Origin of the sequence: Thalassolituus alkanivorans, assembly GCF_020447205.1 — a bacterium.
Classification (GTDB): Bacteria; Pseudomonadota; Gammaproteobacteria; order Pseudomonadales; family Oceanobacteraceae; genus Venatoribacter; species Venatoribacter alkanivorans.
In genome coordinates this window covers 1-41,759 of sequence record NZ_JAJAEL010000013.1, presented here as the reverse complement: position 1 = coordinate 41,759, position 41,759 = coordinate 1, and the positions used below count along the sequence as shown (strand labels likewise).

Annotated in this window: 28 protein-coding genes; 14 read left to right on the top strand and 14 right to left on the bottom strand. The window is 54.1% G+C overall.

Annotation, left to right across the window (positions count from 1 at the left end; translation table 11 throughout):
- From smc to LGT44_RS08730, 5 genes are all read left to right on the top strand, one after another.
- On the top strand, positions 1 to 3,122 hold a 3,122-nt coding region (gene smc, locus LGT44_RS08750), incomplete at its 5' end, for a chromosome segregation protein SMC (RefSeq protein ID WP_230333568.1).
- A 228-nt stretch (positions 3,123 to 3,350) separates the two neighbouring features.
- On the top strand, positions 3,351 to 4,775 hold the full coding sequence (locus LGT44_RS08745; RefSeq protein ID WP_230331661.1) for a cell division protein ZipA: 1,425 nt from the start codon (positions 3,351 to 3,353) through the stop codon (positions 4,773 to 4,775).
- Position 4,776: 1 nt separating this feature from the next.
- Entirely contained in the window at positions 4,777 to 6,882 is a 2,106-nt protein-coding gene (gene ligA, locus LGT44_RS08740) for an NAD-dependent DNA ligase LigA (RefSeq protein ID WP_230331662.1), read from the top strand.
- Positions 6,883 to 6,916: 34 nt separating this feature from the next.
- Positions 6,917 to 7,606, top strand: coding sequence for a transglycosylase SLT domain-containing protein (locus tag LGT44_RS08735; RefSeq protein WP_222428573.1), 690 nt, complete (start codon positions 6,917 to 6,919; stop codon positions 7,604 to 7,606).
- 137 nt (positions 7,607 to 7,743) lie between these two features.
- On the top strand, positions 7,744 to 9,525 hold the full coding sequence (locus LGT44_RS08730) for a PAS domain S-box protein (RefSeq protein ID WP_145469474.1): 1,782 nt from the start codon (positions 7,744 to 7,746) through the stop codon (positions 9,523 to 9,525).
- Between the two features lie 48 nt (positions 9,526 to 9,573).
- On the opposite strand, the gene LGT44_RS08725 is transcribed toward LGT44_RS08730, so the two are convergent.
- From LGT44_RS08725 to LGT44_RS08700, 6 genes are read right to left on the bottom strand one after another with little or no spacing between them, the layout of a single operon-like run.
- Positions 9,574 to 11,331, bottom strand: a complete 1,758-nt coding sequence (locus tag LGT44_RS08725) for a BatD family protein (protein ID WP_230331663.1) — start codon at positions 11,329 to 11,331, stop codon at positions 9,574 to 9,576.
- Positions 11,325 to 13,346: a VWA domain-containing protein gene (locus tag LGT44_RS08720; RefSeq protein WP_230331664.1), complete on the bottom strand. Its 2,022-nt coding sequence runs from the start codon at positions 13,344 to 13,346 to the stop codon at positions 11,325 to 11,327. Before LGT44_RS08720 ends, LGT44_RS08725 begins: the two co-directional genes overlap by 7 nt.
- On the bottom strand, positions 13,346 to 14,350 hold the full coding sequence (locus tag LGT44_RS08715) for a vWA domain-containing protein (protein WP_230331665.1): 1,005 nt from the start codon (positions 14,348 to 14,350) through the stop codon (positions 13,346 to 13,348). Before LGT44_RS08715 ends, LGT44_RS08720 begins: the two co-directional genes overlap by 1 nt.
- Positions 14,350 to 14,934 carry a DUF4381 domain-containing protein gene (locus LGT44_RS08710; protein WP_230331666.1) on the bottom strand — a complete coding sequence of 195 codons (585 nt, stop codon included), beginning with the start codon at positions 14,932 to 14,934 and terminating at the stop codon, positions 14,350 to 14,352. Before LGT44_RS08710 ends, LGT44_RS08715 begins: the two co-directional genes overlap by 1 nt.
- 2 nt (positions 14,935 to 14,936) lie before the next feature.
- Positions 14,937 to 15,887 carry a DUF58 domain-containing protein gene (locus LGT44_RS08705; RefSeq protein WP_145469479.1) on the bottom strand — a complete coding sequence of 317 codons (951 nt, stop codon included), beginning with the start codon at positions 15,885 to 15,887 and terminating at the stop codon, positions 14,937 to 14,939.
- The gene (locus tag LGT44_RS08700; protein WP_230331667.1) at positions 15,887 to 16,846 is read right to left on the bottom strand and encodes an AAA family ATPase; all 960 of its coding nucleotides are present in this window, start codon (positions 16,844 to 16,846) and stop codon (positions 15,887 to 15,889) included. Before LGT44_RS08700 ends, LGT44_RS08705 begins: the two co-directional genes overlap by 1 nt.
- A 180-nt stretch (positions 16,847 to 17,026) precedes the next feature.
- Here LGT44_RS08700 and LGT44_RS08695 point away from each other — a divergent pair, with 180 nt between their 5' ends.
- The 4 genes from LGT44_RS08695 to LGT44_RS08680 all read left to right on the top strand — a co-directional run bounded on the left by LGT44_RS08695 (position 17,027) and on the right by LGT44_RS08680 (position 24,422).
- Positions 17,027 to 21,892: an NAD-glutamate dehydrogenase gene (locus LGT44_RS08695; RefSeq protein ID WP_230331668.1), complete on the top strand. Its 4,866-nt coding sequence runs from the start codon at positions 17,027 to 17,029 to the stop codon at positions 21,890 to 21,892.
- Between the two features lie 112 nt (positions 21,893 to 22,004).
- Complete coding sequence (locus LGT44_RS08690; protein ID WP_230331669.1) at positions 22,005 to 23,060, top strand: hypothetical protein; 1,056 nt, start codon at positions 22,005 to 22,007, stop codon at positions 23,058 to 23,060.
- Positions 23,060 to 23,284 carry a DUF2835 domain-containing protein gene (locus tag LGT44_RS08685; RefSeq protein ID WP_145469483.1) on the top strand — a complete coding sequence of 75 codons (225 nt, stop codon included), beginning with the start codon at positions 23,060 to 23,062 and terminating at the stop codon, positions 23,282 to 23,284. The genes LGT44_RS08690 and LGT44_RS08685 overlap by 1 nt, the downstream gene beginning before the upstream one ends.
- 106 nt (positions 23,285 to 23,390) lie before the next feature.
- Complete coding sequence (locus LGT44_RS08680) at positions 23,391 to 24,422, top strand: quinone-dependent dihydroorotate dehydrogenase (RefSeq protein ID WP_145469484.1); 1,032 nt, start codon at positions 23,391 to 23,393, stop codon at positions 24,420 to 24,422.
- 109 nt (positions 24,423 to 24,531) lie between these two features.
- Here LGT44_RS08680 and rmf read toward each other — a convergent pair whose 3' ends face one another.
- Entirely contained in the window at positions 24,532 to 24,726 is a 195-nt protein-coding gene (gene rmf, locus LGT44_RS08675; RefSeq protein WP_145469485.1) for a ribosome modulation factor, read from the bottom strand.
- A 169-nt stretch (positions 24,727 to 24,895) separates the two neighbouring features.
- Between rmf and rlmKL the strand changes: the two genes are divergently transcribed.
- The 3 genes from rlmKL to LGT44_RS08660 all read left to right on the top strand — a co-directional run bounded on the left by rlmKL (position 24,896) and on the right by LGT44_RS08660 (position 28,937).
- Positions 24,896 to 27,043 carry a bifunctional 23S rRNA (guanine(2069)-N(7))-methyltransferase RlmK/23S rRNA (guanine(2445)-N(2))-methyltransferase RlmL gene (gene rlmKL / locus LGT44_RS08670; protein ID WP_145469486.1) on the top strand — a complete coding sequence of 716 codons (2,148 nt, stop codon included), beginning with the start codon at positions 24,896 to 24,898 and terminating at the stop codon, positions 27,041 to 27,043.
- A 311-nt stretch (positions 27,044 to 27,354) separates the two neighbouring features.
- Positions 27,355 to 28,533: an ammonium transporter gene (locus LGT44_RS08665; RefSeq protein ID WP_230331675.1), complete on the top strand. Its 1,179-nt coding sequence runs from the start codon at positions 27,355 to 27,357 to the stop codon at positions 28,531 to 28,533.
- A gap of 98 nt (positions 28,534 to 28,631) precedes the next feature.
- Positions 28,632 to 28,937, top strand: coding sequence for a TfoX/Sxy family protein (locus LGT44_RS08660; protein ID WP_230331670.1), 306 nt, complete (start codon positions 28,632 to 28,634; stop codon positions 28,935 to 28,937).
- 73 nt (positions 28,938 to 29,010) lie between these two features.
- On the opposite strand, the gene LGT44_RS08655 is transcribed toward LGT44_RS08660, so the two are convergent.
- From LGT44_RS08655 to LGT44_RS08640, 4 genes are all read right to left on the bottom strand, one after another.
- Entirely contained in the window at positions 29,011 to 32,079 is a 3,069-nt protein-coding gene (locus LGT44_RS08655) for an efflux RND transporter permease subunit (protein WP_230331671.1), read from the bottom strand.
- A gap of 2 nt (positions 32,080 to 32,081) precedes the next feature.
- Positions 32,082 to 33,185: an efflux RND transporter periplasmic adaptor subunit gene (locus tag LGT44_RS08650; RefSeq protein WP_225691765.1), complete on the bottom strand. Its 1,104-nt coding sequence runs from the start codon at positions 33,183 to 33,185 to the stop codon at positions 32,082 to 32,084.
- A gap of 250 nt (positions 33,186 to 33,435) precedes the next feature.
- On the bottom strand, positions 33,436 to 34,137 hold the full coding sequence (cobB, locus tag LGT44_RS08645) for a Sir2 family NAD+-dependent deacetylase (protein WP_225691766.1): 702 nt from the start codon (positions 34,135 to 34,137) through the stop codon (positions 33,436 to 33,438).
- A 2-nt stretch (positions 34,138 to 34,139) separates the two neighbouring features.
- A complete protein-coding gene (locus tag LGT44_RS08640) occupies positions 34,140 to 35,288 on the bottom strand; it encodes a patatin-like phospholipase family protein (protein ID WP_145469501.1) in 1,149 nt (382 codons plus the stop codon).
- 229 nt (positions 35,289 to 35,517) lie between these two features.
- Here LGT44_RS08640 and LGT44_RS08635 point away from each other — a divergent pair, with 229 nt between their 5' ends.
- A complete protein-coding gene (locus LGT44_RS08635; RefSeq protein ID WP_230331672.1) occupies positions 35,518 to 36,147 on the top strand; it encodes a riboflavin synthase subunit alpha in 630 nt (209 codons plus the stop codon).
- 75 nt (positions 36,148 to 36,222) lie between these two features.
- Here the strand turns inward: LGT44_RS08635 and LGT44_RS08630 are convergent, their stop codons facing one another.
- The gene (locus LGT44_RS08630; protein WP_225691769.1) at positions 36,223 to 36,462 is read right to left on the bottom strand and encodes a glutaredoxin family protein; all 240 of its coding nucleotides are present in this window, start codon (positions 36,460 to 36,462) and stop codon (positions 36,223 to 36,225) included.
- Positions 36,463 to 36,485: 23 nt separating this feature from the next.
- Between LGT44_RS08630 and LGT44_RS08625 the strand changes: the two genes are divergently transcribed.
- On the top strand, positions 36,486 to 37,247 hold the full coding sequence (locus LGT44_RS08625) for a sulfite exporter TauE/SafE family protein (protein WP_230331673.1): 762 nt from the start codon (positions 36,486 to 36,488) through the stop codon (positions 37,245 to 37,247).
- Between the two features lie 3 nt (positions 37,248 to 37,250).
- Here LGT44_RS08625 and LGT44_RS08620 read toward each other — a convergent pair whose 3' ends face one another.
- Together LGT44_RS08620 and LGT44_RS08615 are read right to left on the bottom strand one after the other, a co-directional pair.
- Entirely contained in the window at positions 37,251 to 39,731 is a 2,481-nt protein-coding gene (locus LGT44_RS08620) for a hybrid sensor histidine kinase/response regulator (RefSeq protein ID WP_145469505.1), read from the bottom strand.
- Between the two features lie 108 nt (positions 39,732 to 39,839).
- A partial coding sequence (locus LGT44_RS08615) for an Ig-like domain-containing protein (RefSeq protein WP_230331674.1) occupies positions 39,840 to 41,759 on the bottom strand: 1,920 nt, incomplete at its 5' end.

The following is a 41,759-nucleotide window of genomic DNA, read 5'->3' as shown; positions in this document are numbered from 1 at the left end:
TCCTCGGCACCGGCCTTGGTCCGCGTTCCTACGCCATTATCGAGCAGGGCATGATCTCGCGCCTGATCGAAGCCAAACCGGAAGAGCTGCGGGTGTATGTGGAAGAAGCGGCCGGTATTTCCAAATACAAAGAGCGCCGCCGCGAAACCGAAAACCGCATGCGCCGCACCCATGAAAACCTCGAGCGCCTGCAGGATATCCGTCAGGAACTGGAGCGGCAGTTATCCCATCTTCAGCGTCAGGCCCAGGCGGCAGAAAAATACAAAGAATTAAAAACCCAGGAACGCGAGAAAAAGGCACAGTTGCAGGCCCTGAAGTGGCAGGCGCTGGATGCCGATTACCGCGTTCGCGAGCTGAAAATCGCCGAGCATCAGACCCAGTTCGAAGCCCATATGGCTGAACAGCGTGCCGCCGATGCCGAAATCGAAGGCCTGCGTCTGGAGCATCAGGAAAAAGGTGATCTGTTTAACAGCGCGCAGAGCAAATACTACGAAGTAGGTGCTCACATTGCCCGCCATGAGCAGAAGCTCGAGCATCAGGCGCAGATGGCGCTGCAGCTTGATCAGGATATGGCCGAAGCCGAAAAGGCCATCCTTGAAACCGAAAAATCGCTGGAAGAAGACCAGCTGGCGCGCGAAGCCGTCGGTGAAGAACTGATGCTGCTGGAGCCGGAGCTGGAAATGCTGCTGGCCGGTGAAGAAGAATCCGCCGCCATGCTGCTGGAGGCCGAAGAAGCCCAGAGCCGCTGGCAGGACGCCTGGGACAGCTTTACCCAGCGCGCCAGTGAGCCAACCCGCCAGGCCGAAGTGGCACAGACCCGCATTCAGAACAGTGAGCAGCAGCTTACCCGTCTCGACCAGCAGATTCGTCGTCTGGAAGAGGAACTGCAGCAGCTGAAAGACAACCCGGAGCTGGAAGAAATTCAGCTACTGGCCGAAGAAGTCAGCGAACAGGAACTGGCCGCCGACAGCCAGCAGGAACGCCTCGACAGTCTGCAGGAGCAGGTAACCGCCGGTCGTGAACAGCTGGAGCAGCAACGCCGTCAGCTGGATGAAGGCAAGGCGCAGTTACAGCAGATGCTGAACCGTAAAGCCACCCTCGATGCCTTGCAGAAAGCCGCCTTAGGGCAGGGCTCAGAAGCCGTCAGCCACTGGCTGGAAAGCCATCAGCTGGCGCGCAAGCCGCGTCTTGCAGAACAGCTGCAGGTTGAAAGCGGCTGGGAGCGGGCGGTTGAAACCGTATTGGGCGATTACCTGCAGGCGGTGATGATCGATCAGCTTGATCCGGCACAGCACTGGCTCGGCAGTTTTAAAGAAGGACACCTCAGTTTATGGCAACAGGGACAGGGTGCTGCTGCGGTTAACACGGGTGCTGCCGGTACGCTGGCGGCCAAAGTGCAGAGCCGTCAGGACGTCAGCGGCCTGCTGGCCGGGATTAAAGTGGCTGATGATCTGGCCTCTGCACTGGCAGCGCGCGGCAATCTGGCCGCCCATGAATCCATTATTACCGCCGATGGTATCTGGCTTGGCCCTAACTGGTTGCGTGTTGCCCGCGCCGCTGACGGTGAGGGCGGCGTACTGGCCCGCCAGCAGGAACTTGAGGTTCTGGAAGATCAGATTGAAGAACTGGATATTCAGGTCGAAGAGTGGGATGCCGATCTGGATGCTGACCAGCTTAAGCTGCGCTCACTGGAGCAGCAGCGTGAAACTGCTCAGCGTGAACAGCAGCAGGTCAGCCAGAAGCTGATCACCCTGAAATCCCAGTTGTCCGGCAAACAGGCGCGTGCCGAGCAGTTTGCCCTGCGCAGCGACAAACTGAATCAGGATATCAGCGAAGCCAGACAGTTACAGGCGCTGGAGCGCGAAGCTCTGGAAGAGTTGCGTCTGACCTGGCAGGAAGCGATGAGCGCCATCGACGATGATACCGATGAGCGCGAACGTCTGCAGGCCGAGCGCAACCGCGTACAGCAACTGCTGGAGCGGGCGCGCATGGAATCTCGTCAGCATCAGGACAAGGCCCATCAGCTGCAGCTGAAAGTGCAGACCCTGAAGAGCCGTGAGCAGGGCTTACAGCAGGCGATCGAACGCCTGGCCGCACAGATGCAGCGCCTGCGCGAACGTAAGCAACAGATTCTGGATAACCAGAACCGCGATCACAGCGCCGATCTCGACGAGCTGAAAGCGGAAATGGAAGAACTGCTGGAGCGTCGTCTGAACGCCGAGCAGATTATGTCGGCTGCCCGGCATGCGCTTGAAGCGGTGGATGCCCGCCTGCGTGAGCTGGAACAGGCCCGCGCCGATGCTGAAAAGAAAGCGCTGGATGTGCGTAACGAACTGGAAAAAGTGCGCATGGAATGTCAGGCGCTGGATATCCGTCGTCAGGCGCTGGTGGAAAACCTGCAGGAAGAAAAGCTCACGTTAAAAGATGTGCTCGACAATATGCCGGAAGAGGCGGATGCCGACAGCTGGCAGGAAGAGCTGGCGCGCATCGCTGAACGTATCCAGCGGTTGGGTGCCATTAACCTTGCGGCGATTGATGAATACCGTATTCAGTCCGAGCGTAAGGTGTATCTGGATGCGCAGAACGAGGATCTGGAAAAAGCCCTGAACACGCTTGAAGGCGCGATTCAGAAAATCGACCGTGAAACCCGCACCCGCTTCCAGGAAACGTTCGACAAAATGAATGCCGGCCTGGCCGAGCTGTTCCCGAAAGTCTTCGGTGGCGGCCACGCCTGTCTGGAGCTGACCGACGAAGATCTGCTGACCACCGGGGTGGCGATCATGGCGCGCCCGCCGGGTAAGAAAAACAGCACCATTCATCTGCTGTCCGGTGGCGAAAAAGCACTGACCGCCATCGCGCTGGTGTTCTCCATCTTCCAGCTGAATCCGGCACCGTTCTGTATGCTGGATGAGGTGGATGCACCGCTTGATGATGCCAACGTTGGTCGCTATGCGCGTCTGGTAAAAGCTATGTCGGAGAAGGTGCAGTTTATTTATATCACCCACAACAAAATTGCCATGGAGATGGCGTCTCAGTTGATGGGCGTCACCATGCACGAGCCGGGGGTTTCCCGTCTGGTGTCGGTGGATGTGGAAGAGGCCGCGGAAATGATCGACGCCTGAGGTTATCCGGCTGGCGGATCGTTTCTCCCGGCTATTTGGCTGGGCTGTGGCAGAAAGTCAGACCCCGGAATCGCGGACGGCAAAAAAGAGGCCAAAAGCGCCGTCCGGGGTCTGTTTTCGCGTGAATCGTTGTGTAACACTTTGAACCCAAATAAACCCTGCCGTTCTGATGTCCCATCGAGCGCTTTTCCGGAGCGGCAAAACAGTGAATGAAAGTCTGAGGCAACTATGGAATGGAGTTGGCGAACCGTCCTGATCCTGATCGGATTGTTAGTGATGGTGGCAATATTAATTGATGGCTTCCGCCGCATGCGCCGTGCGCGTGCTGAAGCTCTGCGTCTGGATGTCAGCAGTGATTTCCGCTTTCCGGACGACGGCCATAACCCGGAGTTGCCCGGTGGTGTTCGTGTTGTTAATAAAGCGGCCGGTCAGAGCACCGTGCAGGATGCTGATGAGGATGATGCACTGCTCGGTTTTCGTCCGGCACAGCAGCGTGCGGCGGAGCAGGAGCGTCCGCGCCAGCCTGCACAGGAGCCGGTATTTACCGAGCTGGAAGGCAATTTCTCGACCGAAGAAGAGCCGGTTATTCCCTGGGAAGACGACCTGGGGCCAGCGCGCGTGGTGAAATCAGCCGTGGTTGTTAAACCGGTTGCCAAACCGCCGGTGGCTGAGTCTTTATCCGAACATTCTGATGCTGAAGCCAATACCGCTGCTGAGGACTCAGCAGAAGTTAATCCTGCAGAATATATGAGCGCAGAAAAAAGCCCGGGGTATGCCGGCGTGCAGTTGGGCCATAACCAGAAAATTCATGCCAGCGCGGCTCAGGCCAGAAGCGAACATCCGGTCGAAGATCTGGATATTCCGCCATCACCACTGATTCCCAAAGCCCGTCCGGTCAATCTGGATGAGCAGTTTCCGGTGTTGCTGGATGTCGAAGAGCTGGGCGATGACGATATTAAGCCGCAGGTCGAAGATGACAGCGTGGATGTGGAACCGGTGGTAAATAGCTCTGTAGCAGATACCCCGGTGTCCGATGAAGCAGAAGTGAGCGCTGACCCGCAGGAAGACAATCTGCCAGAGCTTGAAGACCCTGAGCATATTGACGATCCGCACCTTGAGCAGGAATTTGAAAAACTGCCATCAGAGCTGCCACTGCAGCCGGTGAATTTTGCCGGTGCCAATGCCGAATCTCTGGCCAGCCGCGGTATTCCGGAGCTGGTTCTGGAAATTCACGCCATTGCCCGTGATCCGGCTGGTTTTTCCGGCAAAGATGTTCTATTTCTGTTTAACAGTTGCGATCTGCGCTTTGGCGAAAAAGATATTTTTCACCGTTTTGAGCAGGCTGACGGTGAAGGCTGTATTCAGTTCTCGGTGGCGCAGAGTTATGAACCGGGCATTTTTGTCCCGGCCGCCATGGCGCAGCAGCATTTCCGCGGCCTGAGCTTCTTTATGAGCCTGCCGGGGGCGAAAAAGCCGCTGGAAGCCTATGAAGCCATGTCGGAAATGGCCCTGGTCGTTGCGCGTAAATTACGTGCCGATGTGTACGACGGTGCGCGCAGTGCATTAACCCCGCAGACCATGGAACACGACCGCCAGCAGATTATGGATTTTGAACGGCGTCAGCGTCTGGCCCTGAAAAAACAAGCTAAATAATATGAATACACAAAATGATCTTTTTGCAGAGGAGCCAACGGGCTCCTCTGCTTCTTCTGACAGCGCCATTGTGCCCTCCGGTGTTAACCAGCGTATTGAGCAGCTGCGCAGCGAAATCAATCTGCATAATCACCGCTACTATGTGTTGGATGAACCCAGTATTCCGGATGCTGAATACGACCGTTTATTGCGCGAATTACAGCAGCTGGAAGCTGAGCATCCGCAATTAATCAGCGCAGATTCCCCGACCCAGCGTGTCGGTGCAACACCCCTCAGCCAATTTGTCAGCGTTACCCATGAGCGGCCGATGTTATCCCTGGATAACGCGATGAATGCCGAAGAATTTTCTGCCTTTTACCAGCGTCTGCAGGAACGTTTAAAAACCAGCGACAGTATTGCTCTGGCCTGTGAACCTAAACTCGATGGTCTGGCCGTCAGCATCCTGTACGAGCAGGGCTTGCTGGTGCGTGCTGCTACCCGTGGTGATGGCCAGACCGGCGAAGATATCACCCAGAATGTGCGCACCATTAAAAATGTTCCTCTGCGTTTACAGGGCGATGATTTTCCTGCGCGCCTGGAAGTGCGTGGCGAAGTGTATATGCCGAAGGCGGGCTTTGAAGCCTATAACGATAAAGCCCGCGCTAACGATGAAAAAGTCTTTGCTAATCCGCGTAATGCCGCCGCCGGTTCCCTGCGTCAGCTCGACCCGAATATTACGGCAAAACGTCCGCTGGAATTCTGTGCCTACAGCATTGGTGTGGTCAGTGATGATGCGGTTTTACCGGCAACGCACAGCGCTATTCTGCAAAGAATAAAACGCTGGGGTATCCGCATTAATGAAGAAATGCGGGTCGTGAATGGCGTGGCTGAAGCCCAGGCGTTTTTTGAACAGCTGGGTGAAAAACGTCACCGTCTGGCGTATGAAATTGATGGCACGGTTTTTAAGGTCGATGACCTGGCGCTGCAGGAACAGCTGGGTTTTGTTGCCCGTGCACCGCGCTGGGCCATTGCCTATAAATTCCCGGCGGTAGAAGAAATGACCGAGCTGCTGGATGTCGATTTTCAGGTCGGCCGCACCGGTGCGGTCACACCAGTGGCGCGGTTAAAACCGGTACATGTTGCCGGTGTCACCGTCTCTAATGCCACGCTGCACAATATGGATGAAATTGCCCGTCTGGGCGTAAAAATTGGCGATACCGTGATTATCCGTCGCGCCGGTGATGTGATTCCGCAAATTGTCTCTGTGGTTGCTGAAAAACGTCCGGCCGATGCCCGTGATATTCAGATTCCGGCTAATTGCCCTGTGTGTGATTCGCTGGTCGAAAAAGTCGAAGGTGAGGCCGTTGCCCGTTGTACCGGCGGGCTTGTGTGTTCGGCGCAGCGCAAAGAAGCGATTAAACATTTTGCTTCACGTAAGGCACTGGATATTGAAGGTCTGGGCGATAAATTAATTGATCAGCTGGTGGATGCCGGATTAATTGACTCCGTGGATGATTTATTTCATTTAACCCTGGAGCAGCTGGCAGGCCTTGAGCGTATGGCAGAAAAGTCGGCACAGAATATTCTGGACGCGCTGAATACGGCGAAGCAAACCACGCTGGGGCGTTTTTTATACGCACTGGGTATCCGCGAAGTGGGCACCGTTACGGCCAATAATCTGGCCTCACATTTTGGTTTTCTGCAGCGCATTATGGATGCTGATGCAGAGGCTTTGCTGGAGGTTGCTGATGTCGGTACCGTGGTTGCTGCCCATGTGCATAATTTCTTTGCTGAAGAGCATAACCGCACGGTCATTGAACAGTTGCAGCGTGCCGGTGTGCACTGGGAAGAAAAAGAACCGCAACAGAGTGCCGACTTACCATTAAGCGGTAAAACCGCCGTTATTACCGGCACTCTGGTCCAGAGTGGTATGAGCCGTGATGATGCCAAAGCCTTACTGGAACAGCTGGGTGTGAAAGTGGCCGGCAGTGTGTCGGCAAAAACCGATTTTCTGGTTGCCGGTGAAAAAGCAGGCTCAAAACTCACGAAAGCGCAGGCGCTGAATGTTGAGGTGCTGGATGAGAATGCATTTCTGGCCCTGCTGAATGAACACGGTATGCAGCCCTGAAGCGGGGTTGTGGAGCAGAAAATAAGGAACAGGCATGACCCTTACAGGTATCCGCTTTTCACTTCTGGCTGTATTGCTGGTACTGGCTGGTTGCTCCACCCCGCAGCCGAAAAATATTAATAACGTCTGCGAAATCTATGACGAATATTACGACTGGTATAACGCTTCTAAGGCGGTGAAGAAAAAGTACGGGATACCGGAGTCGGTGACCATGGCGTTTATTCACCAGGAATCGAAGTTTATCGACGATAACCGTCCGCCGCGTAAATGGTATCTGTGGATCATTCCCGGCCCGCGCCCGTCGACGGCCTATGGCTATGCTCAGGCACTCGACCCGACCTGGGAAGAGTATATGCGTCTCACCAATAACTGGGGCGCAGACCGTGATGACTTTGAGGATGCGGTCGATTTTATCGGCTGGTACAACACCCGTACCATTAAACGCACCGGCATTCGCCCGCATGATGCTTACAGCCTGTACCTGGCCTATCACGACGGGGCCGGCGGTTATCTGCGTGGTACCTATAAGAAAAAGCCCTGGCTGATGCAGGTGGCGAGAAAGGTCGAGCGCCGGGCAAAACAGTATCAGCAGCAGCTGGTGCGCTGTCAGGAAGATCTCGACAGTAACTGGTTCTGGCGCACGCTGTTTGGACAGGAAACCATCAACCGTCGCCCGGTTATTCATTTAGGACAATCAGCTCAGGGCAGAGCTGAGCGTGGCTGATTGATAAAAAGCTTGTTAAAGACGGCGCTCTGACGCTTTCCTGCTAGTCTTAAAGACAGTCCCGGAGCGGACTGTTGCCATGCGGTAAGGTTGTACGCATTTTCCTGGCAGGATAGGTTTTCTGTATCGGAGTATGCATGGAAGTACTTCCATGGCTGTTGTTGGCCGTTGTTATCATTATCGCCATTGTGTTGCAGCACCGGCGTTTTCGCGTTTTACCTACCGACCCCCTGTTTGAGCTGAGTCCGGACCCGGTGCTTCTGGTTGATTCCAGAGGCATCATCCGTATGGCCAACCGGGCTGCGCACCATCTGCTGAGTTACAGCCCCGGACTGATGGTCGGGCAGCCGGTGGATATTCTGGTACCTGAAGATATCCGCAGCCAGCATCAGCATCTGATTGCTTTGTTTTTCTCCTCTATCGGCGAACGGCGGATGAATAACCGTATCTGGATCAACGATGCTCAGGGGCAGAAAATTAATGCCGAGATTCATCTGGCACTGGTGGATTACGACGGCGAGCAGATGGCAATCGCGACCATTCTGGATACCAGTACGCTGTGGATTTCTGAACGTAAGCTGCGCGAACAGCACAAGGCGTATGACGAACTGTTTGAGCATTCTGCCGTGGGGATCTGTTGTGTCAGCCTTGGGGGGCGCTTTTTAAGAGTGAACCGCCGCCTGTGCGATCTGCTGGGCTACAGCAGTGAAGAATTACTGGAACATTGTTTTCAGGACATTACTCATCCGGATGATCTTGAACTGGATGTCAGCAAAGTGAATGACCTGCTGAGCAGCAGTCATAGCTCTTACAGTATTGAGAAACGCTACCGTCATGAAGATGGCCGCTATTTCTGGGCGAACCTTACGGTGACCCTGATTCGCGATGAGCAGAATTTCCCCGATTATTTTATTTCCGTGATCGAAGACATCAGTGACCGCAAGCAGTCTGAATTATTGCTGCAGCAGTCTGAGGTTAAATTCCGCACCATTGCCGAAACCATTCAATCGGTAGTGTGGATGTCGACGCCGGGAATAGAGCAGATGCTGTTTGTTAACCCGGCTTATGAGCGGGTTTGGGGGCGCAGTTGTGCCAGCCTGTACGATGATGCGCACAGCTTTCTGCAAGGGATTTACGAAGATGACCGGGCGCGGGTGCGCGCGGAAATAGAACGCCACCGGCAAGGGCGCTGGGAAATCGAATATCGGGTCGAGCATCCGGAGCGGGGCCTGCGTTATATCTTCGACACCGGGACAGGGGTGCTGAACAGCAGTGGTAAACTGGAGTATCTGATTGGTCTGGCGACGGACATCAGCGATCAGGTTAAAGCCAAAGCGGATATGGCTCATGCCCTGGAGCAGGCACATCAGGCGACCGAACGGCTTAATCTGTTAATCCGTACCGACCCGCTGACCGGTTGCCTGAACCGTCAGGCACTGTATGAAGAGCTGGAACATCAGCTGGAACTGTATCGCCGCTATCAGACACCGTGCTCGCTGCTGTTTATCGACCTGAACGACTTTAAACAGATTAACGATACCTTCGGTCATATTGCCGGTGACGAGGCATTACAGGCGCTGGCTGAGCATATCCGTCAGCATATCCGCGCCACGGATATTCTGGCGCGCTATGCCGGTGATGAGTTTGTGGTGGTATTGCCGCAGAGCAATGTTCGCGATGCCTCGCTGGCATTGCGGAATCTGCGCAATAACGTGCTGCGTCATCAGACCCCGACCGGAGAGTTTCCGGTGCATTTCAGTATTGGCCTGGCTTATGTGGGGTATCCTGATGTTGCCGATGCCAGCAGCTGGATTGAAGTCGCTGATCAGGCGATGTATCTGGATAAGTCAGCCCATGCCGGGGCGAATAAGTTGCCTGCCTCTCCTGGCGCCGGGCCGGATCAGTTTCCGGGCGAATAGCCGCACCGTACTGAATCCTCCGGCCTGTTTCTGTAATCCCCCGTTACTTCAGTGTGGATAAAGCACGGCGCGTTGTGTCTCTGTTTTGCCACTCTGACGTTGCTGCTCTTTTAATAACGCCAGCAGGTTCTGGCCGTTATAGGCGGAATTCTGCTGTGGCGAATAGAGCCGGGCATCAAGTTCCGCCAGCGCAGCCTGCAATCTGGGCTCTGGCAGTAATCCGGCCAGCTGGCTGAGGCTGGCCAGTGGCAGGCGGATGCTTAAACCTTTGCTGTTTAATCCGCCGGCATTAACCCAGGCCAGCAGGTGGCAGCGTATGGCTGCGGCATCTCCCTGCTGACAGGCCTTACTCAATGCCTGCCAGTGCTGCTTCAGCGTTTTTTGCGGATGATCCTGTTGCGTGCTGTCTGGCACGGCTGGCCGGGTCAGTGCCGTGCGTCGTGCATGCCACCACAGCAGTAAAAACAGCCCATTACTCAGCACCAAAACAGCCACAGCAAGTTGCCAGAAGAACAGCTCGCCGGCGCTGCCGTTGTTGGTGGTGCTGGTACCAGCACTGTCGCCAGGCTGCTCCATGGCATCTGCGTCGCTGTTGTTTGTTACAGGCTCGGCTGTTTGTGATGATGCCACAGCCCCTTTGGCTGGCTTAACCTGAATGCTGTGGGCCGGTAATACGGCATATTCCAGAGTACCGCTTCTGGTGTTCCACCAGGGGATGCGGATTTCCGGCAGCAGAATACGGCCGCTGCTGCCCGGTACCAGGGCGATGGATTGTTCCGAGGTGCCGGTCAGGCCGTCGTCGCTGCTTTGTTCATTTTGCTGAGTCTGATCCGGGTAGTAACGCAGATTATCAACCACCGGCAGGGCAATGGCCGGTAGCTGACTGCCGGGCAGACCTTTGGCGGTCAGGATCAGGGTACGGGTAACCGGTTCGCCGGCCACCCATTGCTGTGGCGGTGTGCTGAAGGTTTCGCTGATGCTCAGGTTTTCAGCCGGAATCCAGGGGGCCTGCGGATAATCCTGTGGAATAGGTTTTACCTGCAGGGTAATCGGCTTGCTGACCGCAGAGCCCTGACGGCCACGGCTCCAGCGGTCGTAAGGATTGCTGATGCGGGCGCTGAAGCGCTGGCCGGGAATCACCAGCTCGCCGCTTTCTTCGGGGAAAATCGCAAAGCGCCGTTCGTACACGCCCAGACGCTGGCCATCAACAACGGTCGTATACTGGCGCACATCCCCCAGCGGCTGTACCAGAGCATCGGTCACTTTAAATTCCGACAGGGTGGCGTCTTCATGGCTGACGCTGTAATACAGCTTTTCGGTGTAAAGAATCTGCCCCTGAACGTAATAGTTGTCCTGCTGGCTGATCTCGGTATCGAAGAAAAATTCTTTGGCGATCTGCGCTTTTACATCCGCTGACAACTCGCGCACGTTGATGGTAATGGGTTGCGTCTGCTGATTTTCAAAACGGATCGGGGGAATGGTCAGTTTACCGTTGCGTTTGGGCGTGAGCGTCAGGGTCCACTCGGTAAAGGACTCGGTCTTGCCGTTGACGGAGCGGAACTGGTTGGAGCGCTGCTGGTTCAGCACCTGAAAGTCCTGCTGCAGCGGAGTCAGATCCGGTGAGCCAAAACCCACCTGTTCGCTGTAGCGCAGCATCAGATTAAAGGTGTCGCGCTCGGCGACTTCTTTGCGGTCAACGCTGGCACTGAAGGTAGCAGCCTGCACCTGAGTGGCGGCCAGCAGCAACCCCAGCAGCAACCCCTGCAGCCAGTGAATGCGGTTAAACAGCAGATCACGCATCACCATAAAACATCCTCACTTTCCTGATCGGCCTGTTGCCGGTACTGGTATAAAAATTTGCGCTGTAACAGGTTGCCGGGATTGTCCGGGACACGGTTCAGCCATTGTTGCATGGCGGCCTGTTCTTCACGGCTGAGGCCGTTGATTTCTGTTTCCGGTTGGTCAGACTGGCGGCGCAGTTGTTGCGCGGATTCTTCCTGCGGCTCTTCCTGTGCTTCCTGATCTTCTTCAGCGGCTGCTATGCCCTGTCTCTCTTCGTCAGTCTCAGGCTCCTGATTCTGTGCCGCCTGAGAGGCTGATTCAGCCTGCTGCTGTTCGGCCAGCTTATCAGCCTGCTGACGGGCAAAGGCATCGTCTTCACTCTGATCCTGCGGCTGAGCGTTCTGTTGCTGGCCGTCTTGCTGCTGAGCGTTCTGCTGTTGCTGGCCGTCTTGCTGCTGGCCGTCTTGCTGCTGACCATCCTGCTGCTGACCATCCTGCTGCTGACCATCCTGCTGCTGACCATCCTGCTGCTGACCGTCCTGTTGCTGTCCGTCCTGTTGCTGTCCGTCCTGTTGCTGGTCGTCCTGTTGCTGGCCGTCCTGTTGCTGGCCGTCCTGTTGCTGGCCGTCCTGCTGTTGACCATTCTGTTGCTGCTCTTTTTGTTGTTCTTGTCGCTGTTTGAGTTTTTCGGCGGTCTCACGGTTAGCCGCGGCTTCTTTCATCTCCGGGTTCAGCTTCAGGGCTTCATCGTAGGCGGCAATGGCTTCATCCGGCTTTCCGGCCTGCAGCAGTGCATTACCACGGTTGTAATGGCTGATGGCGGTTTGCGGGCCTTCGGCAAAGGCTTTGGCGGCGCTTTCATAATCGCCGGCACGATAAGCGGCGCTGCCACGCCAGGCGGGATCTTCGAAGGCCTGTGCGGCAGCAGCCGGGTCCTGTTCAAACAGTTCTGAGCCTTGCTGATCCGGGGTTTGCCATAAATCTTTCCACTCCAGCGCATAGCTGTTGTCGGGCCAGCACAGTGGCAGTAATAACACACTGAACAGTACGCCACGGCGGAACAGCAGCAGAGCAACGGGTAACAAGGCAAAGATCAGCCAGTAGCCGGCGTCGTGCCACTGATCAAAACGGGCAAAGCCGTTGTCGGTTTCCTGCGGGTCAAAGCTTTGCGGCTGTTCGGGTAACAGGCTTTGCCAGTCGCTGTCGTTAATACTCAGTGTTTGCCAGGGGACATTCAGCTCACGGCTGAGATCGCGGATCGGCCCCAGATCCAGCTGTGGCAGTACGATTGTACCGCTGCCGTCACGCAGAAAACCGGCGCCGGGCATTGGTACCGGCGCACCTTCGGCGGTGCCGATGGTGAGTACCTTAAGCTGAAAGCGCTGGCCGTCGAGACTGTTGCGGATACGCTCAATATCTTTGCTGATAATACCGTCGGTCAGTAACAGCAGGCGGGCCTGCTGGATACCGGCATCGCTGACCAGCTGCTGCGCCAGGCTGATGGCTTTATCCGGACGGCTGCCGGGGCTCGGCATAATAAACGGGGATAACGACGGCAGCAGATTTTCGATGGTGTCGCGGTCATCGGTTAAAGGCGTCACGGTATGGGCGTCGCCGGCATAGGCGACCAGTGCGGTCAGGCCGTCGGCGCGGCTGCGGACAATATCGGTGACTTTCTGAATGGCGCGTACCGCACGTGAGGGTTTCAGATCCTGGGCGCCCATGGATGCCGACATGTCGAGCATAATAACCAGCGCATCCTGATTTTTTTGCAAAGGTTGCGGCAGTTTTTCAAAGCTCGGACCGGCCAGCGCAATGCAGGCGATCAGCCAGCCGGCGAGCAGCCACCATAAACCTGCTTTGCGGCGGTTGCTGAGTTGTTGTTCCAGCATATAAGGCTGCAGATGAGCATCGATTACGCTGGCCCACTGACCGGCACTTAAGGCGCGTTGCAGCAGCAATGAAAAAGCCAGCAGGGCAGGCAGTGCGGCGAGCAGCCACAGCGGCCGTAAAAAATGAAACTGACTGAGCCATTCCATCAGTGGCGACCTCCGCCGGGCATCCGGTTAAAGCGTTGTTGCAGGGCAATCAGCAGGCTGATGATAAAGGCAATGGCCAGCGGCCAGTGGTACAGACTCTGCTGCGGACGATAAATTTCCGGGTCTTTTTCGGTGGGTTCCAGATCATCAATAAACTGATAAATCTTTTGCAGCTCTTCGGTGTCACGGGCGCGGAAAAAAGCACCGCCGGTCTGGCGGGCAATTTCCCGCAGGGCATTTTCGTCCAGATCCCGTGACGGGTTGACCTTACGGGTGCCGAAGAAGCTGGATACCTCCATCACATCAGCCCCAAGGCCGATGGTATAAATTTTTACGCCATTGCTGGCAGCCAGCTCGGCGGCTTTCAGCGGCTCAATTTCGCCGGCGGTATTGGCGCCGTCGGTGAGCAGAATCATCACCCGGCTTTGTTCCGGATTGTCCTGCAGACGTTTAATGGTTAAACCGATAGCGTCGCCGATGGCGGTTTTTTTACCGGCCAGGCCGATCTGCGCTTCGTTCAGAAAAGTGCTGACGGTACGGGCATCAAAGGTCAGTGGCGCCTGCAGGTAGGCATTGCTGCCAAACAGAATCAGCCCCATGCGGTCGCCGCTGCGCTGTTCAATAAAGTTGCTGACAACCTGCTTAACTACCGCGAGACGGTTGGCGGGTTTGTTATTCAGGCGCATGTCTTCAATTTCCATGCTCTGGGAAATATCCACCGCCAGCATCAGGTCGCGGCCGGACACCGGCATCTGCACTATTTCGCCGCTGTGGTAAGGGCGGGATAAGGCGCCGATCAGCGCAATCCATAACGCCAGTGGCATCAGCCAGCCACTCAGATTTTGTTGTGTCTGACGTTCGCCACCTTTGCTGTTCTGCAGCCGCCAGGGGCTGAGTGAAGGAACTTTAAGCGCCGCCTGCTCAACTTTTAATGGCGGTAAAAAAGCGCGGATAATCCACGGCAGTGGCAGCAGAAAAAACGCCCAGGGCCAGTGAAACTCCATTATCTGGCCTCCGTTTTTGTGAGTGGCTGTGCGGTCGATTGCGCGGCTGGCTGACGGCCTGATTTATGCTCGTCTGCTTTGTGTTGCTCTGTTTTATGTTGCTGTGTAGAAGCGCTTTTCAGCCAGCGCTGTGCCAGTGCGAGCAGATCATCCAGCTCACCATAATGCTGGCGCCAGTCGGCGCGTGCCGGTGCATAAGGCGCTTCCGCCAAAGCCCGTGCGCTTTGATTATTGAATAATGGCACCGGACCCTTCTGATTAAGAAAATCCACCCATGCCTGACCGTGCAGGGCGACCGCCTGAGGAAAATACTGCTGGCAATAGAGTTTCAGAATTTCGTTAATCTGGGCGCAGGCCTGGGCATCGGTTTTATCGAAATGCGAGCGCAGGTTCTGCAATTGCTGCAGGCAATCGTGGCGTCGCTGCCAGCGCTGCCGGAGTTTGCGCCAGACAAAAAAGGCGGCAACCGCGGCCAGCAGAATAACGATGAGCAGCAGCCACCATCCCGGTGCCAGCGGCCAGGCACTGACCGGGTCGGGCAGATGAATATCGTATATTTGCAGGGTATCGTTCTGGGGCTGCATGGTCAGCTTTCCTCCGCCCGTACGCGGCTGAGCATACCGAGTCCGAGTCCCTGACGCAGGGCTGGCAGCGGATCGGCATTGCTGGTGCTCAGGGCAATCAGCGGCACTTTAAGACGCTGTAGTTGCTGTTGCAGGCTGTTCATGCGCAGGCTGAATGCCTGCTGATATTCCTCGCGCTGACGGCTGGTGGTGCTGTCGAGGGACAAACGTTGCTGGCCATCGCTGAGGCTGTAAAGGCCCGGCGGCGGCAGCTCGGCTTCCAGCGGATCGGAAATATGAACAGCAACCAGATCGCAATGGCGGGTCACCGCGTGCAGCTGCTGCTCGCAGTCGGCATCAAAGCCGGTCCAGTCACTGATAAAATAAATGGCGCTGCCGGGGCGGGCAATGCGGCGCAGGTGACGGCAGATCTGCTGCATACGCTGCTGCGGATCGGCACTGGCTGATGGCGGCATCGTGGTCAGTTCATTCAGTAACTGCAGCACCTGTTTGCGGCCGGTTTTGGGCCGCAGATCGGTTTCCAGCTCGTCGTTAAACAGCAGGGCTCCGATACGGTCACCGTGTTCCAGAGCAGCCCAGGCAAATAACGCGGTGAGGTCGGCGGCCAGTACCTGCTTCAGTGCGCGGCGGCTGCCAAAACGCATAGCGGCACGCAGATCACAGACCAATAATACCGGCCGTTCTTTTTCTTCACGGAAGACTTTGATGTGCGCATCACCGGTGCGCGCGGTTACCCGCCAGTCCATCGCGCGGATATCGTCACCGGCCTGATATTCACGTACTTCGGCGTAATCCAGACCGCGGCCGCGGATGGCAGAAGCATGGCTGCCAGCCAGATCGTTCAGCACTTTTTTCTGTTTATGCAGCGGTAGCTGGCGCGCCAGCGTGCGCAGCTGCACCAGATTGGCCGGCAGAATTTCGGCCCCTGCAGAGAAATGTCCGTCCTGGCGCATCAGACAACCGGTACCCGTTGCAGCAGTTCGTTAATCACTTTATTGACCGTCATGCCTGAGGCTTCGGCTTCAAAGCTGAGCAGCAGACGGTGGCGCAGTACATCGTGGGCGACGGCCTGTACATCATCCGGGCTGACGTAATCACGTCCGTTCAGCCAGGCGTGGGCGCGGGCGCAGCGGTCGAGGGCGATGGTGCCACGCGGACTGGCGCCGTATTCAATCCAGCTGGCGAGGTCTTTGCCGTAAGGCTCCGGGCGGCGGCTGGCCATCACCAGCTGTACCAGATACTGCTCAACGGCATCGCTCATGTGCAGATTCAGTACCTGCTGGCGGGCGGAGAACACCATCTCCTGCGACAGTTTAGTGTCGTCGCGGTTTTGTTGCTGCATGGCTTCACCACGCGCCAGACGCAGGATTTTCTGCTCGGCTTCGCTGTCCGGGTAATCAATGACCACGTGCATGACAAAACGGTCGAGCTGGGCTTCCGGCAGCGGGTAGGTGCCTTCCTGCTCGATCGGGTTCTGGGTGGCCATCACCATAAACAGGGATGACAGCGGGCGGGTAATACCGCCGACGGTCACCTGACGTTCGGCCATGGCCTCGAGCAGGGCGCTCTGCACTTTGGCCGGTGCACGGTTAATTTCGTCGGCCAGAATCAGGTTATGGAAAATCGGCCCGGCCTGAAAATCGAAGGTCTGCTGTTGCGGGCGGTAAATTTCGGTACCGGTAATGTCGCCCGGCAGCAGGTCGGGGGTGAACTGAATACGTTTAAAATCCCCCTCTATACGGTCGGCCAGCGCGTTGATGGCTTTGGTTTTTGCCAGGCCGGGAGCCCCTTCAACCAGTAAATGACCATCACTTAATAAACAAATTAACAAGCGTTCAACAAGATGGGGCTGGCCAATAATCTGTTGTTGCAGTGCTTCTTTCAAGCGTGCAAAACCCTGTTGTTCAGTCATCTTCTTTTATCCCAGAGCGTTGATTTAATTCGGATTTTAGAGACCCAAAGCATTTGGTCAATGGCTCTGATTGGTTGCTGCAGCGAAAGTTCACTGTGCTGCTTACCCCGGTACGGAGACCGCGCTGGTGGCGAAATGATCTAAGCTTAGGAGTTATCAGGGCTCAATACGGATAACACTATGCTGACTGCTTTGCACACCATTATTAAGGAACGTAACCATAACGAGCAGGCCGCGGTCCTGCAACGCTTTGCAGATCTGTATTTTTCTGGTGCACCGGCCGATGAATTGATGGCCCGTTCAGTGGAGGATGTGTATGGCGCGACGCTGTCCTGCTGGCAGTTTATTCAGCAACGTAAACCGCATCAGCCTAAGGTCCGTGTGTTTAACCCCGACTATGAGAATCATGGCTGGCAGTCCATTCATACGGTGGTTGAAATCGTTTGCGATGATATGCCTTTTCTGGTCGATTCGGTACGTATGCAGCTTAATGCACGGCAGTTATCACTGCATTCGATTCATTACTGCGTATTGCATGCTCAGCGTGATAAAAAGCACCAACTGAAAACGGAAAATGACTGGTATAAAGAGGAAAAAGCATCAACAGCAGAAGCGATTATTTATATTGAGTTTGACCACCACTCTGATACCGATTTGCTGCAGTCGCTGACCGGACAACTGTTGGATGTGATTGCTGAAGTCACCGCCTGCGTTAATGATTTTCCAGCGATTATTGAAAAAGCCGAAGCCACCATTACCCGCCTGAACAAACCACACCATAAAGACCGCGCTGCACATTACAAAGAAGCACAGGAGTTTTTGCGCTGGCTGATTCATAACCACTTTACCTTTCTGGCCTGTGATGTTTTCCATATCGAGAATGAAGGTAAAGAGCAGTATGTTGTACGTGACAGTGAGCAGGATTTGGGCCTTTTTAATTACAATAAGGCGAGCCGTAACCGCTTATTGTTGCGCGACCTTGAAGATGAAGTGCGCGATTTTATCACCAATCAGCAGGTCGTAAGTTTTATGAAATCCGGTAGCCGCAGCCGGGTTCATCGTCCGGCGTATCCGGATTATGTGGTGGTTAAGTTCTTTAATAAAGACGGCGAAGTCACCGGCGGCATCCGCTTTATGGGGCTTTATACCTCCATTGTGTATATCGAAACGCCAAACAATATTCCACTGGTACGGGAAAAACTCAACGATGTGCGGAAAATGGCTGATTTCAATCCGGCCAGTCACAGTGGTAAAGAGCTGAACCGTATTCTGGAGGTGTATCCGCGTGATGAATTATTCCAGTCAACGGCAGAGCAATTACATCGTACAGCATTAAGCATTCTGAATATTCAGGAACGTCGTCAGACCCGGGTGTATCTGCGCAAAGATTCTTACAGTAAATTTATATCCTGTCTGGCCTATGTACCGCGTGATATTTATAACACTGAACTGCGTCAGCGTATCGAAGGGGTGTTGGCGGCGGAATTTTCACCGCTGGATATTGAATTTAATACCTACTTTTCTGAGTCCATTCTGGCGCGTACTCAGTACACACTGCGACTGAATCCTGATAACCCTGTGGTGTTTGATGAGCAGGCGGTGGCGAAAAAAATCTGTCAGGTTGCCCGTTCATGGCAGGATGATCTGCACGATGCCCTGATAGAACAGGCCGGGGAGGAACGCGGAAATCATCAGTTTCACCGCTATCGCGATGCTTTTCCTGCAGGTTACCGTGAGAACTTTACCGCCCGTACGGCCGTAGTGGATGTTCAGCATATGGAGCATTTGTGCGGGCAGAAAGCGGGCCAGTTGGCGATGAGTTTTTATCGTGAACTGGAAGAGGGTGATAACGAACTGCGTTTTAAACTGTTTAACCGCGATACTATTCTGCCGCTGTCGGATGTTATTCCGGTACTGGAGAACCTGGGTTTGCGGGTGATGGGGGAGCATCCTTACGAGATTATCTGCGCCGATGGACAGCGTATCTGGATTCATAATTTTCTGCTGCGCTATACCCTGTCTGACAGTATCAATATTGCTGCGGTTAAAAGCCTGTTTCAGGATTCTTTCCGTGCTGTCTGGGAAGGGCAGGCCGAGAATGACGGCTTTAACAGGCTGGTACTGGGCGGGCAATTAAGCTGGAAGGATATTTCTACCCTGCGCGCATACGCCCGCTATATGAAGCAAATCCGTTTTGGTATTTCGGAGAGCTACATCGCTGAGACTCTGTGTCGCTACATTGATATCAGCGCCAGACTGGTTCATCTGTTTCATCTGCGTTTTGGCCTTAAAGAATGCCCCCCCGAGCAGCGCGACGAAGAGGTTAACCAGTGTGAACAGCAGCTGATTGATGCTCTCGAAGGTGTGGATCAGCTGAACGAAGACCGTACTATCCGCCGCTATATAGAACTGATCAAAGCGACACTGCGCACCAATTTTTTCCAGCAGGATGAGCAGGGAAAAAGTAAATCTTACCTGGCGTTAAAAGTGAATCCGGCGGCGATCAGCGATATGCCGTTGCCGCGGCCTATGTTTGAAATTTTTGTTTATTCACCCCGTGTGGAGGGTGTGCACCTGCGTGGTGGCCGGGTTGCCCGTGGTGGACTGCGCTGGTCAGACCGCAGTGATGATTTCCGCACTGAAGTGCTGGGACTGGTTAAAGCACAGCAGGTTAAAAACGCGGTGATTGTTCCTGTCGGTGCCAAAGGTGGTTTTATTGCCAAATGTCTGCCGAAAGAGGGCGGGCGGGATGCCTTTATGGCTGAAGGTATTGCCAGCTATCAGACCTTTATCAGTGCCTTACTGGATGTTACCGATAATCTGGTCGAAGGTCAGGTTGTACCGCCGGATAATGTGGTTCGTCACGATGATGATGATCCCTATCTGGTGGTGGCTGCCGATAAAGGCACGGCAACCTTTTCTGATATCGCTAACGAAATTGCAGTAACCCGAGGTTTCTGGATGGGCGATGCTTTCGCCTCCGGTGGCTCCATTGGTTACGACCATAAAAAAATGGGTATTACAGCCCGCGGCGCCTGGGTTTCGGTACAGCGTCACTTCCGTGAGCAGAGTATTAATATTCAGGAAACGGATTTCAGCGTGGTTGGTATCGGTGATATGGCCGGTGATGTGTTTGGTAATGGCATGCTGCTTTCTGAGCATATTTGTCTTGTGGCGGCGTTTAATCACATGCATATCTTTATCGATCCGAATCCGGATTCTGCTCGCAGCTTTGTTGAACGTAAACGCTTATTTGAGCTGCCACGTTCCAGTTGGGAAGATTACAACAAGGAGCTGATTTCCAAAGGTGGCGGTATCTTTTTACGCTCAGCGAAAAGCGTACCCGTGTCTCTGGAAATGAAGCAGCGTTTTGGCATTGTGGAAGATCGTCTGCCGCCGAACGATTTAATCAAAGCGCTGCTGCGCGCACCGGTCGATCTTATCTGGAATGGTGGTATCGGAACTTACATTAAATCGTCTGCAGAGCGTCACTCCCATGTCGGGGATAAAACCAATGATGGCCTGCGGATTAACGGCAAGGAAGTACGGGCTAAAGTGATCGGTGAGGGCGGCAATCTGGGCATGACTCAGCTTGGCCGGGTGGAATACGGCCTTAAAGGTGGTGCCTCATACACCGATTTTATTGATAACGCTGGTGGTGTGGATTGCTCCGACCACGAAGTGAATATCAAGATTATGCTGAATGAAGTACTCGACAGTGGTGATCTGACGCGCAAACAACGTAACGAAATATTTATGCAGCAGACCGATGATGTCGCCCGTCTGGTGCTGAATAATAACTATCGTCAGACTCAGGCAATTGCGCTGGCACACCGTGATTGTAAAGTCCGGCTGGATGAATATGTGCGTCTGATGAGGGAGTACGAAACCCACGGCAAACTCAACCGGGCACTTGAATTTCTGCCTAACGAAGATGTCCTTATGGAGCGTCGCGCGGCCAGCCAGGGGCTGACCCGTCCGGAGTTAGCGGTGCTGATTTCGTATACCAAAGCGGATCTTAAAGAGCAGCTTAATCATCCGGATATTCATGATGATGAATACGTCGCCAGTATTTTACATACCGCATTTCCGCAGGCCTTCTGCGATCGTTTTGCGGAGCCTCTGAGTCATCACCGCCTGCGCCGGGAAATTATTGCCACGCAACTGGCCAACGATATGGTCAATTATATGGGCATTACTTTCGTTAACCGTTTGCATGACTCGACCGGGGCCAGTATGAGTGATATTGCCCGTTCTTATATTACCGCCCGCGATATATTTGCTTTGCCTGAACACTGGCAGGCGATTACTGCTCTGGATTACCACATCAGCACTGAAGAACAGGAAGATATGATGGCGGACCTGATGCGTCTGGTACGTCGGGCCAGCCGTTGGTTTTTACGTAATCGCCGCGCAAAAATTGATATTGGTGCAGAGGTTGCGCGTTTTCAACCGACCGTGCAGAGCATTGCGGCTGAGTTAGGCCGTACACTTAAAGGTTCTGCGCTGGAGCGCTGGCAGGAAGTATATAACCGCCGCGTTGAAGCCGGAGTGCCGGAAACGCTGGCTGCCTTAACCGCCGGAGCTGCAAACCTGTATTCGGCGCTGGGTATTATTGAAGCCGCCGCTCAAACCGGGCGCGATATCCGCCAGGTTGCTGAAGCTTATTTTGAAATGGGCGAGCATTTATCCCTGAACTGGTTTATTCAGCAGGTGAATGCGTTGCCATCGAACAGCCATTGGGAAGCACTGGCACGGGAAACGCTGCGCGACGATCTTGACTGGCAGCAGAGAGCGTTGACCGTTGGCATTCTCGGGACACAGGAAGATGGTATAACCCTTGCTGAATCGATTGCTCAATGGGAAGAGGAGTATGCCTCTCTGGTCGCTCGCTGGGCGAACATGCTGAATGAGCTGAAAGCTGCTGATTCGCTGGAATTTACCATGTTATCGGTTGCGCTGCGGGAGTTGCTGGACCTGGCACAGGCCAGCCGTCACCAGCGCCCCTGTATTGACGGTGAGGAAGCTGTACCTGAGTGTGAGTAGTGAGTGGCGGCAGAAAGCTTTATGATTCTGCCGTTATTTTCAGGTTATGGTGAAACTGTTGTCAGGCGTCCGTTATCTGCGCTTTGTTTTTTTCGTTAGCAGCGTTTTTTCAGTGCTGCCTCTGCAGGCGGCTGAGGTTGACCAGTTCAGCGGGCATTCTGCTGTTCTGCTGTCTGATGCCGCCCCCTTGCTTGAAGCTGAGGTTAACCGCCGCCTGCAACTCGCCGTAACTATGGCCAACCGGCCGGTGACCAAACCACCCCAGCTGCGTTCCCGTCCGGCGTTGCAGTATCCTGCCTGTGAAGAGGAGCGTCTGTACGACGCGCTGAGCTGGGAGCTGGCGCGGCCGGTGATTGGCCAGCTTGAAACTTTTGCCGAAGAACACCCGCAGATCAGCCGGCGCCGTGTAGCTTTCCGCGATTCGGTATACCGTAATTTTATCTGGCAGCAATCCCCATCACTGGTGCTGAGTGAACGGGTTGCCGCCGTTATCCGTGTTGGCGATGTGGAAATTGGCAGCGATAAACTTGGCCACTTTTTTACCGAAGGCTACAGCTATTTTGAAGTTACCGACCGGCTGCAGGATTCGGTTGAAGAGGGCATGCTGTTTGGCGAGTGGTCAGAATCTCTGTACTTTGGCGCTCAGACCACGGGGGTGTTTTCCTTTGCTGATCTGGCGGCCAATCTGAATGGCCTGCGTTTCTGGAACCGTATTCTGGCGCAGCATCCTGACCCGTTATCCGGGCGTGAGGTTACACCTTATATCCGCTGTGAACAGCAGCGCTGGAGACTGGTTGATACATTTCATTTCAGCGGTTATATCGACACAGCCTGGAATGAAAGCGTTAATTGCTCCGCTTTCCGTAACCTCAGCATGCTTGAGCAGGTACTGCATTATCAGCCGCTTTGTACCCCGCAATCGTTACCGCAGAATAAATATGGCCGCTGGCAGGATCGGGTGCTGAACCATGCCGGTTTGCAGGTATTGCCTGATTATCTGCAGCCGGAAGTGATTCTGGCGCAACGTGCCTTTATGCAGGAAGTCCGTCTGCCACAGGGTGTGGTAGAGCGTATCCGGGAATTACGCCTGCAGCTTGATATCTGGCGGCAGCAGCCACAGCCGCCATTGGCAGACTCCTTCCACGATAATCAGCGACAGGAGCCATAATGCAGCGCATCGTACTGGATCTGGCCATCTCCGCTCAGGAATATCAGCGCTTTTATCGCGGCCAGGTAAAACAGGTCGTGGCACGGGCGCTGGACGGACGCAATGTCCGTTTTCCTGCCAGCGTGCTGCAGCAGGTTGTGCAGCATGAAGGTATCTATGGCCGTTTTGCCATTGAATTCGATGATCAGGGCAAGTTTCAGCGTATTGTGCGTCTGGGAGCCTGACTTTCACCGTATAGCGCGTTTTTTTGCGCTCAGTCGTCTACAGCGCGGACGGACTGGCATATAATGCCGGCCGTTTTGCCACCCGCTTTGTCAACTGAGGTCTGTTATGGATTGGTATGCTCTGAGTCGCGCTCTGATGTTTCGTCTGAATGGTGAAACCTCCCACGAACTGGGACTGGATATGATGGGGGCCAGCGAACGCCTTGGACTCTTGCAGTTTCTGGCGCCTCAGGTTGCATCTTTGCCAACAACCGTTGCCGGTATTGAATTCCCTAATCCGGTCGGTTTAGCCGCGGGTCTGGATAAAAACGGCGATTATATCGATGCTTTTGCCCGTCTGGGTTTTGGTTTTATCGAAATCGGTACCGTCACTCCGCGTCCGCAGCCGGGTAATCCTAAGCCGCGCCTGTTCCGCATACCGGAACGTCAGGCCATCATCAACCGTATGGGCTTCAACAACAAAGGCGTTGATCATCTGGTTGAGCGGGTAAAAGCGGCAAAATACCGTGGTGTGCTGGGGATTAATATCGGTAAAAACTTCGATACAGCCGTCGAAGACGCGACTTCTGACTACCTGATCTGCCTCGATAAGGTGTATCAGCATGCGACCTATATCACCGTGAATATTTCCTCGCCGAATACTCCGGGGCTGCGTACCCTGCAGTTCGGCGATTCGCTGAAACAGCTGCTGGAGCCGATTAAAGCCCGTCAGCTGGAGCTGGCCAAAGAATTCGGTTACAAGCCGGTGTTCGTCAAAATTGCACCGGATATGGAAGAAGATGACGTGGCGCTGGTGGCTGAAACCTTTGTTAACAGCGGTATCGATGGTGTGATCGCCACTAATACCACGCTGTCACGTGAAGGTGTGCAGGGCCTGCGCTACGGCAATGAAGCCGGTGGCCTGAGTGGCGCGCCACTGGAGGATCTGGCAACCGAGACCGTTGAGCACCTGTGTCAGGCGCTGGCCGGTAAACTGCCGGTGATTGGTGTGGGCGGTATTCTCGACGGTGAAGGTGCTGCAGAAAAGATCAAAGCCGGTGCGTCGCTGGTGCAGATTTACTCTGGTTTTATTTACCGTGGGCCGGAGCTGATCCGCGAAGCGGTGGATGCACTGGCCGATTTACGTACACAGGGCTGAGTTTGCCCGGGCAGGTACGGCGTTTAAGCAAAAAAAAGCCCTGCTTGTAGCAGGGCTTTGCTTCCCTGAAGAGGAAGCGTGCACAACGGGCATTAAGCCCTGGAGAACGTCATACGGCCATTTTATGAATGCCAGAAACGCCGGTGTAACCATCCCAGTGGTCGGCACGACCGGAACGCCAACCTGCAAGCCAGGAGTCTCGTTGTGGTCCTATGGGTGCAAGATCTTTTGAACGGCGCTCAACGCCAGCGCGATAACCACGTGCAAAAGCTCTTTCCTGCATGTCGCGTTTCTGTTTTTTCATAGAAAGCTTCCTCGCTAAAGTTATTTGCTCGACGGCCAGAACAACTGGTTGAATCACTGACCGAACCCCTGTTGTACCTCAGGCTGGTGAGGAATGTTAATTATTTATTACTTCTAAGCGTCACTATTCTTACAGCCACAGGCTATTTGACGAAACGGGTTTTCTCATCATGCAAAATGAAACAACAGCAACAACCATGACCTGGCTGGCGGCCTGCCCGAAAGGTATCGAATCCCTGTTGGCGGATGAAATCAGGCACTTGGGCGGTGAAGTTGAACGTGAAACACACCTTGGTGTGATCTGGCGCGGCGACCTGACGCTGGCCTATCGCTTTTGTTTATGGAGCCGTCTGGCGAGCCGCCTGTTGCTGCCTTTGAATGAAAGTCAGGTAGACAATGTCGACGAAATGTACGAAGCGGCCCGTTCTGTCGAATGGCCAGCGATCTTTGCCGTGGGAGCGACCTTCCGCATCGATTTTCACGGCCGTACTGATTACCTCAACAATACGCAGTTTGGCGCGCAAAAGATCAAAGACGCCATTGTTGACCGCTTCCGTGAGGACACCGGCGCCCGCCCGTCGGTGGATAAAGACGGCGATGTCCGTATTGAAGCGCAGCTGCGCAAAGGCAAACTTAATCTGTATTACAACTTCAGTGGCGACAGTCTGCACCGTCGTGGTTACCGTCTGCAGCCTGGTAAGGCGCCATTAAAAGAAAACCTGGCGGCTGCGGTTCTGATCCGTGCCGGCTGGCCTGCACTGGCGGCAGAAGGTAAGCATCTTATTGACCCAATGTGTGGTTCCGGCACCCTGCTGATTGAAGCGGGGATGATGGCCGCCGACATTGCACCGGGTCTGAACCGCCAGAAGTGGGGCTTTGAAGGTTGGCTGGGCCATACCCGGTCACTGTGGCTGGCCGAGGTCGAACAGGCGCGTTTGCGCCGTACCGCGGGGCTTAATGCCATGCACAGCCGCCTGTACGGTTTTGATATTGATGCCGATCAGCTGGCGGCCGCCCATCAGAACCTGAGCCGCTCTCCGCTGGCCGGTAAGATTCACCTGGAACGCCGTGCGATTGAGCAGCTGCGGGTGCAGAACGAAGTGATTGAAGAGGGCGGTCTGGTGGTCTGTAACCCGCCTTATGGTGAGCGCCTGAGCGAACTGCCACAGCTGGCGCCGCTGTATCAGCAATTCCACGATGCCACCATGCGCCTGCCACAATGGCAGCTGGCGGTGTTTACCGGTAATACCGATCTGGCCAAGAGCATCCGTCGTCCGCTGGATAAGCAATACCGCCTGATGAACGGGCAGATCGCTACCCGCTTACTGGTATTCGGTGCTGCCGACGAGCGCTCAGCACAGCCACAGGGCAGTATGATCCGTGGTCCGGTTGAAGCCTTTGCCAACCGTCTGAAAAAGAATATGAAACCACTGCAGAAGTGGGCCAGGCGCGAAAATGTTGAATGTTATCGCCTGTACGATGCCGATCTGCCGGAATACGCAGTGGCGGTCGATCTGTATGGCGACTGGCTGCATGTGCAGGAATATGTGCCGCCGAAGTCCATCGACGAAGCCAAAGCAGAACGCCGTCTGCTGGATGTGCTGGCCGTTCTGCCTGAGGTGACCGGTATTCCGGCGCAGCAGATCGTCCTCAAGCGCCGTGAACGTCAGGCCGGCAAGCGCCAGTACGAAAAGCAGAACACCGAACAGCGTTTTATGCCGGTGCGTGAAGGTAATGTGCAGGTGCTGGTGAATCTGAAAGATTACCTGGATACCGGTCTGTTCCTCGATCACCGTCCGACCCGACTGCAGATTGCCGGACTGGCTTCTGGCAAGCGCTTCCTGAATTTGTTCTGTTATACCGCCACGGCCAGTGTGCACGCGGCGGTGGCCGGAGCGCATTGCACCAGCGTTGATATGTCGCGCACCTACCTTAACTGGGGTAAAGAGAACTTCCTGCTGAATGGCATTAAACCGGAACAGCACGAATTTATTCAGGCCGACTGTATACAGTGGCTGCGCGATTGTAATGAGCGCTATGACCTGATCTTTATGGACCCGCCGACGTTTTCTAACTCCAAGCGGATGGAAGGGGTGCTGGATATTCAGCGCGATCATGTGATGTTGGTTGAACAGGCCATGCGCTGTCTGAATCCGGGTGGACTGCTGATTTTCTCCAATAACCTGCGACGCTTTGATCTGGATATGGATGCACTAAAAGAGTTCACAATAAAAGATGTGAGCGCAAAATCGGTGCCGTTTGATTACGGGCGTCGTCCGAATATTCACCATTGTTTCCACATCACCCATCCTGCCTGACGTTGTATGCACGCATTCAGGGCGCGTGAGTGCTGAATGCGTGCGCAATCCTCACACTTTGTTCCGGCTTTGTCAGGCAATCCTGACAAAGTTGGTACGGAACCTGCTAAAACCCTGACTTATTGGATTGTTGCGCACCACTCTGGTGTCCATTTTTCCAGCCGGCACTCTCATGAAGCATCGCAACTCCGGTTGTTGATCAACTGATCTGAGTGAGCCGTTTTTATCAGCAAGAACCCAGCGAATTAAAGTGAGGACACAACGTGGAAACTATTGACGTTAACAGCATCAACAGCGCCGTTGAGACTTTGATGCAAAGCGCCAACACCATGTTTATTCTGCTCGGTGCCATTATGGTACTGGCAATGCACGCCGGCTTCGCCTTTTTGGAAGTCGGTACCGTACGCCATAAAAACCAGGTCAATGCTCTGGTAAAAATCATCACCGATTTTGGTGTGTCGACACTGGCGTACTTTTTCATCGGTTATCAGATTGCCTATGGGGCGAACTTCTTCAGCGGCGCCAGCGAACTGGTAGCGAATAATGGTTACGACCTGGTGAAGTTCTTCTTCCTGCTGACCTTTGCTGCGGCGATTCCGGCCATTGTGTCCGGTGGTATTGCCGAACGTGCAAAGTTCTACCCGATTCTGATTGCTTCTGCCCTGACAGTGGCGTTTGTCTATCCGTTCTTTGAAGGCATGATCTGGAACGGTAACTACGGCTTCCAGGGCTGGCTGGAAAACAGCTTTGGTGCCCCGTTTCACGACTTTGCCGGCTCCGTGGTGGTTCACGCCGTCGGTGGCTGGATAGCCTTTGCCGCAGTTGTGTTGCTGGGTTCCCGTCGTGGCCGCTACCGTGATGGCCGTGTGGTGGCTTTTGCGCCTTCCAACATTCCGTTTCTGGCCCTGGGTGCGTGGATTCTGGCGGTGGGCTGGTTCGGCTTTAACGTGATGTCTGCCCAAACTCTGGATGGAATTTCCGGTCTGGTAGCGGTTAACAGCCTGATGGCGATGGTTGGCGGTACTGTGGTTGCCATGATTGTCGGCAAAAAAGACCCGGGCTTTATTCACAACGGTCCGCTGGCGGGCCTGGTGGCGGTGTGTGCCGGTTCTGACCTGATGCATCCGATTGGTGCATTGATTGTTGGTGGTGTTGCCGGTGCGTTGTTCGTCTTCATATTCACCCTGGCGCAGAATAAATTCCCTAAATTCGATGACGTATTGGGTGTATGGCCACTGCATGGTCTGTGCGGTGCCTGGGGCGGTATTGCCGCCGGTATTTTCGGTGCAGAAGCGCTTGGTGGTTTGGGTGGCGTAAGCTTTATGTCACAGCTGCTGGGCACGGTTGCCGGCATCCTGGTGGCAATGATTGGCGGTTTTGTGGTCTACGGTATTGTTAAAGCCATCTCCGGCATCCGTCTGGATGAAGAAGAAGAGTTTAATGGTGCTGACCTGTCGATTCACAAAATTGTATCGACCAGCGAAGACTGATCACTTCTTTTCATTGCTTCTCACAACAAAAAAGCCGCAGGGAAATCTGCGGCTTTTTTGTTTAAATACCGGCAGACTCCGGAGTCAGAGAGGTTGATATGGCAAAACGCATCAGGGATTTACCCGGCCTGGGTGAAAAAAGTGAGCAGTCACTGGCACTGGTTGGTATCACCGATGTTGAGCAATTACGTAGCTGTGGCGCGGTGATGGCTTTTTACCGCTTACAGCAGTTGGCTGCCGCTGAGGGGCGGGCCAAGCCCAGTCTGAATTTTCTTTATGCTCTGGTCGGTGGCCTGAGTAATCGCAGCTGGCTGGCGGTTGCCCAGAGTGAGCGGGAACAGTTATTAATGGAATTGGAGGGAATCTCTGAAATGGAGCGTATGTTTCAGACTGACAGTGAGTGATTCCATCGTATCTCACGGTGTAGTACCCATAAAAAAACCTCCATACGGAGGTTTTTTTATGTCGGTTGATTCATCAGCTTTTCACTGGAGCCTTAATGCCATGACTCATGGCGTACAACACCGGTACTACACCCAGCGTCAGTACGGTGGCAAAACCAAGGCCAAAGCTGATAACCACGGCCATAGCGCTGAAGAACGGATCAAACAACAGCGGTAACATGCCGAGGATGGTGGTCAGCGCTGCCATGGTTACCGGCCGCAGACGGCTGACCGAGGCATGAAAAACCGCATCGTATGGTTCCCGGCCTTCGCTCAGTTCGAGCCGGATCTGATCAACCAGAACGATACCGTTTTTAATAATCATACCCGACAAGCTGAGAAAACCGAGCAGCGCCATAAAGCCGAATTCAGCGCCCAGTAACAGCATGCCGGCGCTAACGCCAATAATCGCCAGTGGTACACAGGCCCAGATTACCAGCGCACTGCGCATTTCGTTAAACAGCAGCACGGTAATAATAAACATCAGCAGATAGCCCAGCGGCAGTGAGGCAAACAGACTTTGCTTAGCCTCGCTGGACGATTCATATTCGCCACCCCAGCTCAGCTCGTAGCCGGGTGGCAGGGGGATGGCTTCGATCTGTGGCTTCAGGCGCTTAAATAAACCATCGGCGGTGATGTCAGCGTCCAGATCCGGATCGGCAAAGACACGGATGGTACGCTTGCGATCACGGCGGGCAATGATCGGATCTTCAAACACCACATCAAAGTGCTCAACCACCTGACCGATCGGAATATAACGGCTGAATACGGGGCTCCAGATCTGCAGGTCGGTGAGGCCATCGATATCAAGCCGCTCATACGCAGGTGGGCGCATAATAATCGGTTTTAGGGTGGTGCCTTCACGGTACAGACCAATACTTTTCCCGGAAAAACTGAGCTGCAACAGATCGTCCATATCCTGTTTGGAAATACCGGCGCGGCGGGCATTTTCTTCATTAAATACCGGGCGAATCACTTTCTCGCGTTCGCGCCAGTCGTGACGGATATTATCGGTGTCAGGGTCTGCACGCATAATCTGTTTGGCCTGCTCGGCCAGAATACGCAGCTGTTCCTGGTCTGGCCCGGCAAAACGGGCCTCAATTTTAGCGGCACTGCCAGGGCCAATCTGCAGGCGTTTGAATTTCACAAAGGCATCCGGCATTTCTTTTTGCGTCCAGCGGCGGGCATCATCAATTAATGCCGGAATCTGTTCCCGCTCGGCAGTACGTACCATAACCTGAGCATAGGCACGGTACTGCCGCTCCGGTGCGTAGGTCAGCATAAAACGCAGTTCACCCTGACCGACCGTGGAGGAGGTAAATTCCACTTCTTCTTTTTGCTGAAAATAATTTTCCAGTGCCAGAGCCTGCTGTTGTGTTGCGCGGATATCGGAGCCTTCGGGCAGCCAGATATCAATCAGGAACATCGGTGTGTTGGATGGCGGAAAGAAGCTTTGTTTTACAAAGCTGTAGCCATAGATCGCAATAAACATAGCAGCCAGCATCACGCCCATGGTCGTTCCGCGGCGCGCTAACATCAGGCTCAGGGTTGTACGATAAATATCGTACAGAAAACCGTGGTAAGGATCGCTTTCCGCATCCGGATGCTCTTCTTTGTTAAACAGCAGATGACAGAGAAAAGGCGTTAGGGTAATGGCGGTAATCCAGCTGAACAGCAGGGAAATCAGCAGCACATAAAATAATGAACCAACAAACTCACCGGTTGAATCCGGTGATAAACCGATAGGTGCAAAGGCGGTAACGGCAATGACAGTGGCACCTAATAGTGGCCACTGGGTTTGCTGCACAATGTCGTAAGCGGCGCGGGTTCGTGACAGGCCTTTTTTAATACCCACCATAATGCCTTCGGTTACGACTAGTGCATTATCGACCAGCATACCGAGAGCAATAATTAACGCCCCCAGCGAAATCCGGTGCAGCTGAATATCCATGACCTTCATGGCGATAAAGGTACCGAGAATGGTCAGCAACAGAATAATGCCGATGATAATACCGGCGCGCATGCCCATAAACAGCAGCAGTACAACAATCACAATCAGGATGGAGGCCAGAAGGTTAAGTACGAAGCCGGTGGAGGAAGCATCCACCTCGGCTGGCTGGTCGTACAGTGTGTGCAGCTCAATTCCTAATGGACGGTTAGCATCCAGTACTGCCATTTTCTGCCGTAATTGTTCACCGACAGCAACAACGTTAACACCGCTGTTAAACGCGATACCAATACGCAGCGATGGCATACGGTTGTAATTTGTAAGGTGGTCAGGAACTTCGGCAATGCCTTCAGAAATATTGGCAATATCGCGTAAATAAATCAGTTTATCGGAGCCTGCCTGGCTGACCAGTAAGTCGCCGAGTTCCTGAACGGAGCGGAATTCTCCGGTTGGGTGAATGCGGATATATTCGTCGCCGATACGGATATGGCCGGCATCCTGTACGGTATTCTGCGTCTGTAATAACTGATACAGACGCGATAGCGGAATGCCTAGGTTGGTCATGCGCTCACGGGAAATATCAATAAATACCTGTTCCTGCTGAGTGCCGGATATGGTGACCTTGGCGATGCCATTAAGCGTCGATAATTCACGCTTGAGATAATCGGCATAATCATTCAGTTCTTCGTAGCTGTAATCGTTACCCGACAATGCCAGCAACACACCGTACACATCGCCAAAATCATCCATCACAATCGGAGCATTGGCACCGGGTGGCAGGGACGGGGTTTTATCATGCACTTTACGGCGCAATTCATCCCAGATCTGCGCCAGCTGATGGGATTTATAGGTGGGTTTAATCACCAGATGAACCTGGGAAAAACCAGCTTTGGAAATAGAATCAACATGCTTGATATAGGGCAGTGCCTGAATGGCGCTTTCCAGTGGTGCGGTAACTTCTTCCTCCACCTGTAGCGCGCTGGCGCCGGGGTAGTAGGTAATCACCATGGCTTCTTTAATGGTGAACTGCGGATCTTCAAGACGGCCCAGCCCTAAATAGCTGATGGCTCCGCCGACGAGCAAAATGGCCAGCATCATCCAGCTGGTCGTGCTGTGCTTAATAAAGTAGGTGGCTGAGTTCTGTGGCTGACTCATGCTTAAAGACCCCGTTCCTGAATCCAGGGGCGGATACGCATCCCTTCATGGGCCTGATGAACACCAGCGGCGAGAATGGTATCGCCTGGCTGTAATCCCTGAGTGATTTCCAGCCCTGCGGTTGACAGCTGGCCGATTTTTACAGCGCGTGTTTGCAGGGTCATATCAGCTGTTACTATCCACACCATCGCCTGCGAACTGCCATCGGCCTGCTGTTCGCCCTGAAAGACTGCCTGGGGTGGGACAATCAGGTTCTGGCTGCTCTGGCTCAGTACTTGACTCAGATCCACATGCACGCTGGCACTCATCCCTGGCAGTAAATTCAGCGAAGGCGGACGGGGCAGGGTCAGCGTGATGGTAAAACTGCCGGTCGCCGGATCGGCCTGAGCCGTATGCTCTTTATAGCTGGCGCGGAAACGCTTGCCTGGCAGGGCCTCAAACTCAACATCCGGCTGATAGTTGGTGTTTTCTTTTTTGGCGATATGCGCCATCAGGTTTTCCGGAATCTGTAAGCGAACTTCAAGCTGATCCTTGGCTTGCAGCATAACCAGGGTTTTACCGGCGGCCACCGGCTGATGATTATCGGCATAGACTTCGGCAATAACGCCGGAAAACGGTGCTTTTAAGGTGGTGTAAGACAGGTCTGTGCGGGCGCTGGCCAGCGCCGCTTTACTGATATCCAGTTCGGCTTTGGCCTGATCAAACTGTGACTGGGAAATCTGCCCCAATTCAAACAGGTCTTTCACCCGCTGAAACTGTGACTCCGCCAGTTCATAGCGGGCTTTACGGTCATCAACACGCAGCTGGTAATCGGCCGGGTCAAGGCGCGCTAATACGTCTCCCTGGCGCACTTCTTTACCGGCCTGAGCCGGCAGTGTCAGCAGTTCACCACTGACGCGGAATGCCAGTGCAGCACGTTCGGCGGCCTGTACCTGAGCGGGAAAGCGTCGCAGCATTGTCTGGCTGGCCGGGCTGATCTGGAAAACTTTAGCCGGATGAACCACGGTAGCAGTTGCACTGGCCTGTTGCTCAGAGCAGCCACTGGTAAGCAGTAGTGTTAATGCTGCAGCGGGCAGCAGCCACAAAGGGCGGGATACATGGATCATGCGCAATTCCTGTTAGCGGGCTGGCGGGAGCCGGGCGGAATGAATGCCGGGATATCTTATTGATAAGCATGGCCTTTCATTACGGTTTGGCCAGTCTTGGAGAGGATTTTAGGCTAGTTTTTGTTTTGTCAGCAGATATGAAATCTGCAACCGATAATCCTGAATTCAGGACAATCTTCATTGTTTGCCAATAAATATAAGCGCCTTTAGGCCTCTTTGTTTTAAAAAGAGGATTAATTGCCGGCAGACACTACAGCAGCCGCTGCAGGAAGGAGGGGAGTGTCCGGCCGGCCTGGCCGTACAGGTGCTCGGCAAAGGCATCTTCGGTATTCGAAGGCTCCAGATTGATCTCTACGGTGTGGGCACCGGCCCGGCGGGCGATGTCGACAAATCCGGCAGCCGGATAAACATGGCCTGAGGTTCCGATACTCAGAAACAGGTCACACTGCTCCAGCGTGGCGCAGATCTCATCCATATACAGTGGCATTTCACCAAACCACACAATATGCGGTCGCAGAGTAGGCCGCTGGCAGCAGGGACAGAGAATATCGGCACTGATATCGCCTTTATGTTCGATGATCCTGCCGCTCAGCAGACAGCGGGCTTTGTTCAGTTCGCCGTGCATATGCCGCAGGTTACGGCTGCCGGCCCGCTCATGCAGATCGTCAACATTTTGAGTAACCAGCAAAAATTCGCCAGTAAAGCGCTGTTCGAAGTCGGCCAGAGCCAGATGAGCAGGATTTGGCTGAACCTCGCTCAGCTGACGCCGGCGGTCGTTATAAAAACGCTGCACCAGCTGTGGATTGCGGGCAAAGGCTTCGGGTGTGGCAACGTCCTCCAGACGGTGGTTTTCCCACAGTCCGTCAGCATCACGGAAGGTGCGGATACCGGACTCGGCGGAGATGCCGGCACCGGTCAGAACAACGATGCGCTGGAATTCGGATGTCTTCATGGTCAGTCGTGGAAGTGGTCGGCAAAAAACGCACGGATTTCGTCTTCCCGTGCACAGGCATCCTGAAAGCCAAGGTCAATCAGGCTCTTACAGAAACCACGGGAAAACAGCAGATAACTGAGAATACCGGAGCCGTTCTGGCTGGCATTACCACTGCCGCCAAGGGCGAGTTTTAATGCGCGCGGTATTTCGTTTGCGTGCTGGCCGGCAATCTCATCAATCGATTGGCTGGGATTAATCTCCAGAAGCTCGATGGCCTTCAGCTCCATACCTTCTTTTTTCCGTACCGATTCCGGAATTTTTTCGACGGTACGGTTTATACGGCGTAAGCGTTCAACATCGGTTTCCATGCTGTCAAGGAAGGCGGCATTGAGCATATGCCCCATAATTTTGGCCGGCGATGGATAAGAACTGCTTTGCGGGCGCTCTTTGCGTTTGTGAGCGATACCGCTGACACCGATCACCATGATTTTTTCTGCCCCCAGATGCAGCGCCGGGCTGAGTGGCGCCAGCTGACGTACGGCGCCATCGGCAAAATATTCGCGGTGAATTTTGACCGACGGGAAAATCATCGGAATGGCCGAAGAGGCCATCAGGTGATCCAGGGTGATGCGGCTGCGGATGCCAACACGGCGCTGACGCTGCCAGTTATTGATGCTGTAGTGGCCCTGAAAAAAACTCACGGACTCGCCGCTTTCCAGGCCCGAGCAGTTGACGGCAATGGCGTGCAGTGCACCGCTGTCGATAGCCCCCTGAATATTGTCGAACTTCACGACTTCGGTCAGCAGTTCACGCAGAGGCTGGTTATTAAGCAGAGAGACGGTATCGTTTTTATAGCCCCGGCCAATCAGCAGGCTGCGGGTAAGGCGGGCAAGTGAGGCCGATACTCCCCAGAAGTCGGTGCGGTAGATCTGGTCGCAGCTGAAATGCATCCAGATACGCTCAAGGTGTTTGATTCCCATGCGGTAATTTTCGGCATAGCTTGCGAGGGCGACACCATTAATCGCACCGGCTGAAGTACCGGAAATAATATCAAAGGGATTGTAATGACCTTTAGGCAGAATTTTGTGAATCGCTTTTAACACGCCCACCTGATAAGCCGCCCGGGCGCCGCCGCCGGAGAGAATTAATCCTGTTTTTTTAACGTCCAAATCCGTGTCCTGCTGTCTCTGGGTGTCTCTGAATTATTTGTCTGCGCCGGGTTTTTCTGGTGCGTAGCTTTCGGAAAACGCTTTGCCGACGAGAGTCACCGGTAAACCGGCCTCTGACGTGCGACTTTCCGCCGTGCAGTGTTATCACCGGCTCTATCCGTGATTTCATGCCTTCTTCTGCAGCGAGTATAGTGCATAATGCGTTTTTCTGAGTTGGCTGGAGAGACTGATGTTCACCGGTATTGTGCAAACCAGATTGCCTGTGGCGGGACTGGAGCGCAAAGAAGATTTTGCCACATTCACTTTTGAATTCCCGGAAAAACTTATGACCGGGCTGCAAATTGGTGCATCCGTTGCCATCAATGGTACCTGTCTGACTGTACGTACTCTGGAGCAGGGGAGGGTCAGTTTTGATGCCATAGGGCAGACACTTAAGGTCACCAACCTGGGGGATCTGCAGCCGGGCAGTGTGGTGAATATTGAGCGGGCAGCGCGCTTTGGTGACGAGATCGGTGGCCACGTGTTATCCGGCCATATCATGGATCAGGTAACCGTGCTGGCAGTCGATGATTCCGCCAATAACCGGGTGGTATGGATGGCGCGCCCGGCGCATCTTTCGCCTTTCCTGCTGGATAAAGGTTATGTCGCGCTGAATGGCTGCAGCCTGACCATTGCTGAAGTAACAGACGATCGTTTTTGTGTGCACCTGATTCCTGAAACCCGTGATGTAACAACCTTTGGCATGGTACAGGTGGGTGACCGCATTAATGTGGAGGTGGACGCCCAGACTCAGGCGGTGGTGGAAACCGTACGTCGCCTGTTGGCTGATCCGCAGATGAGTGCTCTGTTGTCCCGTTAAAGGGGGTGGTTCTGTGACAATAACCGGCCGCGTCGTTATCGTCAGCGGCCGGTTTGGCTGATCGCTGAGGTGGACTCAGCGGCTTTGTAAAAAGCGGATAATATCGGCCGATTCGAACATCCAGGTATCTTTGCCGTTATCAGAAATCAGTAGGCAGGGCACGGTGGTCCGGCCGGTTGCCGCATATTGTTGTTTACGGAATTCCTGATTGGTCAGCACATTGCGTTTTTCGACCTCGACCTTTACGCCGGGCAGTGCACGCAGCACACGCTGGCAGAATGGACAGGCGTCGTAGTAGTACAAAGCGTATTTCATAAGTTTCCCCAGATGAACTCTGCATGGATTATATCGAACAAACCGCACTTTTTCTGATCGCAATTGTAGCGAATTGGTTTTCTGCGCTGGCTGGTGGTGGTGCCGGACTGATTCAGCTGCCAATACTGATTTTTATGGGGCTGCCATTCCCGCTGGCGCTGGCAACGCACAAAGTGGCGACGGTTGCGCTGGGCGTTGGTGCGACCGCCCGCCATTTGCGTGAGCATCATCTCGATCGCCGGATTTTGCTGCTGATCGTCGTGGCTGGTGTGCCCGGCGTGATTGGTGGGGCCTTGTTTATTCTGGATGTGCCAGCACGTCAGGCTGAGATTGCCCTGGGCTTACTGACTCTGTCACTGGCGCTGTACTCCTGGTTTAAGCCGCAGCTGGGTTTGCATAAAGACGGGCGTAACCGCAGTACGGCCGGTTTTGCGGTTGGTGCACTGGTGCTGTTACTGATCGGTTTTGCCAATGGGGCGTTATCGGCCGGCAGTGGTTTGTTTGTCACCCTGTGGCTGGTGTACTGGTTTGGACTGGATTACAAAACCGCGGTGGCGCAGACACTGGTTGCGGTCGGGTTAGGCTGGAACGGCAGCGGGGCTCTGACTATGAGTGCCATGGCCGAGGTGCAGTGGAGCTGGATACCGGCACTGGTCGCCGGCTCACTGGTGGGTGGATATCTGGGTGCTCACACGTCGATTCAGGCGGGTAACCTGACCATTAAACGCCTTTATGAACTGGTCACCCTGATTGTGGGACTGAAGCTGTTGCTTGGCCCACTCTGATCATCAGCCGGGTTTCTGTGCTTTGGTTGTGGTGTTCAGCCCTGTTGTTTCATCCCGGCCAGCATCGGCGGGTAACCATTTCTGCACAACCAGACGGATCTGATCAAGACTGATTGGCTTACTCAGGTAATCGTTCATTCCGGCATCAAGGCAGCGTTGCTGATCGCCGGACATGGCATTGGCCGTGACCGCGATAACCGGAGAATGGCGCTCGCTGAGGTGGCTGGCGCGCAGAATCCGGGTTGCTTCAAAACCATCCATGACCGGCATCTGGCAATCCATAAAGATCAGATCGTAACGATAGGAACGCTCTGCTTTCAGCAGCTCCAGTGCCTTTTCGCCATTATCTGCAACATCCACTTTCAGTTGCAGACGGCTTAACATTGAATTCAGAACGCGCTGATTGATGGTGTTGTCTTCAACAACCAGAGCACGGCCGCGGATATTCTCGATAGGCGTTGTATCAACGGCTTCTACCCGGTTTTTAACCAGACGGACTTCACTGCTGCCCAGCGCCTGTACCGGCAGGTGCAGGTGAACCTGAGTGCCACGGTGTTTTGCACTGTTGATATTCAGACTGCCTTTCATGCAATGACAAACGGCTCGTACCAGTGACAGGCCAATGCCCAGTCCCTGAAAACGACGTTGATCGGAAGCATCTCCCTGACAGAAATAGTCCTGTACGCGGCTCAGCTCGGCTTCGGTCATACCGATACCGGTGTCACTGATATGGACATCGAGGCTGGTGTTTTGATCGTGTTGGCTGACGCCGACTTCAACACGGATCTGACCTTCCTGAGTAAATTTAACGGCATTTTCCAGCAGCGCCTTAAGTGCATGACGGATGCACTTAATATCGGCACGGATATGATTAGGCAGCCCCGGCTGCAGCACCAGCTCAAAGGTCAGATGCTTATCCTGACATTGCTGACGGACATAGTCGGCGGCGGTGCGGATCATCGGCGCCAGTTCAATTGTTTCCGGTGACAGAATACGGTTACCGGCCTGCAGCTCGGTATAGGTCAGAACGTTATCGACCAGATCCAGCATATCTCTGGCGCTGCTGCGTGCGTCCTGCAGAGAACTGAGCAGAGGCTTGCCATGTTCGTCGGCCGCAAGTTCCAGCGATCCCAGTATGCCGTTAAGTGGTGTACGGAACTCATGGCTGATTGTCGCAAGGAAATCATTTTTCAGGCGATTGGATTCAGCCAGCCGCACGGCCCGTTCTTCAAGTTCTTTTTTGACCACAGCCTCCGCATGATTTTTGGCCCGTTCCAGAATTTTGATACGGTCAGCAAGGGCAAAGGACAGTAATACGATTTCCAGAGCACTGCCGATTTTACTGGCATGAGTGGTCCACAAATTATTGGGTAAATACCCCAGCATCATGGAGATGGTGATCATGCCGCCGACAATCAGCGATACCCAGGCAATCAGGAAATAACGGGCCTGATGCTGTCCTTTGAGTAGCGACATTACAGAAGAATAGAAAACGGTGACCAGAAAAATGACCACTACAAATTTGCCGCTGCTCATAACGGTCGCGATATCAAAGACCAGTGAGCTCAGGCAGATAAGAGCTGACAATATCAGGCAAATACGCAATGCAATATCGGCCACGCGATCGTGGATTCTGGTCTGCAGGAAAGCACGGGTGAAGGCACTGCCAAAAACACCGACAAGACCGATGGTTAAGGGAACGGCCATTTGCTCAAGCCATATCCACTGTGGCCAGATAAATTGATAACCGAGGCCACTGGTTGCCAGCTGCAAGGCAGAAAATGAGGCGATATAGCCAATATACAGCAGGTAATTACTGTCACGGATGCTCAGCCACAAAAAGAAATTGTAGAGGAACATCACCAGCATCATGCCGTAATAAAGTCCCAGCCCATATTGCTCGTTACTGCGCTTTTCAACAAAGTGGGTAATTTCCCAGAGGCTGATCGGTACCTGCATGGAGCTGGTGGTCTGCACGTTGAGATAAACCGTCTGTTGTTTATCCGTGCTGAAATCGAGGGGAATAACAAAATTGCGGTGCGATACCGGTCGCTGTGAAAAAATATTCAGGTCCCCCAGCTCGTAATGACTGAGCTGAGCGCCGCCTGCACGATGGGTGACGGCATTAACCACATCCAGAAGAGGGTAATTAATTTCCAGCAACCAGCGTGTTTTTACACTCCGGCTGGCATCAATATTCAGCTTCAGCCAGTAAGCAGATTCCGTGAAGCCTTCATTAAAGGCGGCTTTGGGGTAAAGACGGAACGGGATGTTCTGCTCAAGAATATAGGGCAGGGATAACTGAGCCAGCGGATCTTCGAGATAATACAGAGCACCGGCGCTGTTTATCTGGCTGGTGTCATCGGTTAAATACAGTACCTCAGCAGGGGAATCTGCTGTGTTTTCGGCAGCAACCGGCAAAGCCACCGAGAACAGTGCCGAGAGACTTGCCAGTAATACAGTAAGAACAGCAGTACGCAGCATATGAGAATCTTTTTTATGCCGCTTCCCTGATTACAGACAGCCTGCGTAAGCATCCTTGCTATCTGCAACCGCTGTGCGGTCGATTATTTTTTCCGGGGACAGGTTCAATCAGAGGGTACCTGCCCGTGTAAACCGGTTCCTGAACGTGGCAATTATTGGGTATAGCAATAATAAATACCAGAGCGCACCACCGCCCGATGGACCACCGGAACTGACAACAATCACTTCCGTTACAGGCTGTGGGGCACTGGCAACCAGTGTCACATTGATGGTCTGGCTGCTGAATGTTGTATTAATAGTAGTCGCTATCTGATCAATATTGCTATGCCGGATTTGTAATTGCAGCGGTGTTTTTATACTCAGGTCACCCAACCAGTTGTAGCTGACAGAGGTGCTGCTGATGCTGTTCAGTGAAAGTACTTCCTGGCTGTCATCATCAAACAGCAGAGTCAGCTGCGGCAATTCAGTACTGAAATCGAAACCGCTGGCCTGAACGATGCCGTTAAGGCTGAAAGGCGACTGCAGTGCCGTCAGCGTCGCGGTTGCAGTGGTTTGTTCGCTGTCCAGATTCAGCCCGGCACTCAGATAACCATCTGCACTGATGTTCAGCTGCAGGCTCTCCTGAGGCAATTGCAGGCTGATGTTGCCATTGTTGTCTGCGCTGGCTGAAGACGGCAGCCCCCAAATTTCAAAACGGCTGTCGGCAATAGCAGCAATCGCGGTACTGATGGCTTGCGTACTCTGATCGCTGACGCTGATCAGTACCGTTCTGCCGGGCTGCAGTGCCAGTTCCAATTCGCCATCCGGCAGATTGCTGCCAGACGCGGTGATTACCGGCTGGCTGCTGCTACTGACCGCATTAAAGGTCAGTACCGCCGTGGCGGCATTGAAGTTTGCGGCATCATCGGTTGCGCTGATGGTGTTCAGGGTCGTGCCGTTGGCATCGCTGAAAGCAACTTCTGCTGAACTGCTGGACAGAGACAGCAGGGTAGCGGCAGGAGCACCTTCGACGGTAACTGTCTGGCTGGCCGACAGGGCCAGTGTCGGCGTTACATTGGTGATGACCCGCAGTGGACGTTCAATGTAATAGGTTGCGCTGAAGCCATTACCGTCGCTGACGGTCAGGGTATAGGTGCCAGCGAAAGCGCCACTGGTTGGCATGGCCAGAGAATAACGCTGAGTGCTGCTGTCGTAGCTGAGCAGGTTGTCCTGTTGGCTGCCATTGAAGAACACAGAGGTTGTCAGCTGGCCGTCACCGCCAGTGAGGGCAAGGCCGATTGAATTCAGCCCGGCGCTGAGAGTGTCACCATTACCCAGTGTGGTTTCATTCTGCTGCAGTTCGAACTTCGGTAATACGGTAATCGCCAGGATTGCGCTGTCGGTCAGCAGACCGTCGCTGACACTGAGACTGAGACTGGCGGTACCGGTAAAGCCGCTATCGGCACTGATACTGAGCTGGTCAGCACTGATGCTGGCTGAGACGCCAGCGCCGCTGCTGAGGATGCTGTAAGTCAGACTGTTGTTATCGGCATCGGTAGCGCTGAGAGTGATATCGGCGTTGGTTTCCTGCAGCAGGGTCAGCGCCGCCGGAGGATTAAACACCGGCGCCTGATTGCTGGCTGACAGCACATTTACGCTGATGCTCTGCGATGTTGTGATATCACCATCACTGACAGCGACTTCAACCATGGTGACACCGCTGGTATCTGCAGCCGGCGTCAGTGTCAGCGTGCTGCCGTTCAGGCTGCCGTCGATCTTGCTGCTGTCAAAACTCACCAGATTGAAATTCAGAGAGCCCGCAGCGGTATCAATATCGGTGGCGGTCAGTGTGATGGTCAGAATGTCATCATTGGCGATATTAACGTTGTCTGTGGAGGTAAACACCGGGGCATCGTTAACCGGATCTACGGTGACGTTAACACTGGTGCTGTCAGTAAGCGTGCCATCAGATACCTGTACCGTGATGCTGCCGGCACCGTTGTAGTCGACTTGCGGAGCAATGGTTAAGGTGGTGCCGCTGATGCTGGC

What these genes read in the sequence shown, in the direction of transcription:
- LGT44_RS08635 (WP_230331672.1), top strand. Translation starts at nt 35,518, where the DNA reads ATGTTCACCGGTATTGTGCAAACCAGATTGCCTGTGGCGGGACTGGAG.
- LGT44_RS08695 (WP_230331668.1), top strand. Translation starts at nt 17,027, where the DNA reads ATGCTGACTGCTTTGCACACCATTATTAAGGAACGTAACCATAACGAG.
- LGT44_RS08730 (WP_145469474.1), top strand. Translation starts at nt 7,744, where the DNA reads ATGGAAGTACTTCCATGGCTGTTGTTGGCCGTTGTTATCATTATCGCC.
- rmf (WP_145469485.1), bottom strand. Translation starts at nt 24,726, where the DNA reads ATGAAAAAACAGAAACGCGACATGCAGGAAAGAGCTTTTGCACGTGGT.
- LGT44_RS08735 (WP_222428573.1), top strand. Translation starts at nt 6,917, where the DNA reads ATGACCCTTACAGGTATCCGCTTTTCACTTCTGGCTGTATTGCTGGTA.
- ligA (WP_230331662.1), top strand. Translation starts at nt 4,777, where the DNA reads ATGAATACACAAAATGATCTTTTTGCAGAGGAGCCAACGGGCTCCTCT.
- LGT44_RS08650 (WP_225691765.1), bottom strand. Translation starts at nt 33,185, where the DNA reads ATGATCCATGTATCCCGCCCTTTGTGGCTGCTGCCCGCTGCAGCATTA.
- LGT44_RS08715 (WP_230331665.1), bottom strand. Translation starts at nt 14,350, where the DNA reads ATGGAGTTTCACTGGCCCTGGGCGTTTTTTCTGCTGCCACTGCCGTGG.
- LGT44_RS08655 (WP_230331671.1), bottom strand. Translation starts at nt 32,079, where the DNA reads ATGAGTCAGCCACAGAACTCAGCCACCTACTTTATTAAGCACAGCACG.
- LGT44_RS08685 (WP_145469483.1), top strand. Translation starts at nt 23,060, where the DNA reads ATGCAGCGCATCGTACTGGATCTGGCCATCTCCGCTCAGGAATATCAG.
- LGT44_RS08680 (WP_145469484.1), top strand. Translation starts at nt 23,391, where the DNA reads ATGGATTGGTATGCTCTGAGTCGCGCTCTGATGTTTCGTCTGAATGGT.
- LGT44_RS08710 (WP_230331666.1), bottom strand. Translation starts at nt 14,934, where the DNA reads ATGCAGCCCCAGAACGATACCCTGCAAATATACGATATTCATCTGCCC.
- LGT44_RS08700 (WP_230331667.1), bottom strand. Translation starts at nt 16,846, where the DNA reads ATGACTGAACAACAGGGTTTTGCACGCTTGAAAGAAGCACTGCAACAA.
- LGT44_RS08660 (WP_230331670.1), top strand. Translation starts at nt 28,632, where the DNA reads ATGGCAAAACGCATCAGGGATTTACCCGGCCTGGGTGAAAAAAGTGAG.
- LGT44_RS08620 (WP_145469505.1), bottom strand. Translation starts at nt 39,731, where the DNA reads ATGCTGCGTACTGCTGTTCTTACTGTATTACTGGCAAGTCTCTCGGCA.
- LGT44_RS08745 (WP_230331661.1), top strand. Translation starts at nt 3,351, where the DNA reads ATGGAATGGAGTTGGCGAACCGTCCTGATCCTGATCGGATTGTTAGTG.
- LGT44_RS08665 (WP_230331675.1), top strand. Translation starts at nt 27,355, where the DNA reads ATGCAAAGCGCCAACACCATGTTTATTCTGCTCGGTGCCATTATGGTA.
- rlmKL (WP_145469486.1), top strand. Translation starts at nt 24,896, where the DNA reads ATGCAAAATGAAACAACAGCAACAACCATGACCTGGCTGGCGGCCTGC.
- LGT44_RS08720 (WP_230331664.1), bottom strand. Translation starts at nt 13,346, where the DNA reads ATGGAATGGCTCAGTCAGTTTCATTTTTTACGGCCGCTGTGGCTGCTC.
- LGT44_RS08625 (WP_230331673.1), top strand. Translation starts at nt 36,486, where the DNA reads ATGGATTATATCGAACAAACCGCACTTTTTCTGATCGCAATTGTAGCG.
- LGT44_RS08705 (WP_145469479.1), bottom strand. Translation starts at nt 15,887, where the DNA reads ATGCGCCAGGACGGACATTTCTCTGCAGGGGCCGAAATTCTGCCGGCC.
- cobB (WP_225691766.1), bottom strand. Translation starts at nt 34,137, where the DNA reads ATGAAGACATCCGAATTCCAGCGCATCGTTGTTCTGACCGGTGCCGGC.
- LGT44_RS08630 (WP_225691769.1), bottom strand. Translation starts at nt 36,462, where the DNA reads ATGAAATACGCTTTGTACTACTACGACGCCTGTCCATTCTGCCAGCGT.
- LGT44_RS08725 (WP_230331663.1), bottom strand. Translation starts at nt 11,331, where the DNA reads ATGGTGATGCGTGATCTGCTGTTTAACCGCATTCACTGGCTGCAGGGG.